The organism is Bradyrhizobium sp. ISRA464, from assembly GCF_029910095.1.
GTDB lineage: Bacteria > Pseudomonadota > Alphaproteobacteria > Rhizobiales > Xanthobacteraceae > Bradyrhizobium.
The window spans coordinates 2,499,018-2,556,688 of record NZ_CP094526.1; the positions used below are offsets into that span (position 1 = coordinate 2,499,018).

Genomic DNA, 57,671 nt, shown 5'->3' on the forward strand with positions numbered 1-57,671 from the left:
TCTGGACCATCGTGCGCGCGCATCAGAGCGATATCGGCGGCGCCACCCATGGCGCCTACAATCCCGGCGCGACCGAGATCTACCAGGAAGGCATCCGCATTCCGCCGATCAAGCTCTACGAGGCCGGCAAGCCGCGCGAGGATCTGCTCGACCTGCTGGCGCTGAACATCCGCAACCCCAGAGAATTCCGTGGCGACCTCGCGGCGATGCTGGGCGCCGCGCATCTCGGCGAGCGCCGGGTGTCGAAACTGTTCAGCGAGTTCGGTGCCGAGGTTGTCGAGGCCGCGATCGAGGCGATCCTCGATGCCACCGAGCAGCAGACCCGCGCCGTAGTCGCGAGCTGGAAGGACGGCGTGTTCTACGGCGAAGCTTTCCTGGACGACGACGGCCACGGCCGCACTGACATCAAGATCGCGGCCAAGGTGACGAAAAAGGGCAGCGATATCGAGGTCGATCTCACCGGTTCGGACCCGCAGTCGACGAGTTTCGTCAATTCGTCGCACGCCAACATGCAGGCCGCGGTCGCGATGGCCTTTGCCTATCTGATCGATGCCGACATCCCCAAGAACACCGGCGCGCTGCGGCCGCTGAAGGTGGTGGCCAGGCAGGGCACCATCGTCTGGGCCGATCCCGGCCGTCCCGTCACGCTGTGCACCAGCCATCCTTCGAACGAGATTGTCGAAGCGATCGTCAAGGCGATGTCGGCATCCTGTCCGGACCGTGTGATGGGCGGCTGGGGCCGCCGCTTCCGCATCGCGATCCAGGGCGAAGACCCGCGCAACGGACGAAACTTCATCTGGCACATGTTCCAGGCGCGGCCCGGCGGCGGGGCCTCGATCGGCGGCGACGGCTATTCGTCGATCGGCGAATGGCACACGGTCGGAGGCTTGAAGTTCGGCAGCATCGAGGTCGCCGAGGTGCGCTTTCCCCTGCATTTCCGCCGGCACGAATTCCGTCCGGATTCCGGCGGCGACGGCCAGCATCGCGGCGGCCTCGGCGTCGCGCTCGACATGGTGCTGGAGACGCAAAAACCCGCCAAGGGCAACACCGCCGGCGACGGCGCGCGCCACGGCCCCTGCGGCATGCTCGGCGGCAAGGACGGCGAGCCGCACCATTATCGCCTGCTGTCGGAGGGCCGCGCGCCGCGCGTGCTGAAGACCAAGGAGGTCGGCATCGAGCTGCGCCCCGGCGACTGCCTCGAGGTCCGTTCCTCCGGCGGCGGCGGCTGGGGGCCGCCCGAGCAGCGATCGGCGGAGGCGCGTGCGCGCGACGCAGCCCAGGGTCTGGTTTCGAAAGCGGTGTAGGCGAGCATGTTCACGATCGGAATAGACATCGGCGGCACCTACACCGACCTGGTTGCCACTGATGAAACCGGACGCACCGTTTTCGCGAAGTCGCCATCCACGCCGGCCGACCAGTCGATCGGCGTCATGGCGGGGCTGGAAGAGCTCGCGCGACGGCTCGGCGTGACGCGCGCGGCGATCCTGGCGGAGACCGATCGCCTCGTGCACGGCACGACGGTTGCCACCAATGCGCTGCTGGAGCGCAAGGGCGCCAAGGTCGCGCTGCTCACCACCGAGGGCCATCGCGACGTCGTCGAGATGCGCGAAGGTCTGAAGCCCGACCGCTACGATCTGCGCACGCCGCCGCCCGAGCCGCTGGTTCCGCGCGAGCGCCGCTTCGGCGTACGCGAGCGGCTGAAGGCGGACGGCAGCGCGGTGATCCCGCTGAATGCTGCCGCGCTCGACGATGCGATCGCCGACGTGAAGCGGTCGGGCGCGACCTCGGTCGCGGTGTGCTTCCTGCACGCATATCTTAATCCGGTGCACGAGCTCGCCGCGGTCGAACGTCTGGCGCACGAACTGCCTGATATCACCGTGTCGCGCTCGAGCGACGTGCTGCCGCAGATCAAGGAATATGAGCGCGTTTCGACCACGATCGTGAACGCCTATGTCGAACCGACAGTCCGTCGCTATCTCACCAATCTCGAGCAACGCCTGCATGAAGCGGGCTTTGCGGGCTCGCTGTTCGTTGTGCTGTCGCATGGCGGCATGGCGCCGGTGGAGGAGGCCTCGCGTCTCGCCGCGGGCACGGTGCTGTCGGGGCCGGCCGGCGGCATCTCCGGCAGCCGCCGTTGTGCGGCTATGCTCGGCATTCCCGATCTCGTGCCGTTCGACATGGGTGGCACCTCGACCGACATCTCGCTGATATCAGACGGCCAGGCCTCGCTGTCCGCCGACGGCATGCTCGCGGGCCAGCGTATTGCGCTGCGCAGCCTCGACATTGCCAGCATCGCGGCCGGCGGCGGCTCGATCGCGAGCGTCGACGGCAGCCGCACGCTGCGGGTGGGGCCGGAGAGCGCAGGCTCGGTGCCGGGCCCGGCCTGTTACGGCAATGGTGGCACCGCCGCCACCGTCACCGACGCCAATGTCGTGCTCGGTTATCTCGATGCCGCCGCCTTCATGGGCGGCGCGCGGCCGCTCGATCGTGCAGCCGCCGAGGCCGCAGTCGATCGTATCGCGCAAGCGCTCGAGCTGTCGCGGCTCGAGGCGGCGGCCGGCATCTACAAGATGATCAATTTGAAGATGGCCGACGGCATCCGTCTGATGACGCTGCGTCGCGGCGTCGATCCGCGGAAATTCGCATTGCTGAGCTTCGGCGGCGCGGCCGGTATGCATGCCGCGGAGGTGGCGCGCGAGCTCGAGATCAAACGCATCATCGTGCCGACCGTCGCCTCCGTTCTCTCCGCCTGGGGCATGCTGACCAGCGACCTCCGCTACGAGGTCAGCCGCACGCATTACGGCACGGGCCGGATTTCCGCGGACGAGGTGCGCGCGTTGTTCGCCGGGCTGGAGGCGCAGGCCGCAGGTCGGCTGCGTTCCTGGTTCAAGGGCGATATCGCGATCGAGCGCTCGGCGGAGATGCGCTATGGCGAGCAGGTGTTCGAGATCGACGTGCCGCTCGGCGACCTCGATCTCGGTGCTGCCGACCTGGTCGCGCAGATCGAGGATCGCTTCCATCGCCGCCACGAGGAACTCTACACCTACGCCTCGCGCGGTCAGGAGGTGGTGTTCGTCAACGCGCGCGTCGCGGCCGTCGGCAAGGTCGCGCCAGCGGGCGGCGACGTCGGCCGGGTGACGTCAACCGCGCCGTGCGCGCCGCGTGGCAAGCGGCAGGCCTGGTTCGGCGCCTGGCGCGAGGTGCCGGTCTATGCGCTTGACGATCTCAAGCCTGGCCAGTCGCTCATGGGGCCGGCGATCATCGAGGCCGAGACCACGACGGTTTTGGTCGACACTGACGATCGCGTGGTGGTCAATGCGCTCGGCTGGCTCGACATAACTTTGCGCTGAGCGGAACTCCGCCATCAACATTTCATTTTTCCGCCGTTGCCTAGGGCGATAAGCTTGGCTCGCTCGGGAGGAGCGCCGGTCGCGTTGCCGGCGTTTGTGGCGATGTTGATACAAACAAGAACACAGACCGTATTGTCGATGTCCCTTGTCCTGGCGGCAGCGCTGGTCTCCGCCACGCCGTCACGCGCACAGCAGGCACCGGCGACCGCCGCCGACAACGACATCCGCATCGGCAACATCATGCCCTACACAGGGCCGCTTGCGGCGTTCGCCACCATCGGGCGGGCGGAAGCGGCCTATTTCGACATGATCAACGAGCGTGGTGGCATCAACGGGCGCAAGATCAGGTTCATCTCGGTCGATGACAGCTCCAATCCGAAGACCGCGATGGAGCAGACCCGCGATCTCGTCGAGAAGCAGAACGTGCTTTTGATGTTCGGCTCGTTCGGCACGCCGGACAATCTGGCGACGCGGACCTATCTCAACGAGAAGAAGGTCCCGCAGCTCTTCGTCGCCTCGGGCGACGAGGCATGGGCGCATCCCAGAACCTATCCGTGGACCATGGGATGGCAGCCGACCTTCCGCGCCGAGGGGCGGATCTATGCCAATTACATCCAGGCGTCCTATCCCGATCGCAAGATCGCCGTGCTCTGGCAGAACGATCAGTTCGGCCGCGACCTGTTCAAGGGGTTGCAGGAGGGCCTCGGCGATACCGCGGGCATGATCGTGGCCGATCTTGCCTTCGACGCGTCGGAGACCAGGATCGAAAACCAGCTCGGAATATTGAAGGCCTCCGGCGCCGACATCCTGGTGTTCGACGGCGCGCCGGCGATCGCCGCGCGTGCGATCCGCAGCGCCGCGGATCTCGACTGGCACCCGGTGTTCATCCTCGACAATGCGTCGGCCTCGATCGCCAGCGCGTTGCGGCCGGCGGGCCTGCAGAATTCACTCGGCGTGATCTCGACGTCGTTCCTGAAGGACGCCAGCGATGCCTCTTGGAAGGAGGATCCGCAGATCAAGGCGTGGTTCGCTTTCATGGACAAGTATTTCCCCGACGGCGACAAGGACGATCTCTATGCCGTGTTCGGCTACGCCGCGGCGGACACGCTGCTCCAGGTCCTGCGCCAATGCGGCGACGACCTGTCGCGCGAGAACATCATGCGGCAGGCGGCGTCGCTGCGGAACTACCACACCCCGGTCGCGTTGCCGGGCATCGTCATTAACACCGGCCCGCAGGATTTCCGCCCGATCAAGCAGATGCGGCTGGTGCAGTTCGACGGCAACGCCTGGCAGCCGATCGGCGACGTGATCGACAGCGCATTCGCGACGGTGCGGGATGATAATTGAGGCACGGTGATTGAGTATTGCGTCGTCCCGGCGAAGGCCGGGACCCATTACCCCAACTCTCAGTTGTTGCACGCCGCTGGGGCAATAGTCCCGTTCACATCACGCAGCGGTGGCTATGGGTCCCGGCTTTCGCCGGGACGACGGTGTGGAGAGACCTACTTCTTCAGCCCGTAGTTCAACAACCCGCCCTTGTTCTTCGGCGGATGGGCGCGCAGGCCTTCCTCGTTCGGCTCGGTACCCCAGCCCGGGCGATCCGGAATCACGAGATGGCCGTCGACGAACTCGGGCACATGGGTGAACAGCTCGTGGTCCCAGGCGAGGCGGTCGATGTCGGTCTCCATGATCCGCAAGTTCGGCACTGCCGCGCAGAAATGCGCGTTCATCATGGTGCAGAGGTGGCCGTAGAAATTATGCGGCGCGACGTTGACCTCGAAATGCTCGGCGGCATTGGCGATCTTCATCGACTGCCAGACGCCGTTCCAGGGCGTGTCGATGATCGCGACATCCATCGCCTGTTCGGTGAAATAGGGCAGGAACTCGCGCAGGCCCAGCAGCGTCTCGCATGACGAGATCGGATGCGGGCTCTGGCGGCGGATATAGCCCAGCGCCTGCGGGTTGAAGGTGTCGATCTCCACCCAGAACATGTCCATCTTCTCGATGGCGCGCAGGATCTTCAGATAGCCTTCGGTCTTGGCGTTGAAGTTGAGGTCGAGCAGCAGATCGACGTCCGGCCCCGCGCCGTCGCGGATCGCTTCCAGATGCATGCAGAGATTGCGCAGCACGGTGCGGTCGACATTGATCTCGGGCTCGAACGGCGAACCGAAGCCGGGCCGCCAGCCCTGGGGCTTGCCGTCGGTGTAGACGAAGATGTTGGTCTTCATCGCCGAGAATTTCTTCTCGCGCACCTCGCGGCCGATCGCCTTCACGCCGTCGAGATCAGTGATCGCCGGCTTGTACCAGTCGGGATGATTGATGCGCCACGTCGCGCAATGCGACCAGTAGACTCGTACGCGGTCGCGGATCTTGCCGCCGAGCAGGTCGTAGCAGGGCACGCCGAGCGCCTTGGCCTTGACGTCGAGCAGCGCGTTCTCGATCGCGCCCAGCGCCAGCGCGACCACGCCGCCGGCGGCCGGACGCGTCGCGGCAAACAGCTCGGCATAGATCCGCTCATGCTGGAACGCGTTCCTGCCGACCACCCGCGCCGACAGCCGCTCGATTGCCGCCGTCACGCCGGGCGCGCCAAAGCCCTCGTCATATTCGCTCCAGCCGACCAGCCCGTCCTGGGTCGTCACCTTGACGAAGTGATAATTCCGCCAGCCGGCATCGCAGGCGAGCGTTTCGACGCTTTTGACTGTTGTTGCTTTGGTCATGGTTTCCTGCCCGGTGTGTTTCTCTCTCGAGGAGTAGAATAGCGGATCGAGCAATGCGTCAATCGCACGGCAGCACCCCGCCAACGCAGATTTGCCTCGCGCACAGCCGAGGAATTGTCGAGCGACGGTCGCATGACGCTGCGCGTGCCGCTAAGTGCCGTCGCCATTGATGAATTCCGTCGAGCGGAAGAAAAAATTCCGCTTGCATCATCGCGCTGGCGCGGCTTCAAGTTCAGACAACAAGAAACTGAATCAGCCGCTGTCATCGGCTGGTCATTTTGCTCGCGGGGAAGCGTGATGGGCGCGTTGTCGCATCTGCGGATTGTCGAGATTGGAAGCGCGGCTGCGACAAGCTATTGCGCGCGGCTGTTCGCCGACTTCGGGGCCGACGTGCAGAAGGTCGAACCGCCGCAGGGCGATCCACTTCGCCGCACCGCGCCGCTGACGCGGAGCGGGCAGAGCGCGTGGTTCGCGTTTCTGAACTTCAACAAATCCAGCGTCGTGCTCGACAGGAGCGATGCGCATGCTGCGTCGCTGTTGAACGAGCTGATCGGAGCTTGCGACATCTTGCTCGATGGGCGCGGCCTTGATGCGGCGGATTGTCCCGATATCGATCTCGACGCGATCAAGCGGAACAATCCCGGCCTGATCCATCTCGACCTCTCCTGGTTCGGCGATCGCGGTCCGTATGCCAAGTTCGCCGCGACCGACGCCACGATCCGCGCGCTGTCCGGCCTGGTGAAGCTGGTCGGCCCGGAAGCAGGACCGCCGATGCACGCGCCGGATTTCCAGACCGGTATCCTCGGCGGGCTCTGGGGTTTCATCGCCGCCAGCTCGTCGGTGATTGGGCGCATGCAGGACGGGCGCGGCCGCTCTAGCCATCTGAGCCTGTTCGAGGCCAGCATCGCCGTCACCGAATACATCATGTTCGAGGCGTTCTCGCGCGGCGACATCATGCGGCGGATCGGCGTCAACCGCTTCTGGCCCACCTTTCCGGTCGGCATCTACGAGACCAAGCAAGGCTGGCTCGGCGTCACCACGGTGACACCGGCGCAGTGGCGCAGCTTCTGCGAGATGCTCGATCTCACCGACCTGCGTGACGATCCGACGCTGTTCCTCGGCGTCGACCGGCTGCAACATGTCGCCGACATCGAGGGCAAAATATTGCCGAGGCTCAAACAGCGGACCGCGCAGGAATGGTTCGCCGAGGGCCTCAAGCGCAAGATCCCGATCGTGCCGGTGCCTGAGATCTCGGATCTCATCGCCGATGAGGAGAAGCGCGCTCGCGGCGCCATCGTGCCGATCACTGTCGGCGATGAGGCCGGCTTCAGCGCCGGCACGATGCAGCGGCTGATGGGCACGCCGCCGCTTCGCGGTGGCCGGGTTCCCAGCATCGGCGAGCAGCAGGTAAAACGCGAGACGGCACCGCGCGCAGCGGCACCAAAGCCAGTTGCGGCCAATCGCCTGCCGCTCGAAGGCATCCGCGTCGTCGATTTCTCGATGGGCTGGGCCGGCCCGATCTGCACCCGCACGCTCGCCGATCTCGGCGCTGACGTCATCAAGATCGAGGCGATCCAGTATCCGGACTGGTGGCGCGGCGTCGATCGCCGCCCGGCTTACGTGCTGGAGCAGATGTACGAGAAGTCGGTGCGCTACTGCATCATGAACCGCAACAAGCGCGGCATCACGCTCGATCTGACCCGGTCGAAGGGGCTGGCGCTGGCCAAACGCCTGCTCGCCGATGCCGACCTCGTGGTCGACAATTATTCGGTCGAGGTGCTGCCGAAGCTCGGTCTCGGCTACGACGTGCTGAGCAAGATGAATCCAAAGCTCGTGATGATGTCGATGTCGGCGTTCGGCGCCGGCAGTGTTTATCGGGATTGCCGCGCCTATGGCTCGACGCTGGAGCAGGGCTCGGGGCTGCCGAGCGTGGTCGGCGATGCCGGCGGGCCGCCGGTGATGAGCCACACCGCGTTCGGCGATGCCGTCGGCGGTCTCAACGGCTGCGCCGCGGTATTGACCGCGCTGATCCATGCCAGGCTGACCGGGCAGGGGCAGTTCATCGATCTCGCCCAGATCGAATGCATGATGCCGTTCGCGGCGCCTTGGATTGTTGCGCATTCGATCGACGGCACGCCGCCGGTCAAATACGGCAATCGCCATCCGGATTTCGTGCCGCATGGCTGCTTCCGTTGCGCCGGTGAGGATAACTGGATCGTGGTCGCGGTGTCCGACGACGCGATGTGGCCCAGGCTCGCGCGGCTGCTCGGCCGCGAGGACTGGGCGGCCGATGCAAGGTTCAAGACGGCCGCAGGCCGCCGCGCCATCGAAGGCGAGATCGAGGCTGCGATCACGGCCTGGACCTCGATGCGCGATCCGGATGCGGCGATGGCCGCGCTGCAGGCGGCTGGTGTCGCCTCAGGCGTCGCGCGACTGCCGATCGATCTCCTGAAGGACCCGCAGCTCCATGCTCGCGGCTTCATCCAGGAGGTCGACCGCGCCTTTGTCGGCAAGCATCCGCAGCCGTCGATGCCGTTCCGCGAGGGCGCCGAACCCTTTGCGATCCGCTCGGTGCCGCCGACGCTCGGCGAGCATAACCGCGAGATCCTCGGGGGCATGCTCGGCCTCACCGATGCCGAGCTTGAAGAGCTTGCGCGGGAGGGCATCATCGGCACCGAGATGCTGATGGAGGAGCAACTGGTGAAAGAGAAGAAGCGGGCGGCGGGTTGATGCAGGCAGGCCAGCCGGCAGAGCGCAAGGCGGAGGGTGCGCGCGATCGTGCGCGGCCGCTGATGTCCGTGCGCGGGCTTGGCATCCGTTTCAAGACGTCGCAGGGCATCTGGCAGGCGACGCGCCGGATCGACTTCGACATTGCGCCGGGCGAGCGGGTCGGCATCGTCGGCGAGAGCGGTTGCGGCAAGACCATCACCGGGCTGTCGATCCTGCGGCTGCTGCCGGGCAATTTCGCCGGCCTCGACGGCAGGATCATCTTCGACGGCATCGATCTCGCCAGCTGCAGCGCGCGGCAGATGCGCGACATCAGAGGCAAGCGCATCGCGATGATCTTCCAGGAGCCGATGAGCGCGCTCGACCCGGTCTTCACCGTCGGTCATCAGATCGCGGAGACGCTGCGCGTCTACACCAATATCGGATACGAGGAGGCGCGCGCCAAAACGCTGGAGATGCTCCGCCGGGTCGGCATCGCCTCGCCCGAACGGCGCATCGACGATTATCCGCACCAGCTCTCAGGCGGCATGCGCCAGCGCGTGATGATCGCGGCTGCGCTGATCTGCGGGCCGCAGCTTCTGATCGCGGACGAGCCGACCACCGCGCTCGATGTCACCGTGCAGGCGCAGATCCTCGCACTCTTGCGCGACATCAGCGAGACCTCACGCACCGCGCTGATGCTGATCACCCACGATCTCGGCGTCGTCGCCGAGACCTGCACGCGGATGATCACGATGTATGCCGGCGAGGTGATCGAGGACGCGTCCGTCGACGAGGCGCTGGTGCGGTCGCTGCATCCCTACACGTCGGGCTTGTTGCGTTCGCTGCCGCATTTGAGTCCGCGCCACGGCCGGCTGCCGTCGATCCCGGGCCGCGTGCCGTCGATTGCGGAGATGCCGAACGGCTGCCGCTTCCGCGCCCGCTGCGCGCATGCGACCAAGGGCTGCGAGGCCGAGCAGAGGCTGCAGGATGCCGGCGGCGGCCGCAAGGTACGCTGCTGGCGCTTCGCCGAGCTCAATCTGCCCGGCGCGCTGCATCCGCCCGAGACATCAGTCGCAGCCAGGGTCGCGACGCAATGACCGCAGCCTCGGCCGAGCCCAGCCGCGACGCCATCGTCTCGGTGCGCGACCTCCAGGTGCGCTTCCAGACCACCGACCGCCGCGCCACCGTGAAGGCGGTCAACGGCGTCAATTTCGACGTCCGCCGCGGCGAGACCTTCGGCATCATCGGCGAGTCCGGATCAGGAAAGACCACGATCGGCCGCGCGCTGGTGTTCCTTTTAAAGCCCAGCGCCGGCGCCATCCTGCATGGCGGCATCGATCCGCTCGCTTTGTCGCGCAAGCAATTCCAGAGCCACCGCCGCGACTACCAGATCATCTTCCAGGATCCCAATGCCGCGTTGAACCCGCGGATGACAATCCTGGCCTCGGTGCTGGAGCCGCTGGAGCTTGCCCGCGTCGGCACCCGCGCGGCGCGCGAGCGGCAGGCGCGGGAGGCGCTGGAGCGTGTCGGTCTGCCGGCCGAGATCGGCGAGCGCTATCCGCACCAGCTCTCCGGCGGCCAGAAGCAGCGCGTGGTGATCGCCCGCGCGCTGACGCTCAAGCCGAAACTGATCGTCTGCGACGAGGTGGTGGCGGCACTCGACATGTCGATCCGCGGCGACGTGCTCAATCTGTTCGCCGACCTGCAGCGCGACCTCGGCCTGACCTACGTCTTCATCACCCACGATCTCGCCGTGGTCTCGCATATCAGCGAACGTGTCGCGGTGATGTATCTCGGCCAGTTCGTCGAGCTTGGCCCGACCGAGCAGGTGTCCGAGCGGCCGCTGCATCCGTATACGCAGGCGCTGCTCTCGGCCGAGCCGCGGCCGTTGCCGTCGTCGCTGCGGCAGGAGACGCGGATCGTGCTGCAGGGCGAGGTCCCGAGCCCGATCGATCCGCCGACCGGCTGCCGCTTCCGCACCCGCTGCCCGCACGCCCAGCCGCTCTGCGCTGAACGGGCGCCGGAGTGGCGCGAGCTGAAGCCCGATCATTGGGTGGCGTGCCATCTCGCCGACCGCCCGAATTTTTCGCCGAACTAGACCACCGGAGGATCTGCCATGACAATGACAACACGACGCGAGGCCATTGCGCTGATCTCTAGCGCGCTCGCGAGCGCAAGTTTCGGCGGTCCTGCCTTCGCGCAAGGCGCGGCGAAGAAGGGCGGCACCTTGCGCATCTCCGCGCCGGCGAATCCGTCGAGCCTCGATCCCGCCACCGGCGGCGCCGGCTCCGATCACGCCTTCCTGTTCACGATGTACGATACGCTGGTTGAATGGGAGTTCGAGACGCTGAAGCCGAGCCCGGGATTGGCCGAGAGCTGGAAGTTCACCGATCCGACCACGCTCGTGCTCAATATCCGTTCCGGCGTCACCTTCCATGATGGCACGCCGCTCGATGCGGAGGCTGTGAAGTTCAATCTCGACCGCAACAAGAGCGATCCGAAGTCCAACATCAAGGCCGACCTGCTGTCGGTGGCCTCGGTCGAGGTGACCGGACCGCAGCAGGTGACGCTGAAGCTGAACGCACCGGATACTGCGCTGCCCGGCATCCTGTCCGATCGCGCCGGCATGATGGTATCGCCGACGGCGCTGAAGGCGGCCGAAGGCGGGGTCGTCACGCGCAAGCCGGTCGGCGCCGGGGCCTATGCGTTCGTGAGCTGGGCCGACGGCGAGAAGATCGTGGTCAAGCGCAACGAGAAATACTGGAAGCCGAACCGGCCCTATCCTGACGGGATCGAGTTCTCGATCATCCCTGAGCTCACCACCGGCGCGCGCTCGGTCACGGTGGGCCAGAACGATTTGATCTACCAATTGCCGCCGCGGCAGAAGGCGATCATCGAGCGCGCCTCGAGCGTCAAGGTCGTGCACGGCCCGACGCTCTACGTGTTCCAGATCTTCCTGAACTGGGCCAAGCCGCCGTTCGACAACGTCAAGGTCCGTCAGGCGCTCAATTTCGCCATCGATCGCCAATCCTTCGTCAAGGCCGCGCTCGCCGGTCTCGCCGAGCCGGCCTACATGAACCTGCCGAAGTCGCATTGGGCCTATGACGCCGAGGTCGCGAAGCTCTATCCCTACGATCCTGCCAAGGCGCGCAAGCTGCTCGCGGAGGCCGGATTCAAGGAGGGCACCCAGATCGAGATCGGCGGCTATTCCGACCAGGATTCGGTCCAGCGCGAGGAAATCCTGATCGAGCAGCTCCGCAAGGCCGGCATGAACGTGCGCTTCGTCAACGCGCCGATCGCGGAAGCCTCGGCTGCGTTCTTCGGCCCGGAGAAGAAGGGCTCCGGCCTGCTCGCGGCGTGGACCGGGCGGCCCGATCCGAGCCTGACCTATTCGCTGATGTTCACCAAGGATGCTTACTACAATGGCGGCCGCGCGCCGGTGCCACCGGAACTCGATGCCGCGATCAAGGAGTCGCGGGCGTCGGAGGCCATCGATGTCAGGCGCAAGGCTTTCGCTACCGTGCAGCGCCTGGTGATGGAGCACGCCTTCGTGGTGCCGCTGGCGTTTCAGTTCGAGCTTGTCGCCATGAACAAGAAGGTGCAGGGCTACAAGCCCAACCTTCTGGGCAAGCCGAAATACGACGACGTCTGGCTGGAGAGCTGAGAACAATGGCGCGACGGTCACCGGTCAAGGTCATCGGCAGCCGCCTGGTGCAGGCGCTGCCCGTGATCCTGCTCGCGACCTTCATGGTATTTGCGCTGTTGAAGCTGGTGCCCGGCGACGTCGCCGTGACCTTGGCGGGCGACAATGCGACCGACGCGCGCATTGCCGAGATCAGGGGCATCTACGGCCTCGACCGTCCGTTCCTGGTGCAATATGGCGCCTGGCTCGGCAAGGTCGCGCAGGGCGACCTCTCGCAATCATTGCTGACCGGCGAGAAGGTCGCGACCTCGATCGGGCGCGCTTTTCCGAACACGCTGCTGATCGTCGTGATCGCCATGGTGCTGGCGCTCCTCACCGGCATCCCGATGGGTGTGATCGCGGCTATCAAGCCGAACGGCTGGATCGACAAGCTGGTCAGCCTGATCGCCTCACTCGGCGTCGCGATTCCCGGATTCTGGCTCGCCATGATCCTGGTGGCGGAGTTCTCGCTGAAGCTGAACTGGCTGCCGGCGACCGGCGCAAAATCCTTCAGCGCCTCGCCGATCGAGGCGATCAGGTACGCGTTGCTGCCGGGGATCGCGATCGCGGCCTATGGCATGGCCGAAGTCGCGCGCCAGCTGCGCGGCGCGCTGCTGGAGGTGCTGTCGTCGCAATATGTCCGCACGCTGCACGCCAAGGGCCTGTCGATGTCCCGCATCCTCTGGCAGCACGGCTTGAAGAATGTCAGCGTCAACCTGCTCACGATCATCAGCCTCTTGGTCAACCGCATGCTGGCGGCAACTGTCGTGATCGAGGCCGTGTTCGCGATTCCCGGGCTCGGCAGCCTGATCGTCCGCGGCGCGATCCAGCGCGATTTCCCGATCGTGCAGGGCGTCGTCTTCACCATGGTGGTCGTCGTGATCGCGGTGAACCTGATCACCGATCTGCTCTGCGCCGCCATCGATCCGAGGATCGAGCAATGACCGACCTCGCGCTCGCCGAGTTCAAGCCGCCCGCAAAGCCGACCCGGCTGCGCCGCGTCCTGCGCTGGCTCGCCGGCGATGTCCGCGCCGCGCTGTCGATCCTGGTGCTGCTGGTGCTCGTTATCGTCGCGATCGGCGCGCCGTGGCTCGCGCCCTATGCGCCAACCGCGCAGGACGTCAACAACATGCTGGCGCCGCCGGGCCCGGCGCATTGGCTCGGCACCGACGATCTCGGCCGCGATGTTCTCAGCCGCCTGATCTACGGCGCGCCGGCCACCGTCTACGCCAGCCTGCTCGCGGTCGGCGTCGCGGTTGCGATCGGGCTGCCGGTCGGCCTCGTCGCCGGCTATTTCGGCAGCTGGATCGACGACATCGTCAGCCGCATCATCGATACCTTCCTGTCGTTCCCGGCGATCGTGCTCGCGATCGCGGTCACAGGCGCGCTCGGCATCGGCCTCACCAACGGCATGATCGCGGTCGGCATCACCATGTTCCCGGCGCTGGCCCGCATCGTCCGCGCCCGCACGCTGATCGTGCGGCAGGAGCTCTATGTCGACGCCGCGAGAGGCTTCGGCGCGCCGACCTGGCATGTGCTCTGGCGCCATGTGCTGCCGAACACGCTGCAGCCGGTGATCGTGCAGGTGACGCTCTTGCTCGCCGCCGCGCTGCTGGCGGAGGCGAGCCTCTCCTTCCTCGGCCTCGGCATCCAGCCGCCGGACCCGAGCTGGGGCGCCATGCTGGCACGCGCCTATCAGTATATGGAAATTGCGCCGGAGCAGATGTACGCGCCGGGCCTTGCCATTCTCGTCGTCTCCCTGGCCTTCAATGCGCTCGGGGAGTCCTTGCGTGTCGTGCTCGATCCGACCATGAAGGATCGTTGACCTCTGGTGGAATAGTCATGTCCTTCAAGAAATTGCTGATTGCCAACCGCGGTGAAATCGCGATCCGCATTGCCCGTGCTGCGAGTGAGAGCGGCCTTGCCACCGTCGCGATCTATCCAGCCGACGATGCGGCCTCGCTGCATGTCCGCTCCGCCGACGAAGCCCGCGAGATTCCCGGCCGCGGCGCGCGGGCCTATCTCGACATCGAGGCGGTGATCGCGGCCGCCAAGGCGGCCGGCTGCGATGCGCTCCATCCCGGCTATGGCTTCCTCAGCGAGAACGTCCAGCTCGCGCGGCGCTGCGCGGAGGAGAAGATCACCTTCGTCGGTCCGTCGCCGGAGGCGCTTGAGCTGTTCGGCGACAAGGCCCAGGCCAAGGCGCTGGCGAAAAAATGCGGCGTGCCGATCATTGCCGGCACCTCGGGCGAAACATCCCTCGACGAGGCCAGGGCGTTCTTCGCCTCGCTCGGCGCTGGCGCCGCGGTCATGATCAAGGCGATCGCCGGCGGCGGCGGCCGCGGCATGCGCGTGGTCGACGACGCGGCGAAGCTCGATGAGGCCTATGCGCGCTGCCGGTCGGAGGCCAAGGCGGCGTTCGGCAGCGGCGACGTCTATGTCGAGCGGCTGATCCGGAAAGCCCGCCACATCGAGGTGCAGATCATTGGCGACCACCATGGCACGATCAGCCATCTCTGGGAGCGCGAATGCACCATCCAGCGCCGTAACCAGAAGCTCATCGAGGTGGCGCCGAGCCCCTCGCTGAGCGAGGTCCTTCGCTCGCGCATCATCGAGGCGGCAAAGCAGCTCGCCTCCGCCGCGCGCTACGACAATCTCGGCACCTTCGAATTCCTGGTGGATGACGACGCCGGAGAAGGCGAGGGCGCCTTTGCCTTCATCGAGGCCAATCCGCGGCTGCAGGTCGAGCACACGGTCACCGAGGAGGTGCTCGGCATCGATCTCGTGCGCTCGCAGCTCGCGGTGGCGGCCGGCGCCACGCTGGCCTCGCTCGGACTCGCGCAGGCCGCGGTCCCGCTGCCGCGCGGCTACGCCATGCAGCTCCGCGTCAACATGGAGGTGATGGACGAGAGGGGGTTGACCAAGCCGACCGGCGGCACGCTTGCCGTGTTCGACCTGCCGTCCGGCCCCGGCGTCCGCGTCGATACGTTCGGCTATTCCGGCTACAAGACCAGCGCGGCCTTCGACTCGTTGCTCGCAAAGGTCATCGTGCATTCGCCGAGCCCAAAGTGGCCTGATGTCGTGCACAAGGCGGCCCGCGCCTTGCGCGAATTCCGGATCGGCGGTGTTGCCACCAACATCCCGTTCCTCGGCGCCGTGCTAACGCACCAGAGTTTTGTCCGGAACAAGATCAGCACGAACTTCATCGACACCCATGTCGCCGCGCTCGTCGATGCGGCGAATGATCTTGCCGAGCCGTTGGTCGAGGTGAACCAGACAGCGGCGGCCAAATCCGCCGCGACCGAAGCCGCGCCGGAAGGGTCGCTTCCCGTGCCGGCACCCTTGCAAGGCACGATCGTTGCGATCGATGTCGCGGAAGGCGATCTTGTCCGTCCGGGCCAGCAGATCGCGGTGCTGGAATCGATGAAGATGGAGCATCTCGTCACCGCGCCGCATGGCGGCCGGGTGATGAAGCTCGCGGGCGGTCCCGGCGTCACGCTGATGCATGGCGAGCCGATCCTGTTCCTCGAACCCGCCGAGGTCGACGGCCACCAGACGGAAGAAGAGGCGGCGATCGATCTCGACCACATCCGCCCTGATCTCGCCGAGCTGATCGCGCGCAAGGCGATCACGCTGGACGAGAACCGCCCGGCCTCGGTCGAGCGCCGCCGCAAGACCAACCAGCGCACCGCGCGCGAGAACGTCGCGCATCTGGTCGACGAGGGCTCCTTCGTCGAATACGGATCGCTCGCGATCGCGGCACAACGCCGCCGCCGCAAGGTCGAGGACCTCATCAAGAACACGCCGGCCGACGGCCTGATCGCCGGCGTGGCCACCGTCAATGCCAAGGATTTCGGCCCCGAAGGCGCGCGCTGCATGGTGATCGCCTATGACTACACCGTGCTGGCGGGCACGCAGGGCCACATGAACCACAAGAAGATCGACCGCATGCTCACGCTCACCGAGCAGTGGCGGCTTCCGCTGGTGTTCTATGCCGAAGGCGGCGGCGGCCGTCCCGGCGATACCGACCGGCTCGGCATGACCGGCCTCGACGGCCCGTCCTTCGTGCAGTTCGCAAGGCTCTCCGGTCTCGTGCCGGTGGTCGGCATCGTGTCGGGCTATTGCTTCGCCGGCAACGCCGCGATGCTCGGCGTTTGCGACGTCATCATCGCCACCAGGAACGCCTCGATCGGCATGGGTGGTCCCGCGATGATCGAGGGCGGCGGGCTCGGCGTCTATCATCCGGCCGAGGTCGGCCCGGTTACGTTCCAGTCGCCGAACGGCGTCATCGACATCCTGGTCGAGGATGAGGCCGAGGCGACGACCACGGCGCAGAAATATCTGTCCTATTTCCAGGGCGCGGTGAAGGACTGGAAGGCGCCGGATCAGCGGCTGCTGCGCCGCGCGATCCCGGAGAATCGCTTGCGGGTCTACGACATCCGCAACGTGATCGATCTGATCGCCGACGAGGGCTCGGTGCTGGAGATCCGGCGCGATTTCGGCATCGGCATGATCACGGCCTTCATCCGCATCGAAGGCAAGCCGTTCGGCCTGATCGCCAACAATCCCAAGCATCTTGGCGGCGCGATCGACGCGCCAGCCGGCGACAAGGCCGCGCGCTTCATGCAACTCTGCGACGCCTTCGACGTTCCGATCGTCTCGCTGTGCGACACGCCGGGCTTCATGGTCGGCCCGGAGGCCGAGAAGACCGCGATCGTTCGTCACGTCGCGCGGATATTCGTCACCGGCGCGAGCATCACGGTGCCGCTGTTCGGCATCGTGCTGCGCAAGGGGTACGGTTTAGGGGCGCAATCGATGATCAGCGGCGGCTTCCACGCCTCGTTCTTCACGGTGGCCTGGCCGACCGGCGAGTTCGGCGGCATGGGGCTGGAAGGCTATGTCCGCCTCGGCTTCCGCAAGGAGATGGAAGCGATCGAGGATCCCGTCGAACGCGAAAAGTATTTCCAGACCAAGGTCGCCGAGCTCTACGCCAACGGCAAGGCGGTCTCGATCGCTTCCGTGCTCGAGATCGACGAGGTGATCGACCCCGCCGATACCAGGCACTGGATCATGGCCGGCCTCCGCTCGGTGCCGAAGCCGGAGCCGCGCACCCACCGCAAGCGCCCGTGTATCGATGCGTGGTAGGGGAGCCGGACGCGTATGGTCGAGCGAAGCGATACCCATCCTACGCGCTACGCGCTGCAATAAAATCGGTGTCGTCCCGGGCAAGCGTAGCGCGACCCGGGACCCATAATCACCAATGCTGGTTGTCCGTCCAGTGCTGGAGCCACAGCTCACTTCAACGACGCAACCCTGTGGTTATGGGTCCCGGCTTTCGCCGGGACGACAGTTGAGGATGAGGTCGTCGCTGCCCTTCACCGAAAGAGTCAGGCCAACCTCAACTCAACATATCCCTTCGCCGCGACCTCGTCGCACCTTGCGCGGTACGCCGGGGCGCTGCCGCTGTAGCGGGCCACGATGCGGGTTTGCTTGCCCTCGACGTTGCGGTTGATCCCGGTCATCCAGGAATCGACCTCGTTGGAGAGCAGGCCGACACCCAGCGCCTTCACATGATCGGTCCAGTCGGCGGTGCCCTCGGCCGTGGCGTCGAGGAAGGTCAGGCCCTTCTCGACCGCGAAGCGGATCAGGCCGGTGACCCAGTCGACGCTGTATTCGATGCTGCGCGGGATGTTGCCGAGCGCGGTGTGCGGGCCCATCAGCATCATAAGATTGGGGAAGCCGTCGATCATCAGCCCGAGATAGGTCTCCGGCCCGTGCCTCCACTTCTCCTTCAAGAGCGCACCGCCGGCGCCGCGGATATCGATCTTGTCGAAGCTGCCGGTGATGGCGTCGAAGCCTGTTGCATAGATGATGATGTCGAAGGCGTAGTCCCTCTCGCTGGTCCGGATGCCCACGGGCGTGATGCGCTCGATCGGCGTCTCCGAGAGGTCAACGAGCTCGACATTGTCGCGGTTGTAGACTTCGTAATAGAAGGTCTCGAGTGGCAGCCGCCGCGTCCCGAAGCCGTGGTTTTTCGGGATCAGCTTCTCCGCCACCGCCTGGTTCTTGACGCGCTGGCGGATCTTCCGCGCCACGAAATCGCTGATCGTCGCATTCGCCTTGCGGTCGATCAGGATGTCCTTGAAATTGCCTTGCCAGATTCCGAAGCCGCGCTCGCCATAGAGCTTCTCATAGAACGCCTCGCGCTCCTCGTCGGTGACCTCGAAACGCGCCGCGCGGATCGGGCGTATGGACGAAGCAGGCAAAGGTCTCCTTGCAGCGCGCGAAGATTTCCGGGTAGCCGGCCTTGATCTTCGCTTGCGTCTCGGCATCGATCTTGCCGTTGTGCAGCGGCGCCGCCCAATTGGCGGTGCGCTGGAACACGGTGAGGTGCCCGACCTCGGCGGCGATGGTCTGGATGGTCTGGATGCCGGTCGCGCCGGTGCCGATGACAGCGACGCGCTTGCCGGTGAAATCCACCTTCTGCTTCGGCCAGCGCGCGGTGTGGAAGGATTGGCCCTTGAAACTGTCGCGGCCCTCGATGCGCGGCAGCGTCGGCGTCGACAGCGGCCCGATCGCGGTGATCAGGAAACGGCAGCTATGGCGCGCGCCGCTCTCGAGCGTGATCTGCCAGCCTCGCGTGTCATCCCGGTAGATCGCCGCCGTGACGCGGCTCTCGAACTGGATGTCGCGGCGCAGATCGAACTTGTCGGCGACGTAGTTGCAATAGCGCAGCGTCTCCGGCTGGCCGGCGAAATGCTCCGACCATTCCCATTCCTGCAACAGCTCCTTGGAGAAGGAGTAGCCGTAGGAATAGCTCTCGGAATCGAAGCGCGCGCCCGGATAGCGGTTCCAGTACCAGGTGCCGCCGACCCCGGTGCCGGTCTCGAACACGCGGACGCGCAGGCCCATCTCGCGCAGCCGGTAGAGCTGGTACATGCCGGAGAGGCCGGCGCCGATGATGATGACGTCGTAGTCGAGCGCAGCCGTCTGCGACGGGGGTTGGTCCTGGCGCGGTGCGGCCACCTGTCGTTGCTCCCTGATGCGTTGATTGCCGGCAAGGCTAGCCGGTCTTGCCGCGGCCGACAAACCGCGCAGAGCGGGGCAGCCATCGCGATTTGCCGGGTGCGCTGTTCGAGCGCGGCATTCCGTGCGGCGGACAGCACGCCCGGTGCCTTTACTCGACCTTGGGATTTCCTCTATCGTCGCTGCGATTTTATGCACGTCATTCCGGGGCGATGCCAAGCATCGAGCTATGATGTGCTGTGCGCATCTGTGGTCTGGTCCTTCGGACCATCCCGGAATGACGGGACAATCAAGAACAAGGAATCCGAATGAACGATCCCGTTGACGTCCTGATCATCGGCGCCGGCGCCTCCGGTGCCGCGGTGGCCTGGAGCCTCGCCGACACCAAGATGCATATCCTCTGTCTCGATCAGGGCGGCTGGATGAACCCGGCGGAATATCCGAGCACGGGCCGGGACTGGGAGGCGAAATTCTACGGCGACTGGTCGACCAGCCCGAATATCCGCGGCCGGCCCGAGGACTATCCGATCAACGACGACAATTCCCCGATCAAGGTCGTCAATTTCAACGGCGTCGGCGGTTCGACCGTGATGTACACCGCGCACTGGCCGCGGCTGCATCCCTCCGATTTCAAGGTGAAGACGCTCGACGGCGTCGCCGACGACTGGCCGATCGATTACGACGCGCTGACCCCGTTCTTCGAGGAGAACGATCGCATGATGGGCACGTCGGGCCTGTCAGGCGATCCACTTTCGCCCCTGAGCCATCCGCCAATGCCGCCGCAGCCGCTCGGGCTCTCCGGTCCGCTGATCGGCAAGGCGATGAACAAGCTCGGCTGGCACTGGTGGCCGTCGGATACCACGGTGGCGACGATGGATTACGAGGGCAGGGCGCGATGCATCAATCTCGGCCATTGCACGCCGGCCTGCGCGCAGGGTGCCAAGGCGTCGACCGACATCACCTATTGGCCGCATGCGATGCGCGCCGGCGTCGAGCTCAAGACGCATTGCCGGGTGCGCGAGATCCTGACCAATGAGCACGGCATGGCCTCCGGCGTCGTGTATTACGACAAGGATGGCGTCGAGCAGTTTCAGCCGGCCGAGGTGGTGATCATCGCCTGCAACGGCGTCGGCACGCCGCGGCTGCTGCTCAACTCGGCGTCGAGCAAGTTTCCGAACGGCCTGGCCAACTCGTCCGGCCTGGTCGGCAAGAACCTGATGTTCCACCCTTACGCGCAGATCTACGGCTTCGTGAAGGAGCCGACCGATAGCAACCGCGCGCCGCCGACCTGCCTGTGGAGCAAGGAGTTCTACGACACCGATCTGTCGCGCGGCTTCGTCCGCGGCTACGGCATCCAGTTCGGCCGCGGCGCCGGGCCGGTGTTCGAGGCCGTCGCGAGCGAGCAGAAGGGGATCCTGCCGTGGGGCGCGGACCACCACCGCGTCTTCCGCAAGCTCAACGGCCATCGTCTCGCGGTCTCGGCGATCTGCGAGGACCTGCCGGAAGAGCACAACCGCGTCACGCTCGATCCCGTATTGAAGGACAGCCATGGCATCCCGGCGCCGAAGATCGACTACACGATCAGCGCGAACAGCCGGAAGATGATGGACCACGCACTGGCGCGCGGCCGGGAGATTCTTGAGGTTGCCGGCGCCACCGACATCTGCATCAACGATCCGATCCCGTGGGGCGGCTGGCATTTGCTCGGCACCGCGCGGATGGGCACCGATCCGTCACGCTCTGTCGTCAACGAATGGGGCCGCTCGCACGACGTGAAGAACCTCTTCATCGTCGACGGCAGCATTTTCGTGACCTCGGGCGGCGTCAACCCGACCTCCACCATCCAGGCCCTCGCGCTCTACATCGCCGACCAGATGAAGCAGCGCCTCGCCAACCTGTTCGACTGAGACCGCCATGTCCGATAGCAATGAACTGACCGCAGCCCAGCGCGCCGATCTTCGCACCATCGCCGCGATGATCATTCCCGCCAGCGACGAGTACAAGGTGCCGGGTGCTGACGATCCGGCGATCCAGGCGGACATGCTCAAGACGCTCGGGCGCGACACCGCGCTGGTCGCGCAGGCGCTGGACCATTTGGCGTTGCTCGGCGGGAGGCCGCTCGCCGAGCTCGACGATGCCAGGCGCGACACCGTGGCGAAGGAGTTTCGGGCCAGCGGCGGCGCCGCGGCCGCGACGCTCGTCCGCGTGGTGCTGCAGTGCTACTACCGCGACGATCGCGTGCTGCGCTCGCTCGGCCTCGAGCTCCGCGCGCCGTTCCCGACGGGGCATGTTTTGCCCGAAGGCGACTGGTCGCTGCTAGATCCGGTCAGGGCGCGCGGCGGCACGCTGCGGCGGGCGACCTAGCAGGGCTGGCCTGCGCTAGATGTAACCACTTGCGGCGGCGGGAACCGGTCACCATCTGAGGAGACCAAAGGACTCTCGCCATGTTGGATTATACTTCAGATATCGCCGATGACAGGCCGTCATCGCGAACGGCTGACGCTACCCGGGACAATGACCGGGTTTTGCTGGATGCCTATTCCAATGCCCTGATCGACGTGACCGAACGCGTCGGACCGGCGGTCGTCCGTGTCGAAACCGGACCGAAGGTACGCAATGCCCGCGAGCGGAGCGGGCTCGGCTCGGGCATCGTGATCTCACCCGATGGGCTCGTGCTGACCAACAGCCACGTGGTCGGATCGTCGAAGGAGATCCGTCTGCGCGACACCGAAGGCTTCGTCACCGACGCCCATGTGCTCGGCGTCGATCCCGACACCGATCTCGCATTGCTGCGGGCTGACGGCGCGCGCGATCTGCCCTATGCCTCGCTCGGCAATTCCAAGACCTTGCGGCGCGGCCAGCTCGTGGTCGCGATCGGCAATCCGCTCGGCTTTGAATCGACCGTTACCGCCGGCGTGGTGTCGGCGCTCGGCCGCTCGATCCGTTCGGTCAGCGGACGGACTATCGAGGACGTGATCCAGACCGATGCGGCGCTCAATCCCGGCAACTCCGGCGGGCCGCTGGTGTCGTCGAAGGCGGAGGTGATCGGCATCAACACCGCGATCATCAACGGCGCGCAGGGCATCTGCTTTGCGGTCGCCAGCAACACCGCGCAGTTCGTGCTGTCGGAGATCATCCGCCACGGTTATGTCCGCCGCGCCTATATCGGCGTCGCCGGCCAGACCGCGCCGGTGCCGCGGCGGCATGCGGTGCTCGCCGGGGTCGAGAACAAGATGGGCGCGCTGCTCATGCAGATCGAGCCGAACAGTCCGGCCGCGCGGGCAAGCCTGTTGCCGGGCGATGTGGTGATCAGGCTTGACGGCATCGAGATCAACGGCGTCGACGATCTGATCCGCGCGCTCGATCACAGCCGGATCGGCCGGACCCTGTCGATGGACGTGCTGCGCCTCGGCCGCCTGCGCGCGATCGACATCCACCCGATCGAAAGGAAGCCTGCGAAGCAGTGAGGGCTCATCCGGAAGCTAAGACCTCATGGTGAGGAGCTGCCAACGGGTGCGCGCGAAGCGCGTCCCGATGACAGGCTCCGCAGCGCCCCGAACCATGAGGCCCCGCTGGTAGCCTCATGGTTCGGGATGCGCGTTCCGCGCTCCTCAGGGGTGACGGATCTATGCTCGTCATTGCGAGCGAAGCGAAGCAATCCATAGCACGGCATACGCGGTAACATGGATTGCTTCGTCGCTATCGCTCCTCGCAATGACGGGGTGAACAGATTCACAAGCTCAGGATGAGGAGTAAGAGACGACGCCGTCACTACTGCAGCGCCGCCAACTCGTCGGACTGCTCGATCATCATCATGCGACCGGTACCGGCAGCACGACAAAACGGGCGTTCGGCGTCGCGGCATCGTCCGCTAAACTGCGCCTTCGCCGTCTGACGCGTGCCGCTAGCAGCCGCGTGGAAATTATTTTCCGACCGCCTGCGTGGTCGTGCTCGTAAGCGCTTTTGGCTACGCGATCTGTGTGGACCGACTAGGCTAGGGCGTATACTCATAAACGTGCAAAATGTCGGGTCTTGGAGGCGAAGCGGAAATCTTGTGCTCGTCCTGAGCTTTGCCGGTCGTGACCCTTAACCGACTTCGGGTGGCGGCTGGAGGACGCCATCCAGCATCATGGCCGCTGCGCTCCAGCGGGAGCTGCGCGACTGGGGCACTGTCCTGACAGCGCAGGACTGCGAGGCTATAATGGCCAACGTTCTCGAACGCGCCGGCACCGCGGCGCATGCAACGAGCAAGGCCATGAAAGTCAAAGACCTGATAGATGAGCTGCAGAAGCTCGATCCGGAGACGCTGGTCGTCACGTCCAGTCCTGACGGCTTCGCTCTGTATGAGCCGACATTTGACCGCGAATGGATCACGATAGACCGGTTCGGTAGTCCGCAGCGCGCCATGTCAGGCGAGTCCGGAGCGGTGCAGGCCGTCAGGCTCTAAGCCTCCGCGAAGTTCTCCTGCACATAGAGCTTGATGCGCCTGCCGATCGTATCGTGTTTGGGTACGTCTGGTTCGAACGCCGGGACCGGCACAACGTTGTAGGAGGCGGAGATGAAACCCATCAAAGGCGAATTGATCCGAACAATCGTGAACGAAGCCGGCGATGAAGTGGGCCAGACCAACCTCGACGGCACGCTTATCAAAGGGCACTACGAAATCGACGCCGAGCTAAAGCTCCACCACAAACTGTTCTTCAGGACCAGCGGCGCGCTGACAAAGATAAACTGCATCACCATTGACCATACCGCGCACAAGATCACGCTGGCGGTGGACGGCTTTAGTCGGGCTTGAGCCGATGATGGGCGCGCCTGTTTGGCGTGCTTGGGCCGGCCGATATCAGAAGACCGCTGCGGCCAGCCCCTATGGCGGCCAGCACAATCAGCACGGCGAATACCAGCAGGCAGCTTCCACCGCGCACGTTCATCGCGACCTCCGGTCCAGATGCTGTCTGAATTTATTTCCAGTAGATCAATCGCCACTGGGGCATCGCCCCGCCCGTTGAACCCGAGGGGCCTCGCCCGGCACCGGTTGCCTTTGGGGTAAAGCAGACATCAAATGGAAGGCGAGGCCCACAGACTCGGTCGAGAATGACCCCGAACGGACATCTGACCAGAGACGATACCGTAACGATAGGTCTGGAAATGTTCGTCTTTCCTGATCTGTTCCTATGGGCGGTAGGGTGCTGGCCTGTTTCGACCCCCAGTGGCCTGATTTGAAAAGCGAAGTGGCCGAATTTGATTCAGATCAAGCGTGTGGACATCGCGCGAACAGCAATGGTGCCCATTCCCATTGCGAACGAATCGTTGGTGCTGGCCTGTTTCAGTTCAGCGGGGCTCTAGCTGATCGCCATTGAAAATGTGCAACATGCCCGAGAAGGCAGGATGATCCGCTTCAACGACATAGCGGACTGCGCCCGCCCGATTCGTAAAAACAGAAACGATGAAACCCGGATATTCGTAGCCTGATCGCTTCTTTACTCGGTCGCCTACATCGAACGGTGCGTCTGTCATTTAATTCCCCGTGGCCGCCTCAGTTGGCGGCCTCTTTCATATCAGGCCAAGCCGGGAATGTCGCCTGTTGGCCCTTCGCGACGTGTTGCGCCGCCACAGGACCTCGGTCGCAAACGGGGCATAGCGGAAGTTCACGGACAGCTGAGTGTTGCAGAGGGCGACGCTCGTGACCCAGAGCGGTCATAGAAGCCAATCCGGGCGGCAATGTAACCGGCTTGTCGCTTCAGGCGACCAATCTTGCGGGGAACCCCTGATTGTTGTGGTACTATTTCAGCGTCTCGCTCAAGAGGGACAGATACTTTCGAGAATGTTTTCAGGAGGGGAATGCCATGCGAAGCCATGCAATAGCCTTGCTGATCGCCATTTCCGCTACACCTTCTGCATTCGCGACCGAGTTGCCAAAGGAGGGCAGCTACGACTACACCGCGTGCTGGTCGGGCGTTAACAACACGATCACTTTCTCCAAAACCCACACCGCGTCTAGTTACGAAATGACGGGTAGCATCCTCAGCAATCCTCCCGGTGGCATGTTTGATAAGAATAGCTTCCGCTGCGTGGGGATGAATGCCTCGCTTGACGGGAAGTTCACGGGGGGCGCCGTATGCGAGAGCGTGGATGTGGACGGCGATAAACGCTTGTCAAGATTTTCGTTCGCGAGTGATGGAAGTCTCACCCGAGAAACTGTTGCAGGCACCGGCAAATACGAGGGCATGATGGTAACCGGCACAATCCATCCCTTGGGTCCGTTTCCGGTCGTGAAAGACGGAACGTTTCAGGACTGCAATCATCAAACCGGCACGTACAAGCTAAAGTGAGCCCGCAACGAGAATTAGCCGTCGCTGCTTTCCCTCAGCGGCGGCTTCGCGCAACCAAGAGTGCAAGTCGGCGGCACAAGGAAGATCGGGGCGGCCGCGTAGTTCGGCTGTTGGCCCTTCGCATCGTTTCGCGGGCGTGCAACAACTGGGTCGCTTTTAGGTCAGAGCGGACATCGAATGGCGGGCAGAACCGGCTGGCTCAGTCGAGAATGACCCATATGTATGGTCCGGCCGCGCGTTGCAAGAGGTTTCGGCAACCTGTCAGATGCGGTCTTGCATCAATGTATCCGGCCTCTGATTGGAGCGTGCTGTGCTCCGGGCCATCATGGATATCAGCACGCATTCGAGCTGATTAGCGGACAGGCCTCGAACGGGCCATTCGGGTCACCAGTGTTCGCATGCGCCGGGAAGACCGATCTTCCATCGTCGTCGCATCCTCTCGCAGACCTCGGCGGGTAAGGGATGTTGGTTACATCATCTCGATAGCTCCTCACTTCGCGCTGTTCCTTTGTTCGTGCCTGGCGGTCGTTCCTTCGTCCCGGCCTGCGCGCGCAGACGCGCCGCGCGCAAGGGGCCGTCAAGGCCGGCCGTCGTGCTGTCCTGACGTCTTGCTCTACGCTGCCAGGCTGCGCCTTGACGGCCCCGAGCACGGCGCGAGGATCGGCCAGGTCAGGACGCCGTCTCCTCAGCCTTGACGCACTCGAAGGCACGTCCTTTGTTGAGAACCGCCCAGGCGATCCGGGCGAGCTTGTTGGCGAGCGCAATCGCCAGCACGTTGTGATGCAATCGCTTCTTGGCAGCTTCGATCCAAGATTTGAGGCCGTAGCGCTCCCAGCACTTCACCCTGACCAGCACTACCCATGCGGCTTGGACGAACAGCGCGCGTAGGTAGCGATTGCCGCGCCTTGATATCTTGCCGAGGATCGTGCGGTCGCCGGTCGATATCTGCTTCGGCACCAGTCCAAGCCAGGCGCCGAAGTCGCGGCCTTTCGAGAACACGTCTCCACTGCCAATCGCGGCGACCATTGCACTCGAGATAAGCGGTCCAATGCCGGGCACTGTCATCAGTCGCTCGCAAGCCTTATCTTGACGAGCCAGCGTTTCGATCTCGCTAGACAGCCCCTCGATACGCGCATCCAGCCGGCGCCAGTCGCCCGCCAGATCCTCGATGATGCGTAACATGCGAGGCGAGAGCACATCGGTGCGCGTCGCGAGGATACCCGGCAACTCGGATCGCAGGGAATGCAGGCCTTGGCGTACGGCGATGCCCCGCTCCAGCAGAAACGCACGGATCTGATTGATGACGCCGGTACGCTGACTGACCAATCGATCGCGGACGCGGTGCAGCGCCTGAAGGTCGAGCTGATCGGCTGTCTTGGTTGCGACGAATTTCATGGTCGGGCGTTGGACAGCCTCGGCGATGGCTTCCGCATCTCGGAAGTCATTCTTCTGTCCTTTCGAATACGGGCGCACGTCTTTCGCCGGCATCAAGCGAGCGTCGTGGCCGAGCATTTGGAGCTTGCGACTGAGGTGATGCGCGCCGACGCAAGCCTCCATCCCGATCAAGCAGGGCGGGAAGTTGGCGAGCCGTCTTTCCACCTGGCTGCGTGACCACTTCTGCCGCAGCACGATGGCACCGCGGTGATCATGACCTACGAGGTGGAACGAGTTCTTGCCGATATCGATGCCGATCACGGCGACCGCTGTGTTGAGGTTCCGAGACATGGCGTGCTCCTTGACCTGAGCGCCCCTTGCCAGCTTCTCGCACTGGCGGGGCCGGAGCACGGCCGGACCATTCCATTCTGATGTCCCCAGTCAAGCACACAGCGCACGGTTTTCTCATCTCCACGAGGACTCATCGTGAAGTTCTTGCGCCGATGGATCGTGCAGAGGAGAAGGCGGGACCCAAAGACGTCGGTGAACAGGCTCTGATGCGCGGGTTGGATACCGCATTTCCGTTTTTTCGTCTGGGGCTGTCCTGGTCTAGCGTCGGGCGTCGATCGGATGATCGGCCACATAATGGGTTTCAGGATTTCCCCTGCCGTGGTCCCACCTTCACCTCTGCACGATTGATGTCTGCGACTACCCCTGATCCTGATTGCAACAAAAGGGGGCTGTGGGCCGGTCGAGCGCACCTCACGACTCGAGCGGTCCACAGCCCCCAACGACGTTACGCCTGTCGAGGTGGCATGAGCTCGCGATTGATTGCCCAAATGAAGGCGGATAGCTCTCGGGCAATCGCCGTGACGATTACGGTTCGCCGCTTGCCCTTCCGCTCGAGTGAGCGGAAGCGTCCGCACAATCTGGTTTGCGCTTTCCACGCAATCTCTCGCGCGCGTCTCGGTGCGGCCTCCACCTTTGGCTGCTTGTCTCGGCTCACGCGCGGCGGATATCGATAGCTCCAGGCCGCCTCCACAAGAATACGTCGCGCCCGCCCATTACCGGCTTTGGTGATGCCGCCTCGCTTGACCTTGTCACCAGTCGAGTTTTCCGTGGGCACCAGACCCAGATAGCCCATCAGCTCGCGCGGATTTTGAAAGCGGGAGAGATCACCGATCTCGGCCAGCACCCCCACAGCCGCAATGAGATCAATCCCCCGCATCGCCTGCAGGGCCGCGACAACCTCGGCAAGCGACCACTCGGCCACCACCTCGCGGATGGCATCCTCCAAACGCTCCATCCGCTCACTTTCCTGGCGTATCCCCTCAAGTAACTCTTCGAATGCGATGCGCTGCTCGCGATGCTCGAGCTTCTGCGACATCAGCCATCTCATGTGGGCTGGTCCCCACGTTGTCTTGCCCGGATAGATGCGTCCCAGCCGCAGCATCAATGACGAGATCTGTTGACGCTTGCCCTGGAGGTCCTTCTTTACTGCCTGACGGGCGCGCGAGAGATCGCGCATAGCCTCATGGCGCTCGTCCGGCACCCACACCGCGGTGAGCTCGCCCGCGCGCAACAGCTTGGCGAGGCTTACCGCATCGCGCCGGTTCGTCTTCACTCGATCGCCGGCCTTCTTCGGAACGAGCGAGGGAGCCACCACCAGGCAGTCATGGCCGAGGCTCTTGAGCAGTCTGTAGAGGCCATATCCTGTCGGCCCTGCTTCGTAGCAAAATGTCAGATGACAGCATTTCGCTGCAAGCTTTGCCACCAGCTTTCGGATCGTTGCCTCCGTGGCAGAAAACTCCCCGAGATATCGTACCTCGCCGCCACGGCCGCCTTCGGCAATGGCTATTGCATTGCGCGATTTTGACGTATCGATTCCGACAAAGACCTCGGTATGATGACCCACGACTCGCCCTCCTTGTTTGAGGCTCTGCCCGGTCCATCCAGGCAACCCTCGTCGCAACATCGAAGGTGAGTCGCCTCATTTTGTGGAGGGGACATACAGTCTAGCGGACAACGTCCTCACGCACCTTGATGACCCACTTCATTGTGAGATCCTTCGTCATCTCGACGCTGGACGGCTCGGTCCCACACATGTAGGTAGTCATCGGAGCACTCTACCATGGGTCGTGTCTAATGGCCGATGCTGCTAAAGTTCTTAGGGATGGGCTTGCCGCTTTCAACAACAAGGATTTGACTACGGCGGAGCGCTTATTCAAGCGCGTCATTAAGGCCGATCCATCGAATGCTGCGGCTCTCAATCTGATAACTGTCACTATGATGGCCACCGGGCGCTTTGCTGAAGCGCAGCCGTACATCGAGAGGGCAACGTCGATAAATCCGAGTTCCGACGTCTCGTTTTACAACTACGGAATTATCTTGAAGCACCTGAACAGTCCCAGACAAGCGCTGGAAAAGTTCACCAAGGCCCTCGCTCTCAATCCAAACGTTGCCGCGACCTGGAACAACAGAGGAGCCACATATAACGACCTTGGCGAGCACCACGCTGCGTTAAGGGATTTCGATAAAGCGATATCGCTGAACCGTGCTTACGCGGAGGCTTATACAAATCTGGGCAACACGCTTGTAATGCTGAAGCGTTCCTTGGATGCCGTTGTTGCTTACCAGAAGGCGCTATCGATAAACCCTCGCCTAGCAGAAGCCTTGTTTGGCCTAGGGAACAGCTTTTACGACCTCAATCGGTATGACGAAGCCTTCCACGCCTATGATGGTGCGTTTTCAATCAATCCCCACTTGAGCGACGTCGAAGGTGCGCGGCTCCATACGAAAATGCGTCTTTGCGATTGGAACGCCTTAGAAGTGGACCTCAATCGGCTGACGGCGTCGATCCGGTCGGGCAAGCCAGTTTGCGGCCCGTTCGCATTGCTCTCACTCACGGACTCTCCGGAAGACCATCTCAGTTGCGCCCGAGCGTGGACGACAAAACGGCACCCTAGCGCATCTAAGCCGATGGCGCGCGGCGGCCCCCTTCACCACGAAAAGATTCGTCTAGCTTATGTCTCAACGGATTTCCGCGAACATGCTACCGCACACCTCATTTCAGAACTATTCGAGTCGCATGACAAGACACGATTCGAGCTATTTGCCTATTCCCTCGGCCCGGACGATAGCTCGAAGGTGCGCGCTCGGATAGTAAGTGCATTCAATCACTTTGTATCGTGTGAAGATCGTACTGACGCCGATGTTGCGCGCATCATCGCGGACGCGGAGATTGACATACTTGTCGATCTGAATGGATTCACCAAAGGCGCGCGCACAAACATTCTTGCACATCGTCCGGCCCCGATACAGGTGAACTATTTGGGCTATCCCGGGACCATGGCAGCTCCCTACATTGACTACATCGTCGGCGATGCAAGCATTCTGACTGCGGCCGATCACGCGGCTTACTCGGAGAAGCTGATTGTTCTTCCGAATAGCTATCAACCGAACGATCGCATGCGGCAAATTGCCAGCAGCGCTATTGCAAGGAGCGATTTTGGTCTTCCTGAAGAGCAATTTGTCTTTTGCTGCTTTAATAACGGCTTCAAGATTTTGCCCGCAACGTTTGCGCGCTGGATGCGCATCCTGAAAGCCGTGGAAGGAAGCGTGCTCTGGTTGTTGGCCGACAATCAAACAGCCATGCAGAATCTTCGGAAGGAAGCGGAGGCACGGGGGGTAGAGCCGACCAGATTGGTATTCGCAAGCCGTATGAAGCCCGCGGAACATCTTGCGCGACACCGCCTTGCGGATCTCTTTCTAGATACGCTGCCATACAATGCGCACACAACGGCGAGTGATGCGCTTTGGGCTGGTTTGCCCGTGCTGACCCAGCATGGAAAGACATTTGCGGGCCGAGTTGCTGCGAGCTTATTGATTGCAGTCGGCTTACCGGAACTCATCACTCGAACGTCGGAAGAGTACGAATCACTTGCGGTCCAACTAGCCACAAATCCTGATAGGCCGGCGAGCATCAGGGCTAAGCTTGCGAGTGGTCGAGCTACAGCGCCTCTGTTTGATACTGAGTCCTACGCAAATCACATAGAAGCCGCGTATCGATCAATGTACGACAGATATCAGGCAGGCCTGCTACCGGATCACATTTTGATGCATGCTTGAAATGGCGCCAGGGCCGTCTTTGTCGCATCATGGCCCCTCTCGGACTTACGGCAATGTCCGCTTTCGCGCTCCTGTCAAGGCCATAGCAGACATCCAACGCGCGTGATCCGAGCCGCCTCGATTTATGAGTACACGCCCTGGCTCGTGATAGTCGATTATCTCCACGTCCTCCGGACCCGGACCACCTGAACACGACCCGCCATTGGTACGGATCGAGTGCTTACCCGCCAAGTCGCCCTTGCAATGGCATGAGAATTTTCGGCCGCAATCGCGACGGACGCGTACGCGTCGCGTAGGCGCCGGGGCGTGGAATTTCGGAATAATAGAAGATATCGCTGATTTGCCCGTCGAGGCTGGGCAAGAACTCGGCATTTTTTGGAGTTGATGTACGATTCGGCGCATGGCGAATCGGACGTTCAAGGCCGGCGACAGCCGGGAGCAACCCAGTCTTCTTCCTCCCCGGATTGAGGACTATGTCGGACAGCAGAATCCGGTGCGGGCGATCGACAGTTTCGTTGGCGCGCTCGACCTTTCAAAGCTCGGCTTCCGCCATGCGGATCGTGCCGCGGACGAAGTGGGGCAGCCGCCCTACGATCCGGCCGATCTGCTGAAGCTCTACCTTTACGGCTACATCAACCAGATCAGGTCGTCGCGGCGGTTGGAGCGGGAGGCCTGCCGCAATCTGGAGCTGATCTGGCTGTTGAAGAACATGAAGCCGGGCTATCGGACGATCGCCAACTTCCGCAAGGAGAACTGGGCGGCGCTCAAGGCCGCGAACCGCAGTTTCGTGCTGCTCCTGCGCGACCTCGGCCTGATCGGTGGGACCTTCGTTGCGATCGACGGGGCGCTATTCCATGGTAACGCCAGCAAGGGCAGCATCTTCACGCAAGGGAAGCTGGCCAAACAGATCGCCGCGTTGGACAAGGAGATCGAGGCTTATGGCAAGGCCCTTGAAGCCAACGATGCCGAGGAAGCCAAGCGATGTGCCGGTCCGGGAGATGGCAGCAAGGGCAGCGGCGATGTCGGCGAGAAGGTGAAGGAGCTGATGGCCCGGCGCGAGCGCGCGCAAGCCGACCTCAAGAACCTGGAGACAAGCGACAAGGGGCAACTCTCGAAGACCGATCCCGACGCAAGGCTTCTGAGCAAGGGCGACCAGACCATTGCGGGTTACAACGTGCAGAGCGTCGTTGACGACAAGCACACGCTCATCGTTGCCAGCGAGGTCGTCAACCGCAACGACGCGGGCCATCTTCATGAGATGGCAAAGGCGGCAAAAGAGGCCCTCGACGTCGAGACTCTGCAGGTGGCGGCCGATGCCGGCTATTCCACCAGCGAGGACCTGAAGGCCTGCGAGGATGACGGCATTGTTGCCTATGTGCCGCTGCACGAGGGCAATGGCAAGCTCAAGGAAGGCCGCCTCAGCCGCAAGGACTTCAGTTACGATGCGAACGCCGATGCCTACCGTTGCCCGGCCGGCGAGCTGCTGCGCCCGACGGAAGGGCGCTGGACGAACACGAGCGGCCGCATCGAGATCCGCTACCTGGCGCGCAAGGCGGCCTGCGCAGCATGTCCCCTGAGCGCGCGGTGTCTTGCCCCGAAGGCGCCTTACCGGAGCATCGCGCGCTGGGAACACGAGGACGTTCTCGAACGTCACCGCATGAGGATGCAAAGCGCCGAGGCTGCCACATTGATGCGCCGCCGTTCCGCCATCGTCGAGCACCCTTTCGGAACACTCAAATGCCGCGCCGGCTATCAGCACTTTCTCGTGCGCGGCTTCGACAAGGTCCGCGGCGAATGGAGCCTGATGGCGCTTTGCTACAACTTCACCCGCGTGCTCAGCATTCTCGGCTTCGACCGCTTCGTCGCGTACCTTGCAGAAAAGACGCGCATTGCCGGCGCAAACCTCCTTGCGGCCACTCTGCGCGCCATTCGGCTTGCTTTGCGGCCCTTCCGCGCCAAAATCTCGCTGTCGCTCGTCGTCAGTGCTTTCCGAGCCGCCCCAGCCCCTTAGTTGCCATTCTTGCCCAGTCTCGTCGAGGCTGGGCAAGAACTCGGCATTTTTTGGAGTTGATGTACGATTCGGCGCATGGCGAATCGGACGTTCAAGGCCGGCGACAGCCGGGAGCAACCCAGTCTTCTTCCTCCCCGGATTGAGGACTATGTCGGACAGCAGAATCCGGTGCGGGCGATCGACAGTTTCGTTGGCGCGCTCGACCTTTCAAAGCTCGGCTTCCGCCATGCGGATCGTGCCGCGGACGAAGTGGGGCAGCCGCCCTACGATCCGGCCGATCTGCTGAAGCTCTACCTTTACGGCTACATCAACCAGATCAGGTCGTCGCGGCGGTTGGAGCGGGAGGCCTGCCGCAATCTGGAGCTGATCTGGCTGTTGAAGAACATGAAGCCGGGCTATCGGACGATCGCCAACTTCCGCAAGGAGAACTGGGCGGCGCTCAAGGCCGCGAACCGCAGTTTCGTGCTGCTCCTGCGCGACCTCGGCCTGATCGGTGGGACCTTCGTTGCGATCGACGGGGCGCTATTCCATGGTAACGCCAGCAAGGGCAGCATCTTCACGCAAGGGAAGCTGGCCAAACAGATCGCCGCGTTGGACAAGGAGATCGAGGCTTATGGCAAGGCCCTTGAAGCCAACGATGCCGAGGAAGCCAAGCGATGTGCCGGTCCGGGAGATGGCAGCAAGGGCAGCGGCGATGTCGGCGAGAAGGTGAAGGAGCTGATGGCCCGGCGCGAGCGCGCGCAAGCCGACCTCAAGAACCTGGAGACAAGCGACAAGGGGCAACTCTCGAAGACCGATCCCGACGCAAGGCTTCTGAGCAAGGGCGACCAGACCATTGCGGGTTACAACGTGCAGAGCGTCGTTGACGACAAGCACACGCTCATCGTTGCCAGCGAGGTCGTCAACCGCAACGACGCGGGCCATCTTCATGAGATGGCAAAGGCGGCAAAAGAGGCCCTCGACGTCGAGACTCTGCAGGTGGCGGCCGATGCCGGCTATTCCACCAGCGAGGACCTGAAGGCCTGCGAGGATGACGGCATTGTTGCCTATGTGCCGCTGCACGAGGGCAATGGCAAGCTCAAGGAAGGCCGCCTCAGCCGCAAGGACTTCAGTTACGATGCGAACGCCGATGCCTACCGTTGCCCGGCCGGCGAGCTGCTGCGCCCGACGGAAGGGCGCTGGACGAACACGAGCGGCCGCATCGAGATCCGCTACCTGGCGCGCAAGGCGGCCTGCGCAGCATGTCCCCTGAGCGCGCGGTGTCTTGCCCCGAAGGCGCCTTACCGGAGCATCGCGCGCTGGGAACACGAGGACGTTCTCGAACGTCACCGCATGAGGATGCAAAGCGCCGAGGCTGCCACATTGATGCGCCGCCGTTCCGCCATCGTCGAGCACCCTTTCGGAACACTCAAATGCCGCGCCGGCTATCAGCACTTTCTCGTGCGCGGCTTCGACAAGGTCCGCGGCGAATGGAGCCTGATGGCGCTTTGCTACAACTTCACCCGCGTGCTCAGCATTCTCGGCTTCGACCGCTTCGTCGCGTACCTTGCAGAAAAGACGCGCATTGCCGGCGCAAACCTCCTTGCGGCCACTCTGCGCGCCATTCGGCTTGCTTTGCGGCCCTTCCGCGCCAAAATCTCGCTGTCGCTCGTCGTCAGTGCTTTCCGAGCCGCCCCAGCCCCTTAGTTGCCATTCTTGCCCAGTCTCGACACGTCAAGTTGCTGGTCCGAGTGCCGGCGGCCGCCCTGCTACTTTGCATGGGGTTGTTTTTCGATATTTTGGGGGCGCTCACCTTCGAAGCAAGTTCTCCAACATCGCCAGCAGTTGTGGCGGCAAAGGGCAGTTCGAATGCAAAAGCATCGGAGCCGGCTGAGGGGGCTGTATCCGCGGACGCAGACGTCTCGTCCGGCGCGGACTTGCGTCCGCGCGACCTTCTCCCACACAGGAAGGGAAGAGGAGCCCGCGGCTCCGCTACCGCAGCGCCGCCAGCAGCTCGTCGGGCTGCTCGATCATCATCATGTGGCCGGCACCTCGCAGCACCACGGTGCGGGCGTTCGGCGTCGCCGCGGCGAGCGTCTTGCCGGCCTTGGCCGGAGTCATCATGTCGCGCTCGCCGAGGATGAAGGTCGCGGGCACCTTGACCGCGGCCGCGGCAGCGAGCGCGTTCTGGTAGGCGTTGCAGGCGTTGAGGTCGTTGTACAGTACGCCGGGCTTGGTCTCCTGCAGCACCCGTTGCGCGCCCTGGTGCATCCAGAGGCCCGGCGCGAGGCTGCCGCCGAGTTCGGCCTTGAAGCCGAGGCCCCAGATCGAGACCATGTCGATCGCGGTGGCGTCGTTGGCTTCGGCGGCTTTCAGCAGATCGGGGCCGACGGTCATGGTCGCGGCGGTGCCGATCAGCGCAAGCCCGGAGACCTTGTCGGGATGCCGCGCGGAGGTCTCGAGCGCGATCAGCGAGCCCATGGAGTGGCCGATCAGCCGGGCCTTCGCCGCGCCGGCCGCCGTGATCAGCGCTGCGGTCCAGTCGGCCATCTCGGCGATGGTCGGCAGCGGCTTGCCGGACGAGCGGCCATGGCCGGGCAGGTCGGGCGCCAGCACGGAGAAGCCGTGATGGGCAAACCAGCGGCTGTGCAGCGCCCAGGTCGAGGAATCGAAGCCGGCGCCGTGGATCATCACCACCGCGGGCAGCGACGGATCGAACGGCTTGCCGCCGGTGGCGATGAAGGTGTCCGACCCGTTGACGGAAAGCTGCATGGCTCAGGTCCTTTGCGAGGCGCGCAGCGCCTGGCCGAGATCGTCGATGATGTCCTCAGCGGTTTCGATGCCGACCGACAGCCGCACCAGCTCCTCGCCGACGCCGGCGGCCTTGAGCTGCTCGGCGTCCATCTGCTGATGCGTGGTGCTGGCCGGGTGGATCACCAGCGTCTTGGCGTCGCCGACATTGGCGAGATGGCTGATCAGCTTCAGCGACTCGATGAACTTCTTGCCGGCGGCGCGGCCGCCCTTGATGCCGAAGCTGACGATCGAGCCGGCACCGCGCGGCAGGAGCTTCTTGGCCAATGCATGATCCGGATGGGTCTCCAGCGCCGGATGCAGCACCCAGTCGACCGCCTTGTTCGCGGCGAGGGCGTCGAGCACGGCATGGGTGTTGCTCATGTGGCGGTCCATGCGGACGCCGAGTGTCTCGATGCCCTGCAGGAGCTGGAAGGCGTTGGTCGGCGACAGGCAGGCGCCGAAGTCGCGCAGGCCCTCGGTGCGGGCGCGCATGATGAAGGCGGCCTTGCCGAACTGCTCGTCGAAGACGATGCCGTGATAGCCGGTATAGGGTTCGGTGAGCTGCGGGAACTTGCCGGAGGCGCGCCAGTCGAAGCGGCCGCCATCGACGATCACGCCGCCGATCGCGATGCCGTGGCCGCCCATCCATTTGGTCGCCGAGTTCATCGTGATGTCGGCGCCGAGCTCGATCGGCTGGCTGAGATAGGGCGTCGCGAAAGTGTTGTCGATCAGCAGCGGAATCTTCGCATCATGCGCGATTCTAGCCACTGCCGGGATATCGAGCACTTCGAGGCCGGGATTGCCGATGGTTTCGCCGATGACGAGCCGCGTGTTCGGCTTGATCGCGGCGCGGAACTCGTCCAGCGCGCGGGGCTTCACGAAGGTCGTGGTTATGCCGAACCGCGGCAACGTATGCGCGAGCAGGTTGATGGTGCCGCCATAGAGCGAGGCGGAGGCGACGATGTGGTCGCCGGCATTGAGCAGCGTTGCGATCGCGAGATGCATCGCGGCCATCCCGCTCGCTGTGCAGATCGCGCCGACGCCGCATTCGAGCGCGGCGATGCGCTCCTCCAGCACGGCGGTCGTCGGATTGGAGATGCGCGTGTAGATGTGGCCGGCGCGCTCCAGGTTGAACAGTGCGGCGGCGTGGTCCGCATCCTGGAACACGTAGGACGTGGTCTGATAGATCGGAACCGCGCGCGAGCCGGTCGCGGGATCAGGCCGCTGGCCGGCATGCAGGCTCAGGGTTTCGAAGGCAGGCGGCTTGGGTGCGGGCATGCGAAACTCGTCAGGTCAGTCGATGAAAGTGATGTGCGTGCCGGTTTAGACGTGAACTGCGGTGCGAACGCGGCCGGCATTGCCGAACACGCGCAAATAGCGCTCGACCTCGGAGGGGATGCCGGTCGCCTTCTCCGGGTTGTCGGAGAGTTTCACGGCGGGCCGGCCGTCGACCGACGTCACCTTGCAGACGATCGAGATCGGGTCGAGCTCGGCGGAGCCGTCGGGCGCGCAGCCGACGAAATCGTTGGTGAGGTTGGTGCCCCAGCCGAAGCTGATGCGGACGCGTCCCTTGAAGTGATGGAACGTCTCCTCGATCGAGCCGACATCCATCGCGTCGGAGAAGACCAAGAGCTTCTTCTTTGGATCGCGGCCCTTCTGCTTCCACCACTTGATGATCTCTTCGCCCGCCGTGATCGCCGGTGCGCTGTCGGGACGAAAGCCGGTCCAGTCGGCGACCCATTCCGGCGCATCGCGCAGGAACGACTTGGTGCCGAACGCGTCGGGCAGGGCGATCAGGAGGTTGCCGCCGTAGGTGTGACGCCACTGGTCGAGAATGCGATAGGGCGCCCAGCGCAGCTCCTCGTCGGAATTGGCGAGCGCGGCGGCGACCATCGGCAGCTCATGCGCGTTGGTGCCGATCGCCTCGAGGTCGTTGTCCATCGCGAGCAGGACGTTCGAGGTGCCGGTGAAGCACGGACCCAGGCCTTCCTTCACCGCCTCGACGCACCAGCGCTGCCACAGGAAACCATGGCGGCGGCGGGTGCCGAAATCGGACAGGCGCAGGCCCTCCAGCTTGCGCAGCCGCTCGACCTTGGCCCACAGCTTGGCCTTGGCGCGGGCGTAGAGCACGTCCAGCGCGAAGCGGCCGTAGACCTTGGTCGCCGCGCGGGAGCGCAGCTCGTTGAGGATCGCGAGCGCCGGGATTTCCCACATCGTGGTGTGGGTCCACGGCCCGTGGAAATGCAGCTCATACTGGCCGTCGACCTTCCTCAGCTCGTATTCGGGCAGGCGGAAGGTCGAGAGCCAGTTGATGAAATCGGGCGAGAACATCTGGGTCTTGCCGTAGAACGTGTTACCGGCGAGCCAGATCAGCTCCTTCTTGGTGAAACGGATGGTGCGGGCATGGTCGAGCTGGGCGCGGAGCTCGCCCTCGTCGATGACCTCGGCCAGCTTGATATGGGTCGAGCGGTTGATCACCGAAAAGGTCGTGTGCGTGTCCGGGTAGCATTCCCGGATCATGCGCTGCATCAACAGCTTATAGAAATCGGTGTCGAGCAGGCTGCGCACGATCGGGTCGAGCCGCCAGCCGTGATTGTAGGTCCGGGTTGCAATATCTGTGACCGTCATGTGGGAACTTTAGCCTGCCGGACGCCGCCCGCCCAGTGGGTTTCGGCCGGAACATGGCAGGTCAGCGCGCTATGTTCTGGCGGATACGGCCGACCGTTTTGGCAATATCTGCCCATTCCGGCCTGTCCGGGGCGAATTGCCGCCTGAGGAAGGAGACAAGCTCGGCGACCTGGCCGTCGGTCATGCTGTCCTTGAAGGCCGGCATATAGCCGAGATCGGTGACCGCCGGCTTGGCGATGCCGTGCAGGATCACCTGGATCAAATTGTCCGGCGTGTCGCTGTGCAGATTGCTGTTCAGCGCCAGCGACGGCCGGCTGCCGAACAGCGGCGGTCCGCCGACCTCGTGGCAGACTGCGCAGGCGCCCTGATAGATCCGCCCGCCGGTCGAAGCGGCCGTGGTCACCGCGGTGGCGGCTTCGAGCCGTGCGGCCAGGGCCTCATGGGCCGGCCGATCGGTTGCTCTCTCGCTGAATGAGGCAAGGTAGACCGCCATCGCGCGGATGTCCCTGTCGGGCAGCGCGGCGAGCTCCTTCACGACCGGTGCCATCGGCCCCGCGGCGACGCCGTGGAAGCGGGACTCGCCTATGCGCAAATAGGCGTACAGCTCGTCCTCGGTCCAGGGGATCGGCGCCCTCGACAGTGAGGTCAGCGCCGGCGCCTCCCAGCCCTCGGCAAAGCCGCCGGCGAGATAGGCGCCCTGCTGCTCTGCGCCGAGCGCATTGCGTGGCGAGTGGCAGGCGCTGCAATGGCCGAGCCCCTCGATCAGATAGGCGCCGCGATTCCACGCCTTGGACTTTGCGGGATCGGGCCGGAATGGGCCTGTCTGATGGAACAGCGCGTTCCATCCGGCAAGCAACGGACGCAGGTTGAACGGAAACGCCAGCTCGTTCTTCGGTGTCTTGGCGCCGACCGGCGCCTGCGCCATCAGGTAGGCGTAGAGCGCCTGCAGGTCGGCATCATCAGCTCTGGCAAAATGCGTGTAGGGAAATGCGGGATAGAGGTGCCGCCCGTCGCGATGGATGCCCTCGCGCATCGCGCGCTCGAAGGCGGGATAGGACCAGGTGCCGATGCCGGTGTCGACGTCGGGCGTGATGTTGGTGGTGTAGATCGTGCCGAATGGCGTCTCCAGAGGCCGACCGCCGGCGTTCAGAACTCCGCCATCGGAGGTGTGGCACACCGCGCAGGCGCCGAGCGCCGCCAGCTCCTTGCCGCGGCCGATCGTCGCCGCCGAATAAACCGATGCGTCGGGCCGGGCGATCGGCGCGATCGCACGCCAGGGCAGCATGGCCGCGCCGATGCCGATGACCGCGGCGCAGGCGGCCGCAATGCCGGCAAGGATGCCGCCCCGCTTGGCGAACGGATTTCGCCATCGGTCGAGGGGAGTCGTTGGCGCGGGCCGAGGGAGCGGAGCAGGATCACCGGGTTGCTCGCCGCGCAATCCCTTCAGGATGCGTTCCTGCGTGAACGGCAACTCGCGGAAGCGCACCCCGGTCGCGTCATAGATCGCATTCGCGATCGCAGCGGCGCTCGGCACGGAAGCTGACTCGCCGACGCCGAGCGGCGGCTGATCCTGCCGCGGCAGCATCAGCACGTCGATCTTGGGTACGTCGGGGAATTTGATGATCGGGTAGGCGCCCCATTCCCGCGCGGTCACCGCGCCGCGCTCAAAGGAGACTTCCTCCATCAGCGCGCGGCTGGTCGACTGGATGACGTTGCCCTCGATCTGATGCCGCACGCCTTCCGGATTGATCATCAATCCGGAGTCCTGACCGGCGACGACGCGCGTCACGCTGACATCGCCGGTCGCCTTGTTGACGGCAACGTCGGCGATCCACGCCGACCATGCCGCGCCGTAGCCGGGAAACTTGCTGTGCACATAGAGCGCATAGGCGAAGCCGCGGCCGCGAACGATGTCGCCTTCGGACTCCGGCTCCTTGCGAACCGGGCGCGGCGTCCAGCCCGCGCGCTCGGCGACCGCGTTGACGAGATCGATCGCGCGTTTGTCTTTCAGATAGCGCAGGCGGTACTCGATCGGATCGACTTCGGCTTCGGCGGCAAGCTCGTCGATATAGGACTCATGGGCAAACGTGTTGGGCAGCGCCGAGACGCCGCGGAGCCAGGACGCGCGGACGATCGGCGGCATGTCGTTGGCGACCACGCGCATATTTTCGTAGTCGTAGGGCGGAATCGCGGTGCGGTCGCCCATCTCGAACACGGCCGCTTCAGGCGCGATCCGTCCGGTCAGCAGCAGCGCCAGCGTCGGCGCGCCGTTCGAAGGATAGCGCGTGGCAAAGTCGTAACCGGCGACGCTGCCGTCGGCGTTGAGCCCGCCATTGACGTCCATCAGCTGCGCCGTGCCCTTCGGCTCCCAGGCGTGCTCCTGCTCGCGGGTGAGCTGGACGCGTACGGGGCGACCGACCGCGCGCGACAGCAGCAGCGCATCGGCGGAGACGTCGTCGGCGCAGTTGCGGCCGTAGCAGCCGGCCGCCTCCATCCTGATCACGTCGATCTCGGCCTCGGGCCGCTCGATCAGCAGCGCGAGATCGCCGCGCAGGATGTGCGGGTTCTGCGTGCCGGACCAGACGCGGATCGCGCCATCGCTGCAATCGGCGACCGCGCAGGAGGGGCCGATCGAGCCGTGCATCTGGTAGGGCCAGACATAGGTCCGCTGCATCGGCTTGGCGGCCGCCTTGATCGCAGCGTCGACGTCGCCCTTGTCGATCAACTGGCGCGGCGTCGACGGATTGGCGCGCAATGCTTTCTCGACATCGCCGAGATCGGTCAGCGCCGGTCCCGGCTTCCAGCTCACCTTGAGCTGAGCCGCCGCCTTGATCGCGTTCTCCTCGCGCTCCGCGACTACGCCGACGAAATCGCCGATCCGCACCACCGCGACGATGCCAGGAATGTCGCGCACCGAAGCCTCGTCGACCGCGATCAGGCTGGTGCCGACGAACGGGCCGGCATCGACGCCGGCATAGGGCGGACGGACAACGCGCCCGTGCAGCATGCCGGGCAAGCGGACGTCGTGGACGTAGACCAATTCGCCGGTGGCTTTCGCGGGCAGGTCGACGCGCGGCACCGACTTGCCGACGATGGAATAAGCGCTCACGGCCTTGACGGGAACGTCGTCTGCCAGCTCAAGCCGGATGGTCTCATCCGCAATCAACTCGCCGTAGCTGACGCTGCGATTGTCCTTGCCGCGGATCAGGCCGTCTTCGATCGAGAGATCATCGACCGGCAATTCCAGTCGCTCGGCTGCGCGCGAGACCAGGAAATGTCGCGCTTGAGCTGCGGCCTTGCGCAGGGGAATGGCCGTGATCTGGATCGTCTCGCTCGCGATCGTCGCGCCCTGGTTCGGAACCACGGCGGTGTCGCCGAGCACAACGACGACGCGGGCAAAGGAGACGTCGAGCTCTTCGGCGACGATCTGCCCAAGCGCGGTGCGGATGCCGGTGCCGAGATCGACGTGACCGTTATATGCGTTCACCGCGCCGTCGGCGGTGATGGTGATGAAGGTCTCGAATGCGCCGTCCGCGTCCGGTATCGAGGGACGAACGACCGACAGCGAGCCGCGCGGGCGTTGCTCTGTTGACCTCGGCGCCGTCATCAATCGCGCGCCTCGAGCGAATGTCCGGCGGCGTGCATCGCGGCACGGATGATCTCGATGTGCGCGCCGCAGCGGCAGAGATTGTAACGCAGCGCCTCCCGCACCTCATGCTCGGAGGGGCGCGGATTGCGCGTGAGCAGCGCCTTGGTGGTGATGATCATGCCGTTGAGGCAGTAGCCGCATTGCGCGGCCTGTTCGCGAATGAAAGCATCCTGCACGGGATCAGGATGCTCGCGCGTGCCGAGGCCTTCGAGCGTGACGATGTTGCGGCCCACGCAGCCTTCGATCGGAATCACGCAGGCGCGCGCGGCGACACCGTCGATCAGCACCGCGCAGGCCCCGCACTCGCCGAGCCCGCAGCCGTATTTCGGTCCGTTCAGTTCGAGATCGTTGCGCAGCACGTAGAGCAATGCGGTGTCGGGAGCAGCGTCGACATCATGATTCCTGCCGTTCACGGTCAGGCGCATCGCCCCGGTTCTCCCCTCATGTTTGCGCAGCAAGGTCAGCTTCAGATCGCGGGCGAGGATAACGTTTGTATACAAACGTGCAAGCGGCGGCATGCCGCGCTGCAGCGTGTGCCCGCTTAATGAACAGGGCGCCTAGGCAAATGGATTATTATTCGGCAACGGCGGCTTTGATCGCAAAGGCCGCTTGACAGGTGTCGAGCCCACGCGCAGGATCATTCGTATACGAACGATATCAGCAGGCGGACGGAAGCGCAGTATGATCGACCGCCGCCAGAGGTCCAGGCTTGGTCACGATGGCTGACACAATGACGGTCACTGCCGGCGACAAGATCCGCTGCGATGCCTGCCCGGTGATGTGCTACATCAAGCCGGGCGCGGCCGGGGCTTGCGACCGCTATGCCAACCAAGATGGTACGTTGGTTCGCGTCGATCCGCATGTCGTGCTGGAGCGCACCGTGTCGCATGGCGGCAAGCTGGTGCCGTTCCAGGTGAGCGGCGACTGGGACGGCAAGATCGTCCGCCAGCCCGATATCTTCGTCACCGCGATCGGCGCGGGAACCACCTATCCGGATTACAAGCCGGCGCCCTTCATCGTGTCGTCGGAGGTCGACGGCGTCGACATGGTCACCGTCGTGACCGAGGGCATTTTCTCGTATTGCGGCGTCAAGGTGAAGATCGACACCGACCGCTATCTCGGCCCCGAAACGGCGGCCGTTCGCGCGGACGGCGAGGCGGTCGGGCACGTCACGACCAGCGAATATGGCTCGCAGATGCTCTCGCTCGGCGGCGTGCATCATCTGACCGGCGGCTCGAAGAAGGAAGGCCGCGTCACCTGCGACACGCTGATGGACCTCTCCAATTGCAAGGCGGTGGAGCTGACGATCGACGGCGGCGCCACGGTGGTCGTGCAGGCCGGCAAGCCACCGATCGTCAACGGCGTGGCCGAGGAGCGCATGCGGGTCGGCTGCGGCTCGGCGACGATCGGCATGTTCGCCAAGCAGTGGCACGGCAAGGTCGACGAGGTCGTGGTGGTCGACGACCACATCACCGGCGTGCTCAGCGAGCATCAGGCCGGCAAGCTGCTCGACATCGCCGACACCGGCATCAAGATGAAAGGCCGGCGTTCGACGCCTGGCCGCTACTTCCAGGTCGCCGAGCCCGGCACGGGGTGGGGCGGCACCAATATCTCCGACCCGCTGTCGATCCTCGGGCCCTTCAACCCGAAGGAGGCGCGGCCCGGACTGACCATGCTGATGGTCTCGACCACGGGCGAGCATGCCTCCTACTACGTGCTCGACGAAGCGCTGAGACCGGTCGAGACCGAGATGCCCGCTGACCTCCGGTTTTCGGTCGAGCGCATCCAGGAGAATTGCGAGCCGGCGCTGTGCACCGTGCTGTTCATGGGCGGCGCGGGCGGATCGCTGCGCGCCGGCGTCACCGATAACCCGGTGCGGTTGACACGCTCGGTGAAGGACGCGCTGACGCGGGTGACCAGCGGCGGCGCGCCGGTGTACGTCTGGCCGGGCGGCGGCATCACCTTCATGGTCGACGTCACGCAGATGCCGGCCGGCGCCTTCGGCTATGTGCCGACGCCGGCGCTGGTGGCGCCGATAGAGTTCACGATGAAACTGTCCGACTATGCGGCACTCGGCGGCCACATGGATTATGTCCGGCCGCTGTCCTCTTTAAGGGACACCGCCGAGGTTCGGCCGATGCCTTATCTTCCCGGGCGGCGCGCATGACCCGGCTCCCGCAAATTGCGCTTCTTCCTGACGGCAAGCGGCTGCATTTGCAGGACGGTCCCATTGATCTGATCATCGAGGCGAAGGGCGGCGATGCAAACGTCCGCGCCGCCTATCAGGCCGCGGCGCAGCGGTTCACAGGCTTGCTCGACGAACTCTGTGCCGAGCTCGCCTTGCTGCGTAGCGCAGCCGATCTCCGGCATTGTGCGCCGAAGGGCGTGGTTGCGCGGCGCATGCATGCGGCAGTCGCGCCGTTTGCCGCCGACTGCTTCATCACGCCGATGGCGGCGGTGGCTGGCTCCGTCGCCGAAGAAATCCTCGGTGCGATGCTGCGGGCGGCGCCGCTCGACCGCGCCTATGTCAACAATGGCGGCGACATCGCGCTGCATCTGACCGGTGGCGAACAGTTCACCGTCGGCCTGATGGACCGGCCGGACCGTCATGGCGTGATGCGCACCATGACCATCGATGCCGGCATGCCGGTCCGCGGTGTCGCGACCAGCGGTCGCCACGGCCGCAGCTTCTCGCTCGGCATTGCCGACGCCGTCACGGTGTTGGCGCGAAGCGCGTCGCAGGCCGATGCCGCCGCGACCGTGATCGCCAATGCCGTCGATCTCCCTGGCCATCCCGCGATTGTCCGTGTTCCTGCCAATGAACTGCAGCCGGACAGCGATCTGGGTGCGCGGCTTGTGACCCGTGACGTCGGACAATTGTCGGAGGCCGAGGTCGAGCAGGCGCTGGAGGCAGGCGTCAAGCAGGCGCAAGACCTCCTGATGTCGGGATTGATCGAGGGCGCGGCATTGCGTCTACTGGGTGAAACACGGCTGGTCGGTGCAACTGGGGGCGAGGCGCCGGCATCGCACGCGTTTCAAAAACCAACGATAGCAAACATGCTGCAGGCATGACCGGGAGCGAGGCTGACAAGATGAGCGCCGTCATTCGCAAGATCGTCACCGTGGTCGAGGAAACCCATCTGGAGATGGGCAAGACCATCGCACCGCCGACCCGGCGGGCGGCCGCGATCGCCGTGATCGAGAACCCCTTCGCCGGCCGCTATGTCGAGGATCTGTCGCCGCTGATCGCGATTGGCGAGGAGCTTGGCGAAATGCTCGCGAAGCGGGCAGTGGCCGCGCTCGGCATCGACGGGGCCAAGGCGCATAGCTACGGAAAGGCCGCCGCCGTCGGCGAAAATGGCGAGCTGGAGCATGCGGCTGCGATCTTGCATCCGAAGATGGGCGCGCCGGTGCGGAAAGTGCTTTCCAAGGGCGCGGCGTTGATTCCTTCGTCGAAGAAGCGCTCCGGTCCGGGCACGACGCTGGATATTCCGCTCGGCCACAAGGACGCTGCCTTCGTGCGCAGCCATTTCGACGGCATGGAGGTGCAGATCAACGACGCACCGCGCGCCAACGAGATCATGGTCGCGGTTGCCGTGACCGACAGCGGACGGCCGCTGCCGCGCGTCGGCGGGCTCACGGTTTCTGAGATCAAGGGCGAAGACGGATTGCGATAATCTGTTTGAAGAAAAAACTGGAGGATGGGATGCGTGGGTATTTGGTAAGCGCGGGATTGGCCATCGCGGTCGCGACCATGGCGAGCAGCGCCATGGCGCAAAGCGAAATCAAGATCGGTGAGATCAACAGCTACTCGCTGCTGCCGGCGTTCACCGAGCCCTACCGCAAGGGCTGGCAGCTCGCGGTGGAGGAGATCAATGCAGCGGGCGGGATCAACGGCAAGAAACTGGTCGTCATTTCCAAGGATGACGGCGGCAAGCCGGCGGATGCGCAGACCGCTGCGAACGAGCTGGTGTCGAGCGAGAACGTGGCGATGATCGCGGGCACATTCCTGTCCAATATCGGTCTTGCGGTCAGCGACTTCGCCAACCAGAAGAAGGTGTTCTTCCTCGCGGCCGAGCCGCTGACCGACGCCATCACCTGGTCGAAGGGCAACCGCTACACCTTCCGCCTGCGGCCCTCCAACTACATGCAGGCCGCGATGCTGGTGGAGGAGGCGGCGAAGCTGCCCGCCAAGCGCTGGGCGACGATCGCGCCGAACTACGAATATGGCCAGTCCGCCGTCGCGGTGTTCAAGAAGCTGATGTCCGCGAAGCGGCCCGACATCCAATGGGTCGACGAGCAGTGGCCGCCGCAGGGCAAGATCGACGCCGGCCCTGTCGTGCAGGCGGTCGCCGCCGCCAACCCGGAAGCGATCCTCAATGTCACCTTCGGCGCCGATCTCGTGAAGTTCGTGCGCGAGGGCAACACCCGTGGCTTGTTCAAGGATCGCAAGGTCGTGAGCTTCCTGACCGGCGAGCCGGAATATCTCGATCCGCTGAAGGACGAGACGCCGGAAGGCTGGATCGTCACCGGCTATCCCTGGTACTCGATCAAGACGCCCGAGCATGAGACGTTCCTGAAGGCCTATCAGGCCAAGTACAAGGATTATCCGCGGCTCGGCTCGATCGTCGGCTACCAGACCATCAAGTCGGCGGCGGCGATCCTCGCGAAGGCCAACTCGACCGATCCGGAGAAGCTGATCGCCGCGGCCGAGGGGATCTCGGTGTCGTCGCCGTTCGGCGAGATCACCTTCCGCAAGATCGATCACCAGTCGACGCTCGGCGCCTTCACCGGAAAGACCGCGCTGAAGGACGGTAAGGGCATCATGGTCGATACCGCCTATCGCAAGGGCTCGGACTATCTGCCAAGCGACGCTGAAGTCGAGAAGATGCGGCCGAAGGATTGAGTCGACTTCTCCCTCGCCCCGCTCTTGCGGGGAGAGGGTCGGGGTGAGGGGCTTTCTCGGCGAGTGAGCATGCGGAGAGTCCCCCTCACCCGAATTCAAGCTCACGCTTGAATTCGACCTCTCCCCGCAAGCGGGGCGAGGTGAAGAAACCACACGCGGCGATCTCGATCGACGCAACAACTCCAACGCGGACCGCCCATGGCCTTTTACGTCGTCCAGTTCCTGACCGGTCTTGCCAGCGCGGCGTCGCTGTTCCTGGTCGCCTCGGGCCTGTCGATCATCTTCGGCGTAACGCGGATCGTGAACTTCGCGCATGGCGCGTTCTACATGATGGGCGCCTATGTCGCCTTCACGCTGACCGAACGCCTCGACGGCGCGCTGGGCTTCTGGGGCGGCATCGTCGCGGCAGCGGTGATCGTCGCGGCGATGGGCGTGCTGGTGGAAATGCTGCTGTTGCGGCGGATCTATCATTCGCCCGAGCTGTTCCAGCTGCTCGCGACCTTCGGACTGACGCTGATGGTCGAGGACCTCGTGGTGCTGATCTGGGGGCCGGATGATCTGGTCGGCCGCCGCGCGCCGGGCTTCAGAGGCGCGATCGATTTCTTCGGCCAGAACGTTCCGAGCTACGACCTGTTCCTGATCGTGCTCGGACCGGTCGTGCTCGGCGTCCTCTGGCTCCTGTTCCAGCGCACCCGCTGGGGCATCCTGGTTCGCGCGGCGACGCAGGACCGCGACATGGTCGCAGCGCTGGGCGTCAATCAGAAATGGCTGTTCACCAGCGTGTTCGCCCTCGGCGTCTTCCTTGCAGCCCTCGGTGGCGCGTTGCAGATTCCGCGCGATGCGGTGAACCACGCGATGGACCTGCGCGTCATCGTCGAGGTGTTCGTCGTGGTCGTGATCGGCGGCCTCGGCAGCATCACCGGCGCCTTCGTCGCCGCCGTGCTGGTGTCGGAGCTCAACGCGTTCGGCATCCTGATCTTTCCGAAGATCTCCATCATCCTGGTGTTCCTGGTGATGGCGGTGGTCCTGATCGTGCGTCCCTGGGGCCTGTTCGGCAAGCCGGAGGCGCCGGCGCGGCGCACGCCCGGGCTATCGGTCAATCCGTGGCGGCCGCTGACGGCGAACGAGCGGTTCGCCGCGATCGCGGCGCTGGTCATCGCCGCCGCGTTGCCGTTCTTCGCGGGCAACTACGCACTCACTGTCGGCTCGGAAATCGCGATCTTCGTGATCTTCGCGGTCAGCCTGCATTTCCTGATGGCGGTCGGCGGGCTGGCGTCCTTTGGTCACGCGGCCTATTTCGGCCTCGGCGCCTATGGCGTGGCGTTGCTCGCCAAGATGGCTGGGCTGCCGATGATCGCGTGCCTCCTGCTCGGGCCTTTGCTGGGGCTGCTTGGTGCCGCCGTGTTCGGCTTCTTTGCCGTACAGCTCTCAGGCGTCTATTTCGCGATGCTGACGCTGGCGTTCGCGCAGATCGTCTGGTCGATCGCGTTCCAGTGGGTGTCGGTCACCGGTGGCGACAACGGCATCCTCGGGGTCTGGCCGGAAAAATGGGCGGCGAGCCCGTCGCATTTCTACTGGCTGTCGCTCGGCGTCGCCGCGCTCGCGGTCGTGATCCTCCGCATCATGGTGTTCTCGCCGTTCGGCTTCGCGCTGCGCGCCACGCGTGATTCCCCGCTGCGCAGCGAGGCGATCGGCATCAACGGCAAGCGCATCCAGTGGACCGCCTTCGTGATCGCGGGCACCGTCGCCGGGCTCGCCGGCGCGCTGTTCGCCTATCTCAAGGGCAGCGTCTTCCCTGACAATATGGGGATCTCGCTCTCGGTCGATGCGCTGGTCATGGTGCTGCTCGGCGGCGTCGAGACCGTGTCGGGCGCGGTGATCGGCGCGATCGTCTATAAGGCCTTGAACATCTGGCTGGTCAGCCAGACCGATCTCTCCAAGCTCGTGCTCGGCGCGTTCGTGGTGCTGATCGTCGTCGCCTTCCCGAGGGGCATCGTCGGCACGCTGGAGGCGTTCATGCGTCGCCGCCGCAAATCCTCGTCGTCGGCGTCATCAATTCTCACCTCGCGCATCGAGACCGCCGAATGAGCATTGTTCCCACATTGCTGTCGGTCGAAGGGCTGACCAAATCCTATGGCGGCGTGCACGCCGTGCGCGGCGTCTCGTTCGAACTGCGCTCGGGCGAGATTCTGGCGCTGATCGGCCCGAACGGTGCGGGCAAGAGCACCTGCTTCGATATGCTCAACGGCCAGAACATTCCGGACTCCGGCCGGATCCGCGTGCTCGGCGAGGAGACCACCGGCAAGAAGCCGCGGGTGATCTGGCGGATGGGCGTCGGGCGCACCTTCCAGATCACCGCGACGTTCCCGACCATGACGGTGCGCGAGAACGTGCAGGTCGCGCTGGTGTCGTATGGACGCCAATTGTTCAATCTCTGGGCCTCGACTGCGAACCATGCGCGCGACGAGGCCGGACGCCTGCTCGACCTGGTCGGCATGGGCGCCTATGCCGAGCGGCCCTGCGGTGAGCTCGCCTATGGCGATCTCAAGCGGCTGGAGCTTGCGATCGCGCTCGCCAACCAGCCGAAGCTGCTCTTGATGGACGAGCCGACCGCCGGCATGGCGCCGCGCGAGCGTATCGAGCTGATGCGGCTGACCGCGCGGATCGCGCGCGAGCAGTCGATCGGCGTGCTCTTCACCGAGCACGACATGGACGTGGTGTTCGAGCATGCCGACCGCATCCTGGTGCTCAACCGCGGCAGCCTGATCGCCGAAGGCTCGCCGGAAGAGGTTCGCGGCAATGCCCAGGTCCGCGCGATCTATCTCGGCGAGGGCCTGGTCTATGACGCGCGGCATCGCGAGGGAGCGACGGCATGAAGCTCGCGGTCAAGGATCTCAACAGCTTCTACGGTCCGGCGCACATCCTGTTCGACATTTCGCTCGAGGTCGGCGAGGGTGAGGTGGTCGCGCTGCTCGGGCGCAACGGCGCCGGGAAGTCGACGACCTTCCGCTCCGTCGTCGGCCTGGTCGAGAACCGCACGGGCCAGATCGTGTTTGAGGGCAAGGACGTCTCGCGCGAGCCGACGCACGCGATCGTGCGCGGCGGCCTCGGTTATGTCCCGGAAGAGCGGCGCATCTTCACCGACTTGACGGTCGAGGAAAATCTCGAGGTCGGTCGCCAGCCGAAGCGGCCCAACGCACCGCAATGGGATCGCGACAAGCTGTTCAAGCTGTTTCCCAATCTCGGCGAGATGCGCGGGCGGCCCGGCGGACGCATGAGCGGCGGCGAGCAGCAGATGCTGACGATTGCGCGCACCCTGATGGGCAATCCGTCGCTGGTGCTGCTCGATGAGCCGTCCGAAGGGCTGTCGCCGAAGATCGTCGAGCAGATGGTCGATGCGATCCTCGCGATGAAGAAGGAGGGCGTCAGCATCATCGTCTCCGAGCAAAATTTGCACTTCGCGCGGTTGATATCGGATCGCGCCTATATCATCGAGCGCGGCCGGATCTGCTTCGGCGGCACCATGGCTGAACTCGACGCGCGCCCCGATGTCCGCGACGCGCATTTGTCGCTGTAGGGGGCGGTGCGGGACGATGGCCAGGACCAGTGCCCAGAAGCGCAGCGTGAAGGCGGCCAAGCCGGCCTATGTGCTCGACGAACAGATCGGCTTCATCCTGCGCCAGGTGTGGCAGCGTCACGCCATGATCTTCGCGCGCGACATCGGCATCAACCTGACGCCGACGCAGTGGGCGGCGCTGTCGAAGCTGTCGGAAGTCGGGCCGTGCTCGCAGAACCAGCTCGGGCGTCTGACGTCGATGGATGTTGCAACCATCAAGGGTGTGATCGACCGGCTCACCGCGCGCGGGCTGACCGAGACTTCACCCGATCCGGACGACGGCCGGCGCTTGCTCGTCAGCCTGACGCGGATGGGCCAGCAATTGGCGGAAAAAATCGCGCCGAATGCGCTCGCGATCTCCAAGGAGACGCTGGCCCCGCTCGACGCCAGGGAGCGCGACACGCTGATCGCGCTGCTCGGCAAGTTGCGCTGACCGGCGCGTGCCTGGCAGGCAGGCTATTCCGCGATGCCGAACGCCAGCGCGACGGCTCCCACCAGCATGAGGCTGACGGCCCAAACGGTATCCAGATTGAACCAGCTTTGCGATACGAACTTGAGGCCAAGATAGCGGTACACCAGCCACGCCACACACCCGCCGGCCGCGATCATCGCGCCGGCGTGAACGATGGAGACCAGCACGGCCATCGTGAGGTTGGCATTGATCAGGGCGCTCGCTGCCACGTGGCCTTGGGCGGGATCGGCCCCCTGGCACAGCCCGAGATAGATCGGCACCAGCATCAACGCCGCCCCGTGGGCGATGGCCACCGCGAAGGACCAAAGCCCCAGTTGCGTCGGTGGTATCCGCGTTAAAGCCTTCGGGTGGCGCCGGTCCACGAGCCGATAGATGCCGAAGGCGATGACAAGAAGGCTGGCGCCGATCCGGATCGCGCGTTGCCATTCGGCAAGGGCGACCAGCAGCGCGAATGGAAGGAGCACGAGCAGGATCGCGAGCAGGTGACCGATCGCGAGCGGCCCGAGCGCGGCCGCGAGCGCGCGCGAACTCCTTTGCATCAATCCAGCCGAAACGGCGAGCGGCCACCCCATGCCGGGATTGATCCCATGGTAGAGGCCGCTTGCGATGACAGCCACCCACAGCCAAGCCGGTGTCCAGTCGGCAGCACTCACATTCAGGCCGACGGATAGCAGAACGAGTCGGTCGAGCAGTCGCCGCCGTCGAGCCGGATCTGGTGCGCCCGATACCCGTCGGGGAAGCTGACCCAGTAGTCCTTTGCCAGTTCGAGGCCGCCGCCCGGGCTTGCATTCGCCATCACCTCGGCGCCGGGAATACCTTGCGGATAGAACTGGTCGTCCCATGTCGAGTAGAGCGAATTGGTCCAGTACACCCGCTTGCCGTCGCGGCTGATCTCGACCATTTGCGGACCGCCTGCAAAGGCCTGTCCGTTCGGGTGTGGCGCACGGCGGGCGATGCCGCCGATGCGGACCGATCCGGCGAGCTTCGGCTTGCGGGGATCGCTGACATCGTATTGGCGCATCTCGCCGGTGGCCCAGCAGGCGACATAGAGGAACTTGTCATCCATCGACAGGTCGATGTCGGTGACCAGCGGGGGCACTGCGCCAAAGCCCTGCAGGAGCGGCGGCAACTGATCCTTCGGCGCGGGCTCGGGCGGGATCGTCACCGTCTTCTCGATGTGAAACTTGCCGCCTTCGCGCCACCAGGTCCAGATCGAACCCTCGAGGTTGGTGGTATCGACCACGACGCCGACGAAGCCGTATTCGCGAACCGGATCGTGGGCGGGGCGCACCTCCAGCGCCATCTGATGATTGGCGCCGAGGTCGATGGTCTGGACATTGCGCCGCGCCCGCAGATCCCAGAAATGCAGCCGATGGCCATATTTGTTCGACAGCAGATCCTCAGGCACGATTCCGTTCTCGAACTGCGGCGGCAAGGCCCACTCGCTGCTCACCATGTAATCGCGCGGCAAATTCCACCAGAAGTCATAGTGCTTGGTTTGGGGGCCGCGATCGATCTCCCAACGTCCGAGCACGTCGAATGTCTCGCAGTCCATGATGAAGACGCCGGGCGGCCCTTCGGTGCCGTCCTTGCCGCCACCACCGAGCGTGCTGACATAGATACCTTCCGGACCGCAGTGAATCGTGTGCGGCCGCGAGTAGCCGGTCTTCTTGAAGACCTCCTCGGGTTCAATGATCTTGTGGATCCTGGCCTGCGTCGGATCCGGCTTGGTGTCGATGATGTAGACCCGCGAGGATCGCAGGCCGGGGATGATGAGATAGCGGCGCTCGAGGAAGGCGTGTCCTGCCAGCGGGGACAGGGCCGACGAGCAGGCGTTCCAGCCGAAGTGGTGAAACTCGTCGCCCTTGTTGGGCATCGTCACGGTATGTACGATCTTGCTGTAGGTCGGGGAGCCCGCCTTGACGTCGATGACGGCGAGTGCGTCGGGCTTTGAAAAGTCCGGGCTCAGCAGCAGGGTGTAGGCGAAGTTCTCGGCCGGAGCTTCCATCGCAAGCTTCGGCGATGCATGAAACGTGGGATCTGGTCTCATCGTCATCGTGCTGCCTCCTGGTTGCCTGGTGTGGACCACGGCGCGGCGGCATGCAGCAGCAAGATCTAATCCGGATCGTCGAATGCCTCTTGCGAGTTCCGCCGGCTAGGTTCGCTGGCGACGACAATACACCTCCACGGCGTCCGGAGAAAGCAGGGTTCGGCTGCGGTGATCCGGACAGGGTAGGCAAAAGCGCGCTGCGCCGTGCCCACCATCTAACGGCTTGCTCAAGAGGGTGGGCGCGCTCCGCTTTGCCCACCCTATAATTCTGGATGCCAAGGAGTGCGAGACGCTGATCGCACTGCTCGGCAAGCTGCGCTGACGCGCTGTTGCCGTCACCCCTGAGGAGGTCGCGAAGCGACCGTCTCAAGGGCGGCGGCCCGGCAGGGTGACGGGTCGGTTGCGGGCTATCGATTACTTCGCCACGATCTCCGGCACTTTCCCCGCCGGTGGCGTGTTGCGGCTGCGCTGGGTGCGGACGATGCCGTCGATGATGGTCATGCCGATGCCGGGGAGGTCGCCGAGCTGCACGCTCTCCAGGATGTTCTTGCCCGGCGAGTGCTGCGCCTTGTCCATCAGCACGAAGTCCGCCGCGCGGCCGACCTCGATCAGGCCGCAATCGAGCTCGCGCATCCGCGCGGTGTTGCCGGTCGCAAGGCAGAAGGCGAGTTCGGCGGGCAGCTCGCCGAGCGAGGACAATAGCGAGACCATCCGCAGGATGCCGAGCGGCTGCACGCCGGAGCCGGCCGGCGCATCGGTGCCGAGGATGACGCGATGCAAATCGCCCATCTCGCGCGCGGTGCGCAGCGTGAACAGGGCGGAGCGCTCATTGCCGTTGTGAACCAGCTCGAGCCCGCGCTTGCAGCCCTCGCAGATGCAGCGGATCTGGTCGTCGGGCAGCGCCGTGTGGCCGCCATTGATATGGCCGACGACGTCGGTGTCGGCTTCCAGCACGACGTCCTTGTCGATCAGGCCGGAGCCGGGAATCGAGGGACCGCCGGTATGGATCGTGCTCTGGATGCCATATTTGCGCGCCCAGCCGACCATCTTCCGCGCAGTCGGGCCGTCCTTGACGCCGCCGAGCCCGACCTCGCCGAGCAGCTTGACGCCGGCGGCGGCCATCTCCTTGAAATCGTCTTCCACCATCTCGCATTCGATCACGGGCGCACCGGCATGCACCTTGACGCCGCCGGGCCGCAGCGTCCAGAACGCGCGCTGCGCGAACACCGCCATCGCCTTCAGCCCCACCACGTCGCGGGGACGGCCAGGCATGTGCACCTCACCGGCGGAGATCATGGTGGTGACGCCACCGTGCAGATAGCTGTCGATCCAGTTGATCTGGTTCTGCCGCGGCGTCCAGTCGCCGGCGACCGGGTGAACGTGGCTGTCGATCAGGCCGGGAGCCACCGTCGTTCCGTTGGCATCGACGATCGTGGTGGTGCCTTCGGTATCGACGTCCTTGAGACGGCCGATCGCGGTGATCTTGCCGTTCTCGGCGACGATCGTGTCGGCATCGAGGATCGGCTTTTCCAGGGCCCCCGACAGCAAAAGCCCGATATTGCGGATCACCAGCTTGCTGGGGCCGGTGGCCTGGGGCGCGTCATGGGCCATGGGTGGTTTCCTTCTGTTGAAATTGCTCGTGAATTTGAGCCCGGCTTGACTTTCCGATCAAGCCAGATTATTCGTTTGTATACGAATGATCGTATACAAACGATCTGGCTGGTCAACAGGGTTCAAGTCCTTCCCGCTCCAGCAAAAAATCAGGGATTGGCGCGATGAGCAATTTCAATCATGAAAGCGTCCTCAGCGTTCACCACTGGACCGATACGCTGTTCTCCTTCACCACCACCCGCAATCCCTCGTTCCGCTTCCGCAACGGCGAGTTCACCATGATCGGGCTCAAGGTCGGCGAGAAGCCGCTGCTGCGGGCCTACAGCGTCGCCAGCGCGAACTACGAAGACACGCTGGAGTTCTTCTCGATCAAGGTGCCGGACGGCCCGCTCACCTCGCGCCTCCAGCATCTCAAGGAAGGCGACGAGATCATCGTCAGCCGCAAGGCCACCGGCACGCTGGTCATCGACAACCTCGAGGACGGCCGCAACCTCTACTTGGTCGGCACCGGCACGGGCCTCGCTCCGTTCCTCAGCGTGATCAAGGATCCGGAGACTTACGACCGCTTCGAGAAGGTCGTGCTGCTACATGGTTGCCGCCGCGTCAAGGAACTCGCCTATGGCGAGATGATCACCGAGAAGCTGCCGAACGACGAACTGATCGGCGAGCTCGTGCGCGAGCAGCTGATCTACTATCCGACCGTGACGCGCGATCCGTTCCGCAATCGCGGCCGCATCACCGACCTCATCACGTCGGGCAAGCTGTTCACCGACATCGGCCTGCCGGCGCTCGATCCCGCCCATGACCGCGTCATGATCTGCGGCTCGCCGGCGCTGGTCGCCGACACTCGCACGCTGCTGGGCGGCCGCGGCTTCGTCGAAGGCAATCACGGCGAGCCCGCGCAGTTCGTGGTCGAGAAGGCGTTCGCCGAGCGCTGATCGCGGCGCGGTCTCGCCCTCCGTCATTGCGAGGAGCGATAGCGACGAAGCAGTCCATCCCCCACCCGGGTGGAGAGATGGATTGCTTCGCTACGCTCGCAATGACGGGGATAGAGCGACGCGCAATCATTGCTCACCGTAGAGGCCTACTATCACGGCCTGACCGCCGGCGTTTCCATCGTCATCCCCCGCGCCCGCGTCATCAGGTACAGCTCGAGCGCGACCAGCTCGGGCGACCCGTAATCATACGCCTGCGCGCGGATCCCGGTGATGCAGGCGCGCAGCCGCCGCTGCAATGATCCGAGCGATTGCCATTCCAGCCGGTAGAGCGGATAGCCGGTCGGCTGCCCTTGCGTGATCGGCGCGCCGGCGAGCTTCTTGTCCCAATTGTCGTTGTGACAGTTGGCGCAGCCGAGATTGAGCTGGCCCTGCCGCTGCATGAACAGCGCGTGTCCTTGTTCGATGAACGGCGCGAGCTTCGGGTCATCGCCGGTCTCGATCGGCATGCCGCGTGACTGCTGCGCGATATAGGCCGTGATCGCGAGCAACTCGCGGCTTTCATAGGCGAGCGGCGCCGCCTGCTGGTGATTGCTGCGGCAGAGATTGATCCGCTGTTCCAGGTCGATCGGTTTTCCAAGGGCTTTCTCGAAGGCCGGATAATGGGCCGCGACACCCTTCATGCTGACGCGCGCATCATTGTGGCAGTCGGCGCACGCCTTGTTTGCGGCGCCGGCCTTGCGCTTCCACAGCGCTTCACCGTCCAGTATCCAGAGCATGCCGGGATTGTCGGTGTCCTCGTCCTGCATCGCCTTGGTGTCCGGGCCCATGAAGCTGGTACCGGACCGGCGTTCGGACGGCGGAAACTCGGTGGCGAGCGCGGTGCCCGCGATCACAGCCAGAACCGCGATGCAGCCGACAATCTTCATTCGACAGTGATCGAAGCCGACGCGGTCTCCGAAAACCCCTTGTCGCCGATCCACTCGAATTCGAGCTTGCCGCTCTCGGTCGCCGTCGTGAAGAAGGTGATGAAGGGATTGGCGGCAATCGCCGGAAAGAAGTCGGCGCGGAAGATCTCCGCGCCATTGTAGCGGCAGGTGAAGCTCGTGATGATGTCGCGCGGCACCGCCTCGCCGGACGCGGTGTGACGATAACCGGTCTCCATGATGTGGGACATCAGTGTCTTGATCTCGATCACGTCGCCGCGCTTGGCCTTCTTCGGCACGTTGATCAGGGCGGACGGCATCAGATCGCCTCCTCGGTGCAGGCCGCGAGCGTCACCACGACATCGGCAGTCGCCGACCAGAACGTGTCGTCGGAGAGTCGGGCGATGGCCGTGACCTTCTGGCTGTCGGCGAGGCGGATACGCGTCGACACCTGGGCACGCCCGGCGCGCGAGCCGAGATAGAAATTGCCGATGTTCGGCTGCGGGTTCTTCTCGTTGAAGATGTGGATGCTTTTGACGTAGTCATCCGGCGTCATCGGGCTTGAGACGCTGACTGTCATTGGCACCGTGTTGCCGTTCTCGACCAGCTGCGGAATCTCGAGCTTGACCTTGCCGGTCCGCACATTGGCTTCGCCGACGACATTGCGGATCGCCGCCGATTGCGTGGCGGGCGTCGCCTCGGCCAGGGTGACGATCGGAACCGCTCCGAGCACCGCGGCGCTGCCGGCGAGGCCCAGGAATGTGCGGCGCGTGGTTT

Annotated in this window: 46 protein-coding genes (2 of these 46 cut by a window edge); 28 read left to right on the forward strand and 18 right to left on the reverse strand. The window is 64.4% G+C overall.

Translation table 11 applies throughout. From position 1 onward, the window contains the following. From MTX19_RS11700 to MTX19_RS11710, 3 genes are all read left to right on the forward strand, one after another. Window positions 1-1,304 carry the 3' portion of a hydantoinase B/oxoprolinase family protein gene (locus MTX19_RS11700; protein WP_280983720.1) on the forward strand. The gene continues 355 nt to the left of window position 1, outside the view, so only the last 1,304 of its 1,659 coding nucleotides appear in the window; the start codon falls outside the window, past its left edge; the stop codon is at window positions 1,302-1,304. Window positions 1,305-1,310: 6 nt separating this feature from the next. Beyond that, entirely contained in the window at window positions 1,311-3,350 is a 2,040-nt protein-coding gene (locus tag MTX19_RS11705) for a hydantoinase/oxoprolinase family protein (protein ID WP_280983721.1), read from the forward strand. Between the two features lie 138 nt (window positions 3,351-3,488). Then, window positions 3,489-4,697 (forward strand): ABC transporter substrate-binding protein, encoded by a 1,209-nt coding sequence (locus MTX19_RS11710; RefSeq protein ID WP_348638278.1) that lies wholly within the window; start codon window positions 3,489-3,491, stop codon window positions 4,695-4,697. Between the two features lie 155 nt (window positions 4,698-4,852). Here the strand turns inward: MTX19_RS11710 and MTX19_RS11715 are convergent, their stop codons facing one another. Beyond that, the gene (locus tag MTX19_RS11715; RefSeq protein WP_280983723.1) at window positions 4,853-6,067 is read right to left on the reverse strand and encodes a mandelate racemase/muconate lactonizing enzyme family protein; all 1,215 of its coding nucleotides are present in this window, start codon (window positions 6,065-6,067) and stop codon (window positions 4,853-4,855) included. Between the two features lie 297 nt (window positions 6,068-6,364). Between MTX19_RS11715 and MTX19_RS11720 the strand changes: the two genes are divergently transcribed. From MTX19_RS11720 to MTX19_RS11750, 7 genes are read left to right on the forward strand one after another with little or no spacing between them, the layout of a single operon-like run. Beyond that, on the forward strand, window positions 6,365-8,797 hold the full coding sequence (locus MTX19_RS11720; protein ID WP_280983724.1) for a CoA transferase: 2,433 nt from the start codon (window positions 6,365-6,367) through the stop codon (window positions 8,795-8,797). Further along, window positions 8,797-9,873: an ABC transporter ATP-binding protein gene (locus MTX19_RS11725; RefSeq protein WP_280983725.1), complete on the forward strand. Its 1,077-nt coding sequence runs from the start codon at window positions 8,797-8,799 to the stop codon at window positions 9,871-9,873. Before MTX19_RS11720 ends, MTX19_RS11725 begins: the two co-directional genes overlap by 1 nt. Continuing rightward, a complete protein-coding gene (locus MTX19_RS11730) occupies window positions 9,870-10,874 on the forward strand; it encodes an ABC transporter ATP-binding protein (protein WP_280983726.1) in 1,005 nt (334 codons plus the stop codon). The genes MTX19_RS11725 and MTX19_RS11730 overlap by 4 nt, the downstream gene beginning before the upstream one ends. Before the next feature lie 18 nt (window positions 10,875-10,892). Then, window positions 10,893-12,440 carry an ABC transporter substrate-binding protein gene (locus tag MTX19_RS11735; RefSeq protein ID WP_280983727.1) on the forward strand — a complete coding sequence of 516 codons (1,548 nt, stop codon included), beginning with the start codon at window positions 10,893-10,895 and terminating at the stop codon, window positions 12,438-12,440. A gap of 5 nt (window positions 12,441-12,445) precedes the next feature. Further along, window positions 12,446-13,402, forward strand: a complete 957-nt coding sequence (locus MTX19_RS11740) for an ABC transporter permease (RefSeq protein WP_280983728.1) — start codon at window positions 12,446-12,448, stop codon at window positions 13,400-13,402. After that, a complete protein-coding gene (locus MTX19_RS11745) occupies window positions 13,399-14,283 on the forward strand; it encodes an ABC transporter permease (RefSeq protein WP_280983729.1) in 885 nt (294 codons plus the stop codon). The genes MTX19_RS11740 and MTX19_RS11745 overlap by 4 nt, the downstream gene beginning before the upstream one ends. A gap of 17 nt (window positions 14,284-14,300) precedes the next feature. Further along, on the forward strand, window positions 14,301-17,603 hold the full coding sequence (locus MTX19_RS11750; RefSeq protein WP_280985974.1) for a carboxyl transferase domain-containing protein: 3,303 nt from the start codon (window positions 14,301-14,303) through the stop codon (window positions 17,601-17,603). Between the two features lie 242 nt (window positions 17,604-17,845). Here the strand turns inward: MTX19_RS11750 and MTX19_RS11755 are convergent, their stop codons facing one another. Together MTX19_RS11755 and MTX19_RS11760 are read right to left on the reverse strand one after the other, a co-directional pair. Continuing rightward, window positions 17,846-18,724 (reverse strand): hypothetical protein, encoded by an 879-nt coding sequence (locus MTX19_RS11755; RefSeq protein WP_280983730.1) that lies wholly within the window; start codon window positions 18,722-18,724, stop codon window positions 17,846-17,848. Continuing rightward, window positions 18,648-19,484 (reverse strand): NAD(P)/FAD-dependent oxidoreductase, encoded by an 837-nt coding sequence (locus MTX19_RS11760; protein ID WP_280983731.1) that lies wholly within the window; start codon window positions 19,482-19,484, stop codon window positions 18,648-18,650. Before MTX19_RS11760 ends, MTX19_RS11755 begins: the two co-directional genes overlap by 77 nt. A 308-nt stretch (window positions 19,485-19,792) precedes the next feature. Between MTX19_RS11760 and MTX19_RS11765 the strand changes: the two genes are divergently transcribed. The 4 genes from MTX19_RS11765 (at window position 19,793) to MTX19_RS11780 (ending at window position 23,931) form a co-directional block, all read left to right on the forward strand. Further along, on the forward strand, window positions 19,793-21,391 hold the full coding sequence (locus MTX19_RS11765; RefSeq protein WP_280983732.1) for a GMC family oxidoreductase: 1,599 nt from the start codon (window positions 19,793-19,795) through the stop codon (window positions 21,389-21,391). A 7-nt stretch (window positions 21,392-21,398) separates the two neighbouring features. After that, complete coding sequence (locus tag MTX19_RS11770; RefSeq protein ID WP_280983733.1) at window positions 21,399-21,848, forward strand: hypothetical protein; 450 nt, start codon at window positions 21,399-21,401, stop codon at window positions 21,846-21,848. Between the two features lie 80 nt (window positions 21,849-21,928). Continuing rightward, window positions 21,929-22,951, forward strand: coding sequence for a trypsin-like peptidase domain-containing protein (locus MTX19_RS11775; protein WP_280983734.1), 1,023 nt, complete (start codon window positions 21,929-21,931; stop codon window positions 22,949-22,951). Between the two features lie 734 nt (window positions 22,952-23,685). Beyond that, a complete protein-coding gene (locus MTX19_RS11780; RefSeq protein WP_280983735.1) occupies window positions 23,686-23,931 on the forward strand; it encodes a hypothetical protein in 246 nt (81 codons plus the stop codon). Here MTX19_RS11780 and MTX19_RS11785 read toward each other — a convergent pair. Next, the gene (locus MTX19_RS11785) at window positions 23,928-24,053 is read right to left on the reverse strand and encodes a hypothetical protein (RefSeq protein ID WP_280983736.1); all 126 of its coding nucleotides are present in this window, start codon (window positions 24,051-24,053) and stop codon (window positions 23,928-23,930) included. The genes MTX19_RS11780 and MTX19_RS11785 overlap by 4 nt on opposite strands. On the opposite strand from MTX19_RS11785, the gene MTX19_RS11790 reads away from it, so the two are divergent. Next, on the forward strand, window positions 24,043-24,282 hold the full coding sequence (locus MTX19_RS11790; RefSeq protein WP_280983737.1) for a hypothetical protein: 240 nt from the start codon (window positions 24,043-24,045) through the stop codon (window positions 24,280-24,282). The genes MTX19_RS11785 and MTX19_RS11790 overlap by 11 nt on opposite strands. Before the next feature lie 533 nt (window positions 24,283-24,815). On the opposite strand, the gene MTX19_RS11795 is transcribed toward MTX19_RS11790, so the two are convergent. After that, the gene (locus MTX19_RS11795; protein WP_280983738.1) at window positions 24,816-25,001 is read right to left on the reverse strand and encodes a hypothetical protein; all 186 of its coding nucleotides are present in this window, start codon (window positions 24,999-25,001) and stop codon (window positions 24,816-24,818) included. Window positions 25,002-25,330: 329 nt separating this feature from the next. Here MTX19_RS11795 and MTX19_RS11800 point away from each other — a divergent pair, with 329 nt between their 5' ends. Continuing rightward, window positions 25,331-25,816: a hypothetical protein gene (locus MTX19_RS11800; RefSeq protein ID WP_280983739.1), complete on the forward strand. Its 486-nt coding sequence runs from the start codon at window positions 25,331-25,333 to the stop codon at window positions 25,814-25,816. 669 nt (window positions 25,817-26,485) lie between these two features. Here MTX19_RS11800 and MTX19_RS11805 read toward each other — a convergent pair. Together MTX19_RS11805 and MTX19_RS11810 are read right to left on the reverse strand one after the other, a co-directional pair. Continuing rightward, complete coding sequence (locus MTX19_RS11805) at window positions 26,486-27,541, reverse strand: IS110 family transposase (RefSeq protein ID WP_280979078.1); 1,056 nt, start codon at window positions 27,539-27,541, stop codon at window positions 26,486-26,488. A gap of 445 nt (window positions 27,542-27,986) precedes the next feature. Then, complete coding sequence (locus MTX19_RS11810) at window positions 27,987-29,105, reverse strand: IS110 family transposase (RefSeq protein ID WP_280979077.1); 1,119 nt, start codon at window positions 29,103-29,105, stop codon at window positions 27,987-27,989. 230 nt (window positions 29,106-29,335) lie between these two features. Here MTX19_RS11810 and MTX19_RS11815 point away from each other — a divergent pair, with 230 nt between their 5' ends. The 3 genes from MTX19_RS11815 to MTX19_RS11825 all read left to right on the forward strand — a co-directional run bounded on the left by MTX19_RS11815 (window position 29,336) and on the right by MTX19_RS11825 (window position 35,015). After that, complete coding sequence (locus tag MTX19_RS11815) at window positions 29,336-31,318, forward strand: tetratricopeptide repeat protein (protein ID WP_280983741.1); 1,983 nt, start codon at window positions 29,336-29,338, stop codon at window positions 31,316-31,318. A gap of 400 nt (window positions 31,319-31,718) precedes the next feature. Then, the gene (locus tag MTX19_RS11820; RefSeq protein ID WP_280978673.1) at window positions 31,719-33,329 is read left to right on the forward strand and encodes an IS1182 family transposase; all 1,611 of its coding nucleotides are present in this window, start codon (window positions 31,719-31,721) and stop codon (window positions 33,327-33,329) included. 75 nt (window positions 33,330-33,404) lie between these two features. Next, the gene (locus tag MTX19_RS11825; RefSeq protein WP_280978673.1) at window positions 33,405-35,015 is read left to right on the forward strand and encodes an IS1182 family transposase; all 1,611 of its coding nucleotides are present in this window, start codon (window positions 33,405-33,407) and stop codon (window positions 35,013-35,015) included. Window positions 35,016-35,300: 285 nt separating this feature from the next. Here the strand turns inward: MTX19_RS11825 and MTX19_RS11830 are convergent, their stop codons facing one another. From MTX19_RS11830 to MTX19_RS11850, 5 genes are all read right to left on the reverse strand, one after another. Continuing rightward, window positions 35,301-36,080 carry an alpha/beta hydrolase gene (locus MTX19_RS11830; protein ID WP_280983742.1) on the reverse strand — a complete coding sequence of 260 codons (780 nt, stop codon included), beginning with the start codon at window positions 36,078-36,080 and terminating at the stop codon, window positions 35,301-35,303. Between the two features lie 3 nt (window positions 36,081-36,083). After that, complete coding sequence (locus MTX19_RS11835) at window positions 36,084-37,379, reverse strand: O-acetylhomoserine aminocarboxypropyltransferase (protein ID WP_280983743.1); 1,296 nt, start codon at window positions 37,377-37,379, stop codon at window positions 36,084-36,086. A 45-nt stretch (window positions 37,380-37,424) separates the two neighbouring features. Next, a complete protein-coding gene (gene pncB / locus MTX19_RS11840; RefSeq protein WP_280983744.1) occupies window positions 37,425-38,729 on the reverse strand; it encodes a nicotinate phosphoribosyltransferase in 1,305 nt (434 codons plus the stop codon). A gap of 61 nt (window positions 38,730-38,790) precedes the next feature. Continuing rightward, the gene (locus MTX19_RS11845; protein WP_280983745.1) at window positions 38,791-42,336 is read right to left on the reverse strand and encodes a molybdopterin cofactor-binding domain-containing protein; all 3,546 of its coding nucleotides are present in this window, start codon (window positions 42,334-42,336) and stop codon (window positions 38,791-38,793) included. Then, complete coding sequence (locus MTX19_RS11850; RefSeq protein ID WP_280983746.1) at window positions 42,336-42,803, reverse strand: (2Fe-2S)-binding protein; 468 nt, start codon at window positions 42,801-42,803, stop codon at window positions 42,336-42,338. The genes MTX19_RS11845 and MTX19_RS11850 overlap by 1 nt, the downstream gene beginning before the upstream one ends. Before the next feature lie 293 nt (window positions 42,804-43,096). On the opposite strand from MTX19_RS11850, the gene MTX19_RS11855 reads away from it, so the two are divergent. The 8 genes from MTX19_RS11855 to MTX19_RS11890 all read left to right on the forward strand — a co-directional run bounded on the left by MTX19_RS11855 (window position 43,097) and on the right by MTX19_RS11890 (window position 51,333). Next, entirely contained in the window at window positions 43,097-44,545 is a 1,449-nt protein-coding gene (locus MTX19_RS11855) for a 6-hydroxynicotinate reductase (protein WP_280983747.1), read from the forward strand. Continuing rightward, entirely contained in the window at window positions 44,542-45,450 is a 909-nt protein-coding gene (locus MTX19_RS11860; RefSeq protein ID WP_280983748.1) for a UPF0280 family protein, read from the forward strand. The genes MTX19_RS11855 and MTX19_RS11860 overlap by 4 nt, the downstream gene beginning before the upstream one ends. A 20-nt stretch (window positions 45,451-45,470) precedes the next feature. Further along, complete coding sequence (locus MTX19_RS11865) at window positions 45,471-46,055, forward strand: amino acid synthesis family protein (RefSeq protein ID WP_280983749.1); 585 nt, start codon at window positions 45,471-45,473, stop codon at window positions 46,053-46,055. 29 nt (window positions 46,056-46,084) lie between these two features. After that, window positions 46,085-47,284: an ABC transporter substrate-binding protein gene (locus tag MTX19_RS11870; protein ID WP_280983750.1), complete on the forward strand. Its 1,200-nt coding sequence runs from the start codon at window positions 46,085-46,087 to the stop codon at window positions 47,282-47,284. 198 nt (window positions 47,285-47,482) lie between these two features. After that, window positions 47,483-49,372 (forward strand): ABC transporter permease, encoded by a 1,890-nt coding sequence (locus MTX19_RS11875; RefSeq protein ID WP_280983751.1) that lies wholly within the window; start codon window positions 47,483-47,485, stop codon window positions 49,370-49,372. Then, a complete protein-coding gene (locus MTX19_RS11880) occupies window positions 49,369-50,160 on the forward strand; it encodes an ABC transporter ATP-binding protein (protein ID WP_280983752.1) in 792 nt (263 codons plus the stop codon). Before MTX19_RS11875 ends, MTX19_RS11880 begins: the two co-directional genes overlap by 4 nt. Next, the gene (locus tag MTX19_RS11885; protein WP_280983753.1) at window positions 50,157-50,861 is read left to right on the forward strand and encodes an ABC transporter ATP-binding protein; all 705 of its coding nucleotides are present in this window, start codon (window positions 50,157-50,159) and stop codon (window positions 50,859-50,861) included. The genes MTX19_RS11880 and MTX19_RS11885 overlap by 4 nt, the downstream gene beginning before the upstream one ends. A 16-nt stretch (window positions 50,862-50,877) precedes the next feature. Then, complete coding sequence (locus MTX19_RS11890) at window positions 50,878-51,333, forward strand: MarR family transcriptional regulator (protein WP_280983754.1); 456 nt, start codon at window positions 50,878-50,880, stop codon at window positions 51,331-51,333. Between the two features lie 23 nt (window positions 51,334-51,356). Here MTX19_RS11890 and MTX19_RS11895 read toward each other — a convergent pair whose 3' ends face one another. The 3 genes from MTX19_RS11895 to MTX19_RS11905 all read right to left on the reverse strand — a co-directional run bounded on the left by MTX19_RS11895 (window position 51,357) and on the right by MTX19_RS11905 (window position 55,033). Continuing rightward, window positions 51,357-52,025 carry a hypothetical protein gene (locus tag MTX19_RS11895; protein ID WP_280983755.1) on the reverse strand — a complete coding sequence of 223 codons (669 nt, stop codon included), beginning with the start codon at window positions 52,023-52,025 and terminating at the stop codon, window positions 51,357-51,359. Window positions 52,026-52,027: 2 nt separating this feature from the next. Next, window positions 52,028-53,428, reverse strand: a complete 1,401-nt coding sequence (locus MTX19_RS11900; protein WP_280983756.1) for a selenium-binding protein SBP56-related protein — start codon at window positions 53,426-53,428, stop codon at window positions 52,028-52,030. A gap of 408 nt (window positions 53,429-53,836) precedes the next feature. Next, on the reverse strand, window positions 53,837-55,033 hold the full coding sequence (locus MTX19_RS11905) for an amidohydrolase family protein (RefSeq protein ID WP_280983757.1): 1,197 nt from the start codon (window positions 55,031-55,033) through the stop codon (window positions 53,837-53,839). Between the two features lie 164 nt (window positions 55,034-55,197). Between MTX19_RS11905 and MTX19_RS11910 the strand changes: the two genes are divergently transcribed. After that, window positions 55,198-55,971 (forward strand): ferredoxin--NADP reductase, encoded by a 774-nt coding sequence (locus tag MTX19_RS11910; RefSeq protein ID WP_280983758.1) that lies wholly within the window; start codon window positions 55,198-55,200, stop codon window positions 55,969-55,971. A 152-nt stretch (window positions 55,972-56,123) separates the two neighbouring features. Here MTX19_RS11910 and soxA read toward each other — a convergent pair whose 3' ends face one another. The 3 genes in view from soxA to MTX19_RS11925 are tightly spaced (each overlapping or abutting the next) and all read right to left on the reverse strand, a layout consistent with a single transcriptional unit that may run on beyond the window. Beyond that, window positions 56,124-56,897: a sulfur oxidation c-type cytochrome SoxA gene (gene soxA / locus MTX19_RS11915; protein ID WP_280983759.1), complete on the reverse strand. Its 774-nt coding sequence runs from the start codon at window positions 56,895-56,897 to the stop codon at window positions 56,124-56,126. Continuing rightward, window positions 56,894-57,214: a thiosulfate oxidation carrier complex protein SoxZ gene (gene soxZ, locus MTX19_RS11920; protein WP_280983760.1), complete on the reverse strand. Its 321-nt coding sequence runs from the start codon at window positions 57,212-57,214 to the stop codon at window positions 56,894-56,896. Before soxZ ends, soxA begins: the two co-directional genes overlap by 4 nt. Beyond that, window positions 57,214-57,671, reverse strand: partial view of a SoxY-related AACIE arm protein gene (locus MTX19_RS11925; protein WP_280983761.1) — the 3' portion only. It continues 16 nt past the right edge of the window; 458 of the gene's 474 nt are visible here — the last part of the coding sequence; its start codon lies off the right edge, out of view — the gene reads right to left on this strand; it ends in the stop codon at window positions 57,214-57,216. The genes soxZ and MTX19_RS11925 overlap by 1 nt, the downstream gene beginning before the upstream one ends.

Excerpts from the sequence above, each read along its gene's own strand:
- MTX19_RS11740 (WP_280983728.1), top strand. The coding sequence starts at position 12,446 with ATGGCGCGACGGTCACCGGTCAAGGTCATCGGCAGCCGCCTGGTGCAG.
- MTX19_RS11860 (WP_280983748.1), top strand. The coding sequence starts at position 44,542 with ATGACCCGGCTCCCGCAAATTGCGCTTCTTCCTGACGGCAAGCGGCTG.
- MTX19_RS11715 (WP_280983723.1), bottom strand. The coding sequence starts at position 6,067 with ATGACCAAAGCAACAACAGTCAAAAGCGTCGAAACGCTCGCCTGCGAT.
- MTX19_RS11830 (WP_280983742.1), bottom strand. The coding sequence starts at position 36,080 with ATGCAGCTTTCCGTCAACGGGTCGGACACCTTCATCGCCACCGGCGGC.
- MTX19_RS11835 (WP_280983743.1), bottom strand. The coding sequence starts at position 37,379 with ATGCCCGCACCCAAGCCGCCTGCCTTCGAAACCCTGAGCCTGCATGCC.
- MTX19_RS11705 (WP_280983721.1), top strand. The coding sequence starts at position 1,311 with ATGTTCACGATCGGAATAGACATCGGCGGCACCTACACCGACCTGGTT.
- MTX19_RS11890 (WP_280983754.1), top strand. The coding sequence starts at position 50,878 with ATGGCCAGGACCAGTGCCCAGAAGCGCAGCGTGAAGGCGGCCAAGCCG.
- MTX19_RS11870 (WP_280983750.1), top strand. The coding sequence starts at position 46,085 with ATGCGTGGGTATTTGGTAAGCGCGGGATTGGCCATCGCGGTCGCGACC.
- MTX19_RS11875 (WP_280983751.1), top strand. The coding sequence starts at position 47,483 with ATGGCCTTTTACGTCGTCCAGTTCCTGACCGGTCTTGCCAGCGCGGCG.
- MTX19_RS11775 (WP_280983734.1), top strand. The coding sequence starts at position 21,929 with ATGTTGGATTATACTTCAGATATCGCCGATGACAGGCCGTCATCGCGA.
- MTX19_RS11850 (WP_280983746.1), bottom strand. The coding sequence starts at position 42,803 with ATGCGCCTGACCGTGAACGGCAGGAATCATGATGTCGACGCTGCTCCC.
- MTX19_RS11805 (WP_280979078.1), bottom strand. The coding sequence starts at position 27,541 with ATGTCTCGGAACCTCAACACAGCGGTCGCCGTGATCGGCATCGATATC.
- MTX19_RS11730 (WP_280983726.1), top strand. The coding sequence starts at position 9,870 with ATGACCGCAGCCTCGGCCGAGCCCAGCCGCGACGCCATCGTCTCGGTG.
- MTX19_RS11735 (WP_280983727.1), top strand. The coding sequence starts at position 10,893 with ATGACAATGACAACACGACGCGAGGCCATTGCGCTGATCTCTAGCGCG.
- MTX19_RS11800 (WP_280983739.1), top strand. The coding sequence starts at position 25,331 with ATGCGAAGCCATGCAATAGCCTTGCTGATCGCCATTTCCGCTACACCT.
- MTX19_RS11720 (WP_280983724.1), top strand. The coding sequence starts at position 6,365 with ATGGGCGCGTTGTCGCATCTGCGGATTGTCGAGATTGGAAGCGCGGCT.
- MTX19_RS11780 (WP_280983735.1), top strand. The coding sequence starts at position 23,686 with ATGGCCAACGTTCTCGAACGCGCCGGCACCGCGGCGCATGCAACGAGC.
- MTX19_RS11825 (WP_280978673.1), top strand. The coding sequence starts at position 33,405 with ATGGCGAATCGGACGTTCAAGGCCGGCGACAGCCGGGAGCAACCCAGT.
- MTX19_RS11845 (WP_280983745.1), bottom strand. The coding sequence starts at position 42,336 with ATGACGGCGCCGAGGTCAACAGAGCAACGCCCGCGCGGCTCGCTGTCG.
- MTX19_RS11905 (WP_280983757.1), bottom strand. The coding sequence starts at position 55,033 with ATGGCCCATGACGCGCCCCAGGCCACCGGCCCCAGCAAGCTGGTGATC.
- MTX19_RS11745 (WP_280983729.1), top strand. The coding sequence starts at position 13,399 with ATGACCGACCTCGCGCTCGCCGAGTTCAAGCCGCCCGCAAAGCCGACC.
- MTX19_RS11750 (WP_280985974.1), top strand. The coding sequence starts at position 14,301 with ATGTCCTTCAAGAAATTGCTGATTGCCAACCGCGGTGAAATCGCGATC.
- MTX19_RS11885 (WP_280983753.1), top strand. The coding sequence starts at position 50,157 with ATGAAGCTCGCGGTCAAGGATCTCAACAGCTTCTACGGTCCGGCGCAC.
- MTX19_RS11855 (WP_280983747.1), top strand. The coding sequence starts at position 43,097 with ATGGCTGACACAATGACGGTCACTGCCGGCGACAAGATCCGCTGCGAT.
- MTX19_RS11795 (WP_280983738.1), bottom strand. The coding sequence starts at position 25,001 with ATGACAGACGCACCGTTCGATGTAGGCGACCGAGTAAAGAAGCGATCA.
- MTX19_RS11785 (WP_280983736.1), bottom strand. The coding sequence starts at position 24,053 with ATGGGTTTCATCTCCGCCTCCTACAACGTTGTGCCGGTCCCGGCGTTC.
- MTX19_RS11820 (WP_280978673.1), top strand. The coding sequence starts at position 31,719 with ATGGCGAATCGGACGTTCAAGGCCGGCGACAGCCGGGAGCAACCCAGT.
- MTX19_RS11880 (WP_280983752.1), top strand. The coding sequence starts at position 49,369 with ATGAGCATTGTTCCCACATTGCTGTCGGTCGAAGGGCTGACCAAATCC.
- soxZ (WP_280983760.1), bottom strand. The coding sequence starts at position 57,214 with ATGCCGTCCGCCCTGATCAACGTGCCGAAGAAGGCCAAGCGCGGCGAC.
- MTX19_RS11900 (WP_280983756.1), bottom strand. The coding sequence starts at position 53,428 with ATGACGATGAGACCAGATCCCACGTTTCATGCATCGCCGAAGCTTGCG.
- MTX19_RS11910 (WP_280983758.1), top strand. The coding sequence starts at position 55,198 with ATGAGCAATTTCAATCATGAAAGCGTCCTCAGCGTTCACCACTGGACC.
- MTX19_RS11790 (WP_280983737.1), top strand. The coding sequence starts at position 24,043 with ATGAAACCCATCAAAGGCGAATTGATCCGAACAATCGTGAACGAAGCC.
- pncB (WP_280983744.1), bottom strand. The coding sequence starts at position 38,729 with ATGACGGTCACAGATATTGCAACCCGGACCTACAATCACGGCTGGCGG.
- MTX19_RS11765 (WP_280983732.1), top strand. The coding sequence starts at position 19,793 with ATGAACGATCCCGTTGACGTCCTGATCATCGGCGCCGGCGCCTCCGGT.
- MTX19_RS11725 (WP_280983725.1), top strand. The coding sequence starts at position 8,797 with ATGCAGGCAGGCCAGCCGGCAGAGCGCAAGGCGGAGGGTGCGCGCGAT.
- MTX19_RS11770 (WP_280983733.1), top strand. The coding sequence starts at position 21,399 with ATGTCCGATAGCAATGAACTGACCGCAGCCCAGCGCGCCGATCTTCGC.
- MTX19_RS11865 (WP_280983749.1), top strand. The coding sequence starts at position 45,471 with ATGAGCGCCGTCATTCGCAAGATCGTCACCGTGGTCGAGGAAACCCAT.
- MTX19_RS11710 (WP_348638278.1), top strand. The coding sequence starts at position 3,489 with ATGTCCCTTGTCCTGGCGGCAGCGCTGGTCTCCGCCACGCCGTCACGC.
- MTX19_RS11815 (WP_280983741.1), top strand. The coding sequence starts at position 29,336 with ATGGCCGATGCTGCTAAAGTTCTTAGGGATGGGCTTGCCGCTTTCAAC.
- soxA (WP_280983759.1), bottom strand. The coding sequence starts at position 56,897 with ATGAAGATTGTCGGCTGCATCGCGGTTCTGGCTGTGATCGCGGGCACC.